Here is a 43,103-nt window from a genome sequence, read left to right as displayed (position 1 = left end):
TCACCTCTACTGTCCCCTGCCTAAAATTTAAGCAGGATACGTGAAATTACCTGGTCAATTTTCAACCGGTACAATCAGGCTTTTCTGGTCAATTTCCGACCGGCGTCAACACTTTTAACAATTGCGGATGTAAGCGGATCTCCCTCGCCAGTGCCGCATAACTTTTAGCAATCTCCCGCGATTCTCCAGTGACTGTATCGCCCAAGATCAAGGTGGCGATAGTGTGTTCTTGAAAATAATTTGCTGATGCGAGCAATGATTGATAGGCGCTTGCAATAATTCTGTTTTCAACACGAGAGAAAATCAAGGAACCGGGTTTAGGTGTTTCACTGGCAGTGCGTACTATTCCTTTAAGTAAAGTTTTCCTAACCGCTGGCGGTACATTCAGATGGTATTGATCCAGCACGGCAAGCGCATCAGAACAGGTGCTTGGGTCAGGTGAGCAAGGGCCAGAAGCAATATGTGTCGCTTCATCGCCGGTAACATCAGAAATAATTAATGCCAGTATGGGGGCTTTGCAAGCCGCAGCAAGCCGGCCGCCCTGAATAGCAGACAAGTGTTTGCGGACGGTGTTAATCTCCTGGATACGGGCTCCACACCAAAGTAACTGGTGGGTGACTTCTTTAAGTTCCGGTAATGAGATACCTTCGACTGGCAGAGAAAGCAGGCTGGATCCTCCACCACTGAACAAACAGAGTAATAGATCATCAGATTTTAATGCTTTCACCGCGGCCAAAATTTCTCGTGCTGCCTGCTCTCCATTTTCATCGGGAATCGGATGACCGGCCTCAACCACCTTAATGTTTTGGGTGGGTAATTTATGCCCATAACGCGTGACTACAAAGCCATCGAGTGGAGCAGAAGACGGCCAGGCGTTCTCAACCGCCAACGCCATAGCAGCGGACGCTTTGCCAGCACCGACAACGAGCGTACGGCCTTTAGGGGGATCGGGCAGATGTTGCGGTACGATGTGAGCCGGATCGGCTGTTTTAACCGCAACTAAAAAACTTTCCAGCAAATAGCTGCGCGGATTCATTTTGTCAACATAGATTGCAAGTAATGGCCTGTGAAACTGTTTTTATTCACCGCGATTGCTTCGGGTGTGCCTTCTGCAATGATGCATCCGCCGCCTTCGCCACCTTCCGGTCCCAAATCAATAATCCAGTCGGCCGTTTTGATGACATCCAGATTATGCTCAATCACCACCACGGTATTACCATGATCACGCAATCTGTGTAAAACTTTCAAGAGCAGATCAATATCCTGGAAATGCAGGCCGGTTGTGGGTTCATCGAGAATATACAGGGTGCGTCCCGTATCGCGTTTGGACAGTTCCAGTGATAGTTTTACCCGTTGTGCTTCACCACCGGAGAGTGTCGTGGCAGATTGTCCCAAGGTGATGTAGCCGAGACCAACTTCCAATAGTGTTTGTAATTTTCGCGCGACTACGGGTACTGGGGTAAAAAATTCAGCTGCTTTCTCCACAGTCATTTGCAGAATTTCATTGATATTTTTACCCTTATACTGAATTTCCAGCGTTTCCCGGTTATATCGCCGGCCATGGCATACGTCACAGGTAACATAAATATCCGGCAGGAAATGCATTTCCACTTTGATTACGCCATCGCCTTGACAAGCTTCGCATCGCCCGCCTTTGACATTGAAAGAAAAACGGCCGGGGGCATAACCGCGTTCTCGCGCCTGTGGCACACCGGCAAACAATTCCCGGATGGGGGTAAACAATCCGGTGTAAGTTGCCGGATTGGAGCGCGGCGTACGCCCGATGGGGCTTTGATCCATATTGATCACCTTATCGAAAAAAGCTAGGCCGTCAATTTGCTGATAAGGCGCTGGTTCGGCATTACTGGCGTAAAGGTGACGGGCTACCGCACGATGTAGTGTTTCATTAATAAGCGTAGACTTTCCGGATCCCGAAACGCCTGTGACGCAGACAAATAATCCTACTGGCAGGTTAAGTGTGACATTTTTGAGATTATTACCGGATGCGCCATCAATTCGGAGCATTCGATCTTGATCGGGTTCGTGGCGTTTCTCCGGTATTGAGATTGATAATTTGCCAGATAAGTATTTGCCAGTCAGAGAATCACTGTTTTCCTGGATAGCTTGCGGACTGCCCTGAGCGACAACGAAGCCACCATGCTCTCCAGCACCAGGCCCCATGTCGACCACATAATCCGCAATTTGTATGGCATCTTGATCGTGCTCAACCACAATGACGCTATTGCCGAGATCACGCAGATTTTTAAGCGTATCCAGTAGGCGCCCATTATCACGTTGATGCAATCCGATGGAAGGTTCATCCAAAACGTACATGACGCCAGTCAGGCCGGAGCCAATTTGACTGGCGAGCCGTATGCGTTGGGATTCACCACCTGACAGCGTATCAGCCGAGCGATCCAAGGACAGGTAATCCAATCCCACATTATTGAGAAATTGCACACGGCTGGAAATTTCCTTGATGATGCGCTCGGCAATGGCGTGTTTGTGACCCGTTAATTCAATTTGGTCAAAAAACAGTTTGGCCTTTTTCAACGGAAAAGCGCTGATTTCGTAAATTGCTTGTCCAGCAACATGCACATGACGGGCAGCTTGGCATAAACGTGTGCCGTGGCATTCCGGGCAAATTTGCGCATTGAGATATTTTGCTAGCTCCTCGCGAACCGTTTGTGATTCCGTTTCCTTATAGCGACGTGTCAGATTGGGAATAATGCCTTCAAAAGCATGCGTTTCTTGCTGCTTACGGCCACCTTCCGTTAAATAGGAAAAATGTATTTTTTCTTTGCCTGAGCCATACAGAATGATGTTGCGAATAGGCTCATCCAGATTCTCGAACGGGATTTCCAGATCAAATTCATAATGTTTTGAGAGCGCTGTTAGCAGCTGAAAGTAAAATTGATTGCGCCGATCCCAATTTTTTACCGCACCTGAAGCCAGTGAGAGATGCGGGAAGGCTACTACGCGTGCGGGATCAAAGAAAGTGATTTGACCCAGACCATCACACTTATTACAGGCACCCAATGGATTATTGAATGAAAATAATCTGGGTTCTAGTTCAGACAGGGAATAACTGCACACAGGACAGCTAAATTTAGCAGAAAAAAGATGTTCATAACCCGTATCCATTTCAACCGCTAAAGCGCGGCCTTCGGAATGGCGCAATGCCACCTCAAATGATTCAGCAAGCCGCTGTTTGGCATCCGGAGAAACTTTTAAGCGATCAACAACAACTTCAATCGTATGCTTTTTGGTTTTTTGCAACTTGGGTAAAGCATCAATTTCATACACTTCTCCGTCAATCCGTAAGCGAATAAAACCCTGCGCACGAAGTTCATCAAACAAATCGGCTTGTTCACCTTTACGTTCGACAATTAGTGGCGAAAGGATCATTAAACGCGTATCAAGCGGGAGTTGCAATACATGATCGACCATTTGCGAGACGCTTTGTGCTGTCAAGATAATGTTGTGTTCGGGGCAATGCGGATCGCCCACGCGGGCAAACAGCAAGCGCAAATAATCATGGATTTCAGTGACTGTTCCTACTGTCGAGCGGGGATTATGCGAGGTTGCTTTTTGTTCGATAGCGATAGCCGGGGAAAGACCCTCGATCAAGTCTACATCCGGTTTCTCCATGAGTTGAAGGAACTGTCTTGCATAGGCTGAAAGTGATTCCACATAGCGGCGTTGGCCCTCCGCATAGAGCGTATCGAACGCGAGTGAAGATTTGCCTGATCCTGACAGTCCAGTAATGACGACGAGCTTGTTACGTGGCAGATTTAGACTGATGTTTTTCAGATTATGGGTGCGTGCACCACGTATTTTTATGGATTCCATTAGCTATCTATGTATGAGTCAACCTGCTAATATACCCAACTTTTTGGAAATATCACAACCTGATTCATGTCTGCTTCGTCTTCATCTGAAAAAATGTCCCCAGCAGAACTGCGCGCGACCATCGGTTTGGCCGGTGTTTATGGCTTGCGGATGTTTGGATTATTTATCATTCTGCCGGTATTTGCTTTTTATGCTGAGGATTTGCCTGGCGGGAATAACTACACACTGATTGGTATCGCCCTAGGGGCATATGGCTTAACACAAGCCATTTTGCAGATTCCTTTCGGCTGGTTGTCTGATCGTATTGGACGTAAACCTGTTATTTATTTGGGTCTGATTTTATTTGCGGTTGGCAGTCTGGTTGCTGCTCTTGCAATAGATATTTACTGGGTGATATTTGGCCGCATTATTCAAGGCGCTGGTGCAATCTCGGCTGCAGTGATGGCCCTTGCTGCGGATCTTACGCGCGAAGAGCATCGTACCAAAGCAATGGCTACAATCGGTATGACCATTGGTACCGTTTTTGCTATTTCTTTAATTGTTGCTCCTGTTCTGAACCAGTGGATTGGCGTTCCAGGAATTTTTGCCATGACCGGTGTATTAGCGCTTCTGGCAATGATTGTGGTGAAGAAAATAATTCCTGATCCGCAAATCAGTCGTTTTCATTCTGATACGGAAGCATCGGCTGCAAGTTTTGGCAGTGTATTGCGTGATACACAGTTGTTGCGCTTAAATTATGGTATTTTTGCTCTCCATGCCACATTGATGGCGCTATGGCTGGTTGTGCCACTTACATTACGTAAAGCGGGAATGGCGGCGGATAATCATTGGCAGATTTATTTGCCCGTTTTACTTTTGTCTATTGTATTTATCATCCCGGCGATTATCTATGCTGAGAAAAAAGCTCAGCTAAAATTTGTATTTATTGCAGCGATTGCTTTATTGCTGATTGGACAAGTGCTTCTGGCAACTACCTTTGATTCTATCTGGGGTACAGCGATTGCGTTATTGGTTTTCTTCACAGCATTCAATTTACTGGAAGCTAGCTTGCCATCTTTGATCTCAAAGATTGCACCGGTTGGTGCAAAGGGAACCGCAATAGGGATCTACAGTAGTACTCAGTTTTTGGGTGCTTTTGTAGGTGCAGCAGTAGGCGGCTACCTATTTGGAAATTATGGAAGCTCTGCGTTATATTCCTTTTGTGGACTGTTACTCATCGTATGGTTAATACTTGCTGTAACGATGAAAGCTCCGGCAGCCGTGCGTTCCAAGATGTATCATGTGCAAGAAATGGATTTAAATAAATCAAAAGAATTGTCACGTGAGCTTGCAGCAATACCGGGTGTGTATGAAGCTTTGGTATTGGCTAATGAGAGAGTAGCCTATCTGAAAGTTGACATGAAAGGTTTTGATGAAGAAAAAGTGATTAAATTGCTAGGAGAGGAGACATAAATGGCATCAGTCAATAAAGTTATACTCATTGGTAACCTGGGCAAAGACCCGGAAACTCGTTACATGTCAAATGGAGATGCGGTAACGAATATTACATTGGCAACGACGGATACCTGGAAAGACAAGAATGGTGAGAAACAGGAAAAAACTGAATGGCATCGCGTAACCTTTTACCGCAAGCTCGCAGAAATTGCTGGCGAATACTTAAAGAAAGGCCGGCCTGTTTATATTGAGGGCAGGTTGGAAACCCGGAAATGGACTGATAAAAATGGTGTAGAACGTTATACGACGGATATTATTGCAAACGACATGAAAATGTTGGGCAATCGATCAGCAAGTGGTAGTTTTGAGTCACCTGATCATGAAGAAGACAATTCTGCTCCGAACCGGTCTTCTTCAGGTAAGAGTGCTGGTGGATTTGATGATATGGATGATGATATCCCGTTTTAGTCGAATAACTGAATTAACGTTTGTCAGGTAACCGAAGTACTCCCGTCCGGGGTTCTACCGTGGGGATATCTGATTGACGACGAGAGGGTGATGAAAACTCAATACTTTCTATATTGCCGCCAATCTCTCTGGCTATGTTTCTGAACTCAAGTGCTAGCATACATTTTGGAACAATAAATGTTTGCTTAAATCCAGACTTGAAGTGAACAAGAATTTTCATAACTCTATTCCAGGTAAATTTTATTTAATCAAAGGTTAATTAATAGATTTGCAGCAATGAAGCTGTTTCTACGACCTAAAAAAAATAAACTTTAGAATATTCTGTTATGGTTATTTATCCTAAATTTCCTAATCGCTTATAGAATCTCTTTGAGAAAGTAAGGATTTATTGAGCCTCTGGTTCTTAGTCGAAGGTTTCTTTTGTAGCGATAGTGGCTAATATATGGATTCCGGTGTCGAAAGTATCTACTTCTGAACGATCCAGCAATACGCAAGGTTTGCCGGAATGCAGGCAGTAATGTTTAACAATAAAGAAAGCATTATGGTTAACACAATCAACCGGGCAAATTATCAAGTCAGTGTCTTCCAGGAGTTTGGGTAAATTATCTAGGCGATCATTGGTATCTCCATGAAATGCAATGAAGCTGCCACAGGAGTTTTCTATTAGACGTCTGTATTCCGGATAAAGTTTGATGCGTCCACCTACACATAGCACAGATCTTCCAGCTAAATGCTTTCTGTTACTACTCGCATTATTTTGATTGGTACTGTTAGTATTAGTGTTGCCCGATTTAACCAGGAGTGGGGTTTTGACCAAGGGTGCCCAGTCGATAACAGAAAAGCTTTTACGCGAAGACGGAGTAGCCTTGGTTATCTTCTGAACAAGGCAATTGAATGCCAACTTAAATAAACTGATAATTTCACAGATTAACAGGTATTTACCTAGGCTGAAGATCAGCCAAAGTAAATTGTGCAAACAGCGCGTTGAGAAGTCGTCCCTGTATGTAGGATCAGGGGAAGGATAGTGAGAAGTAGTACCTGATGAGGTAGCTAAAGCCAGTTTCTTTAGAAAGTTCATAATCGAATCTCCTATACAAATCATCAGCGAATAAAAAATTGGCTGGCTGACCTGATAGGACAGGCTGGCTGGCTGAGTGTGCCGCTGGAGAAGGAGGAGAGAACTCCAGCGGCAAGGGAAAGCTATATTTGGCTTTGTAGCCAGTTATGGATACCAATTTTTTGCATGACGGCCAGCTGGGTTTCTAACCAGTCAATATGTTCTTCAGTATCTTCTAAAATACGTTCAAAAATTTCCCGTGAGACATAATCTTGTGCTGCTTCACAAGCAGCTATTGCTGCAAGCAAGGTCTCCCGTGAGATATATTCAAGTTTAAGATCGCATGCGATACATTCTTCAGCGGTTTCACCAATCATTAATTTGCCGAGATCTTGTAAATTTGGCAGGCCTTCCAATAAAAGAATCCGTTCAATCAGTACATCAGCATGTTTCATTTCTTCACAAGACTCTTCGAATTCGTGTTTCCCAAGACTGTTAAACCCCCAGTTCTTGTACATGCGAGCGTGAAGAAAGTATTGACTAATGGCAGTCAGTTCATGCTGTAGCTGCTGATTCAGCCAGCGAATAATATCTACGTTACCTTTCATTTTTAGCTCCTAAGACAAATAGCTTGTTTATGTGTTGGATTCAGAAGAAAAGATATCGCCCTGGTATTTTACGCTTTGCTTGCTTGGCGCCACCTTTGCATGATGGCCCTAACATTTTTCCACTAAATACCCAGCATAAATCCAAATCATACATCTGCTTAACTACACAGTTCATGATGGGTTCACGCGTAGCGATACCGGTGACAACTTGCAAGCATAAATATACATGATATGTGTCTTTTATCTACTATTTGTTCAGAATTAATTTGCCATTCCGTGTACGGCGTAGTGAGTATTGTTCGCCTTTATGCAGAATAAATACGATATCGCCATTCCTGAATAAGGCATCGCTGTCAATCAATGTACTTAAATCTGGTAGCCCAGGTTGAAGTAAATTTTTTATTTTAGTTTGGGGTAATTTTAAAATATCCATCTTAGGTCATAAATGGTAATGAGAATGATTCTCATTATAGCTATTATTTTAATAGCACGCAAGATTTAAATAACAGATTGTTAAAATAAGATATGCATACACTAAGTTGTCCTCATAGTTGCAGCATAATGAGATTCTTAATTAGCTTGTTAAGCATGGGTGGAATTCCATCAGGCTATATTGGTGGTGCTGATTGATATGTGTATACTAAACATACTTTTTCCTATTGCAAGCTATTGAGACACATGAGGAAAGGATGCTGTATCCTACATTGATAAACTAACGGCTTTGAACTCACAATACGGATGATCGAACGGCGAAATTTCTATCGAATTCTTCATGTCCAACCGGACGCACCGATGACGGTGATCAAGGAGAGTTACCGCGTATTGCTGCAAAAACTTAAAATTCATCCTGATCTCGCTGGTCCGGATTTGAACGAAAGCTTACTCGCTATTGCCTATAATACGCTGCGTGATCCGCTTAAGCGAGCTGCTTATGATCTTGATTTGTTGAAGCGTTATCATATTAAAACGCTCAGTCAGGGAGCATTTGGTTTGAATACGAATTTCGAAGTTGAGATAGATAAACAGAAGCATGAACGATCTGTACAACTGAATCAACGTAATTATTATCGAATTCTTCAGGTTCAGCCTGATGCGCCTATCACTACGATTACGGCAAGTTATCAAGCGCTAAGGAAGAGTTCATCGCAAGAAATTGCATTACTTGATGAAGCTTACCGGGTTCTTTCTAATCCTGACGCGCGGAAGCAGTATGATGCTATTTTAGTTGGCATCTTGTTCCAAGCCGCTGCGAAATCTGACCACCAAAATACTAATTTACCAGGGCTTCCAGTCCAAGTTAAAAGTACGCCACAGTTTGCTATAGAGTCGTATCGGGCAGTGATTACACACTACTGTTCCTTTTGTAAGACGCCGTATGTGCCACAAGCAAATATCTATCAAAGTGAAGGCTGTCTGGAGTGCGCAAGCCCATTGCTTGTTTTGCAGCATGAGAATTTTGAAACATCGCGCCGGACAATGATGCGGATCAATATCAGGGGTGCATTTGTGTTTTACCTATTTTGGCCGGGTAGACCTTGTCAAGGCACATTTCAGGATTTGTCACCCACAGGAATTCGCTTCTTTACCGAGATGATGCTTGATCCAAATGATATTATAAAAATCGATGCGCCTAATTTTCAGGCGGTGGCTGAAGTAACGCATAAACGCAATGAAGGTGGAAGGATTTCTGTTGGAACACGCTTTATTGCCGTGAAATTTGATCAGCAGCATGGGAGTTTTGTCAAAGTACAGGTCTGAGTCTAGCCATATTGAAATGTTGGTTTTCCTTTGAAGCTGGTTTTCTTGGAGCAGATTAAATTAAGTTAACCGGTATTTTGAAATATGCAATTCCGTTTGTTTCAACCGGTGGTAATTTTCCAGCTCGGATGTTTACCTGTATAGAAGGTAGCAGCAAATTGGGCATTTCCAGCGCCGCATCGCGTTTGCTGCGCATTGCTAAAAATTCATTTTCATTGATACCATCGTGTACATGAATGTTATGGAGACGTTGCTGTGCAACTGTACTTTGCCACGCAGCAGTGCGATTGGCAGGTGGATAATCATGGCACATAAATAACCTTGTTTCCGGCGGAAATGCCAGTAATTTTTGGATGGACTTAAATAACTGACTTGCATCGCCACCTGGAAAGTCTGCCCGTGCAGTACCAATATCTGGCATGAAAAGCGTATCACCGACAAAGATGGCATCATCAAATTGGTAAGCCGTATCAGCAGGCGTGTGACCGGATACGGAGATGGCCCTAGCCGTTAATTTCCCAACCTGAAATTGCTCGTTTTCCTTAAACAAGTGATCAAAATAATGGCCATCTGGAATAAACTCATCATTGAGATTGAGAATTTTCTTGAAAGTTTCCTGCACGACAGGAATATTACTGCCGATACCAGTTTTTCCGCCTAATCGATTCTTAAGATAATCTGCGGATGATAAATGATCGGCGTGCGCATGCGTTTCAAGTATCCATTCAACCGATAAGCGGTGTTCGTGAATAAATGCAACCAATTTGTCAGCCGAGCGCGTACTTGTTCTACTTGATTTGGGATCGTAATCCAGGACTGGATCAATAATGGCGCAAATGCCGCCTGGTTCATCAAAAACAATATAACTGACAGTCCAGGTTGCTGGATCAAAGAATGCATTGATATTTGGTTTCATTTTATTTTTCTGCCAATTTAGTCGAAATAATTATATATAAACTATAAGTGATATCCGTTTAAGTGAGCCGCTGAAACGATAGAGTCTTGTGCTGCAAAGGTTCTCCGAGAAAATATTTTGGTGCCGATTTAAAATCATATTTTGCAAATTTTGCGCGGCAATATTCCAGATTTATTCACATCTCGGATGGCAAAACTCACTAAGTCAACGTACTGGATGCCTTGTCTTTCGAGGCAAGGGCTTTCTCCGTGATGGATCGAGGTTATCTGGATTTACAAGGTGTCGCTTACATTCTGGAACAGTGCGGCGATGATAACCAACTAAATTTAGTCAATTTTTGATCTAACACCGCAAATAATATATAATAAAAAATATCGTATGGTAACATATTTGCGAGATTGAACTGATTTGTGTTTCTTGGCAGGATAACGAGAATGTATATTAATCTGAATTCAGTGCCATGGCATGCGGTAGGTGGCGGGTTGATGATTGGTTCCGCAGTAGCATTGTTATTGCTATTTAACGGACGGATCGCAGGTATATCGGGCATCGTGGGTGGATTATATCGAATGCAGAAAGGCGATATCGGTTGGCGTGTCACTTTTATTTTAGGATTGATTTTATCAGTGGTCATTTGGAAATTCTTTTTTGTTTTGCCAGAGATCGCTATTGAAACCAACTATACGATGTTAGCATTGGCAGGTTTCTTGGTCGGTTATGGTACACGCCTGGGTTCTGGTTGTACCAGTGGTCATGGTGTTTGTGGAATATCAAGACGGTCGCCGCGCTCAATTGCAGCGACAATAGTATTTATGCTTGCTGGTTTCATGACAGTCTATTTGATACGGCATGTATTTACTTTCTAGCTTGGATGGCATGTATCAGGAGGATATTCAATGATTAACTTTATGGCATTGTTATCAGGAGTTGTTTTCGGTTTGGGAATTATCTTGTCTGGCATGGTAAATCCTGCCATAGTTCTGGCGTTTCTTGATATAACAGGTAACTGGGATTCTTCACTGCTATGGGTTATGGGTGGTGCTGTGGCTGTGGGTTTTATCGCTTTTGCACTGGCAAAGAAACGTACAAACAGCTACTTGGGTTTATCGATGCAGATACCTGCTGTTACAAAAATAGATAGCCGCTTGCTTCTGGGAAGTCTTGTGTTTGGCGTTGGTTGGGGAATAGCGGGTATTTGTCCCGGGCCGGCCGTGGTGCTGGCGGGAACAGGAAGTACTGACGCATTAGTGTTTCTTATCGCGATGCTATTAGGCATGAATATTTACCAAAACCAGCAAGGACGTGGATAAACTACTTACAGACTGTATGAAAATAATCTAGAATTTTAACCAATATCAATCGAATGCATTTATCATTTGGGCTTTAACTTGTTACGCACTAACGTTAGGTAATTTTTTATGAAAACAGATTCAGTTTTACACGATATCACAGCGCTACATACATCTGCTTCTGCTGCTTGTGCTTTGCTGAAAATATTGGCTAATGAAGATCGGTTGCTCATCTTGTGTGAACTGAGTCAGGGAACCCGGAATGTGGGTGAACTTGAAGAATTGCTGGGTATTCATCAGCCCACACTCTCGCAACAACTGACCGTTCTGCGGGAAGAGAATCTGGTCGCAACAGAGCGCAAAGGTAAATATATATACTATAGTGTGGCAAGTCAGGAAGCCCTTAAAATTATGGAGACTTTATATAGTCTGTATTGTAAGAATCAATCCACCTGAAAGAATAATCATCAATCACGATGCAGAGAGCTATTTTGCGTTAGGATTTCTGCAGGACGTAAACTTTACAGCGATGATGTTGTGACCGATTGATGAAGGAGTCGGATATGCGCCTGGATATTACCAAGCTTGATCACAAACTGTCGGTTTCCGGTCAAATCAGTATTGACGATATCACCGAAATTGCAGCCGCTGGTTACAGATCTATCATTTGTAACCGCCCGGATTATGAAGGTGGCGAGAACCAGCCAGGCAGTGAAGAACTGGAGGCAACGGCCAAGTTACTGGATATTACTTTTGTCTATTTACCAATCAGGATAGGTAGTATACCCACAGAGCGCGCGGAAGCTTTTCAAAAACTAATGGTTGAGTTACCAAAGCCGGTTCTGGCATTTTGCGGTTCTGGCATGCGTGCGACTGCTTTGTATGGAATGACTAAGCAGAATGATCAAAACGACCCGGAAGCGCAGGAATCTGTCGTGGCAGCTTGTAACTGGGATAACGCTTTTGATGTGGTTGTCATAGGTGGCGGTTCGGCTGGTATCGGTGTCACTGCAAGCCTGCTTAAACGGCGACCAATGTTGCGTATCGCGATTATCGAACCAAGCGGTAAACATTATTATCAACCTGCTTGGACACTGGTGGGAGCCGGCGCTTATGACATCGCCGAAACAGTGAAACCGATGACTGATATTCTTCCCAAGAATGCTCAATGGATTCAGGCGGCCGCGTCTGGATTTGATCCAGAACACAATAGAGTGCATTTATCTGATGGTCGTGTGATGGGATACCGGCAATTAATTGTTTGCCCGGGTATACGTCTGGCATGGGAAAAGATTGAAGGACTGGAAGAAACGTTGGGTAAGAACGGTGTTACTTCAAACTACCAGTATGATCTGGCGCCTTATACCTGGTCCCTGGTCAAAGAACTCAAAGCCGGGAAAGCAATTTTTACCCAACCGCCAATGCCAATCAAATGTGCGGGCGCACCACAAAAAGCCATGTATCTTTCTTGCGATCACTGGATGCGCGCCCAATGTTTGGAAAATATGGATGTTGAGTTTAATACGGCAACTGCTGTGTTATTTGGTGTGGCTGATTTTGTTCCACCCCTAATGGACTATGTCAGACGCTACCACGCAAAATTGGTATTCAATTCTAATTTGGTCAAAGTGGACGGGAATAAAAAGATCGCCTACTTTGAAAATAAGGGCAATGATGGAACGGTAACCCTCGAAGAGAAACCTTTTGACATGCTGCATGTGACACCATCACAAGTAGCTCCGGATTTTCTTCACAATAGTCCTCTGGCAGATGCGAGTGGTTTTTGCAAAGTGAATGAAAAGACACTGCAGCATACTGATTACTCGAATATATTCTCACTGGGCGATGCCTGCTCATCGCCAAATACGAAAACGGCCGCAGCAGCCAGAAAGCAAATTGTTGTGGTGGCCGAGAATCTTCTGGCAGCAAAAGAAGACCGGGAACTGACGACTATCTATGACGGTTACGGCGCCTGTCCGCTGACTGTGGAAAATGGCAAAGTCATACTGGCTGAATTTGGTTTTGGTGGAAAATTATTACCGACATTCCCACTTGATCCAACAGTGCCGAGAAAGCTTAATTGGTTTCTTAAAACGACAGTTTTTCCATGGATCTATTGGAATGGCATGTTAAAAGGCAAGGAATGGCTTGCTCGTCCTGGTAAATTAAGCTGAACATGTGGATATTCTGCTAATCAGTATTTTGCTTGGCGCTGTTACTGGCGCTATATTGGCACTGACTGGTGCTGGCGGTACGATCATTGCAGTTCCGCTGCTGATGTTCGGACTGCATCTGGTTGTCGCCGAGGCTGCTCCGATTGCTTTATTCGCCGTGTGTTTGTCTTCTGCTATCGGTGCGTTAATTGCGCACAGACAAGGAAAAGTGCGTTATCGGGCAGCGGGGTTTATTGCGATTACCGGTGTTGTGACTGCACCCATCGGCATATGGCTGGCGCAGAAATTGCCTAATGCGCCATTAACATTTTTGTTTGCACTGGTTTTGTTTTATGCTGCAATCAGCATGTTGCGGCAAAGTAAGATGCAGGATGATCCGGTGAAAAATATCACCGATTTTCAATCTGATCCCGCTTCAATACCTTGCCAGCTAGCCTATGAGCAAGGCCGTTTAGTATGGACTTGGCCGTGTGCCCGGGCATTGGCATTTTCCGGAATTGCAACCGGGTTCTTATCGGGATTGCTGGGCGTCGGGGGTGGCTTTGTCGTTGTGCCGGCATTAAGGAAAGCAACCATTCTTTCGATGCAATCTATTCTTGCCACATCCCTGGCAGTTATCGCGCTTATTTCTGCTGTAGGTGTTGTTTCTGCAACCTTTATCGGCGGGATGAATTGGACTATTGCGCTACCTTTTGCTGCCGGCGCATTGGCAGGTATGTTGATCGGGCGAATTTTTGCTCATTTTCTTGCTGGCCCAAAACTACAGCAAGGATTTGCTGTAGTTTCTATGGGTGTTTCGGTGTGGATGATTATCAGATTGTTCTGGATTGATGGATAAGATTAAAGCTCAGTTCAGCATGATTTCACGAAGTTTTTCTTCCAGCGGCGGGCGCAAACCGGTTTTACGGGCCTCCTCAATAGCTACTTCCGGATCAATACCTTTGGTGATTCGATAGCTAGCCCACATAGCACTTGCCCGGTTACCTGATCCACAATGGATTAGTATCGGAGCCTGAGCTGATTCGATCACTTTGGTAAATGCGGCCACCTGTTCTTTAGTGATCCCAGCAACGGTCGTCGGAATATTGACATACATCATGCCGGCAATATCGACCAATGCTTTCTCCTCCATCACGCCTTCATTTTTGGTGCGTAAATCAATAATTGTTTTGAAACCGGTGGCTGCCAATGCGTGCACACCACCCTCGCTGATAAGTCCTGATATGGCAATTTTTTCCGTAGCGCGGCTGTAGTTTTGTACCGCAATGACCTGATGGCCAAAAGGTACCCGGCCAGAAGCCTGTGCTATGCTGGAAAACAGAATGGTCACAAGAACCATCAGAATGATAGAGTATTTCATAGAAAGTCCCATTTGCTGTGTTAAGTGAGAAAAGAATGTTTTTCATTGTAGCCGTACTGAATAATTAAATACAAATTATTCCTATCAATTTTGGTCTATTAAATAGGCGCAACACAGCCTATCCAACCATTTAAGAGAGCTGCTTATGCCACATGAACAAGTTTTTGCACCCGATAAAACACCTCTATGGCATAGCTATCCACCGCAGCAAGTGCTGGAAGAGTTTAAAACCGGGCATGCTGGTTTATCGCAAACGGAAGCGAAGTTGCGCCTTGAACAGTATGGTGCAAACCGATTACAACCACCAAAACCAAAAAGCATCGTCATTCGCTTTTTGTTGCAATTTCATAATGTACTGATTTATATCTTGCTCGCTGCATGCAGCATGACCGCTTTTCTAGGTCACTGGGTCGATAGTGGCGTTATTTTTGGTGTTGTGGTCATCAATGCCATCATCGGCTTTGTTCAGGAAGGCAAAGCGGAAGAAGCGCTGAATGCTATCCGGCGCATGCTGTCACTTAACGCGATCGTTCAGCGCGACGGTCAGCGGATACAGATGCCAGCTGATCAGCTGGTGCCTGGCGATATCGTATTGCTGCAATCCGGCGACAAGGTGCCGGCTGACTTGCGATTGGTCGACTGTAAAAACCTGCGTATCGAAGAGGCAGCGTTAACTGGAGAATCGGAAGCTGTCGAGAAATCCATTCATGCAGTCGAAGCAGTGACGACGATTGGGGATCGGTTTTGTATGGCGTATTCGGGCACGTTGGTGGTTTATGGCCAGGGATCGGGGGTGGTGGTTGCTACTGCTCAACATACCGAGATTGGACGCATCAGTCAGATGATCGCGCAAGTCGATAAGCTGACATCGCCTTTGTTGCGGCAAATGGCGATCTTCGGCCGCTGGCTGACGCTGCTAATTTTACTGTTGGCAGCCGGAATTTTTGTTTATGGATTGTTACTGCATGATTACCCGGTTAATGAGATGTTTATGGCGGCCATCAGCATGGCTATCGCAGCGATTCCAGAAGGACTGCCTGCCATTATGACGATAACATTGGCGCTTGGCGTGCAGAATATGGTGCGGCGTAACGCGATTGTTCGTCATTTACCTGCAGTAGAAACACTGGGTGCCGTGACCGTCATCTGTACCGACAAGACCGGAACGCTCACACGTAACGAAATGACTGTGCAGAGCGTGATTACTGCTGAAGTTCAATTACAAGTTGGCGGCGTGGGTTATGCGCCAACAGGTGGTTTTAGCCGGGATGGAAAGGAAATTCTGGCTACTGATTATGCCGATATGCTGGATATGTTTCGGGCAGGGATGTTGTGTAACGAAGCATCATTGCATCAGCAGGATGGTACCTGGGTCATTCAGGGTGATCCGACAGAAGCTGCGCTCATTACTTTAGCAGTGAAAGCTACATTGGATCCGGTTTTTGAGCAGAAAATACTGCCTCGAACGGATGTCATTCCGTTTGAATCGGAGCATCGTTTTATGGCGACGTTGCATCAGGATTATGCCGGGCATAGCCAGATATATGTCAAAGGTGCACCGGAAGAAGTGCTGGCAATGTGCAGCCATCAGCGTAGCCAAGGAGAAGATCAGCTGATTCAGCTTGATTTCTGGCATACCAAAATACAGGAGGCAAGTGCAACGGGACAGCGCATACTGGCCATGGCCAGTCGTGCGACTCAAATAAAACAGAAAATATTGCAGTCTTCTGATGTTGAATCAGGCTTTACGTTGCTTGGTCTGGTTGGAATTATTGACCCGCCGCGTGAGGAAGCCATTGCTGCCATAGACAAATGTCATACGGCAGGCATCCGCGTTAAAATGATTACCGGGGATCATCGTATTACCGCTTGCGCGATTGGCGCAAAATTAGGTATTGGTAATGGTCAGAACGCTGTGACAGGGATTGAACTGGATAAGATGGACGAAGCACAACTGCGCAAAGTGGTTGGAGAAATAGACATTTTTGCACGTGCAAGTCCTGAGCATAAACTCCGGCTGGTTACGGCGCTACAGGAAAATGGTGAAATTGTTGCCATGACAGGTGACGGTGTGAATGATGCACCAGCCTTAAAGCGTGCCGATATCGGCGTTGCCATGGGGAAAAACGGTACTGAAGTGGCGAAAGAAGCAGCTGAAATGGTGCTGATGGATGACAATTTTGCTTCGATTACACATGCGGTAGAAGAAGGCCGAACAGTCTACGACAACATCCGTAAAACGGTTGTTTATATTCTTCCAACCAGCGGCGGTGAAGCGGGTGTTTTGATACTCGCCATTATTCTGGGGATGGCGCTACCCATCACGCCGGTGCAGATTTTATGGATCAATATGGTGACGACTGTAACGTTGGCCATTTCGCTTGCATTCGAACGACCTGAAAGCGGTGTCATGTCACGCCCGCCCCATGACCCCAATGCGCCTATTTTGTCGGGATTCCTGGTGTGGCGTATTGTTTTTGTTGCATTATTGATGATTGGCGGCGTTTTTACTTTGTATTTTTGGGAAACCGTGCAGGGCGCGAGTATTGAACTGGCCCGGACAGTGGTTGTGAATGTGCTGGTGATGTGCGGGATGGTCTATTTGTTCAATTGCCGCTATTTGATGGCTTCCGTGTGTTCGCGCCAAGGATTGCTGGGTAATCGTTATGTTTTAATGGCTGTCGGGCTATTGTTGATACTGCAATTGCTGTTTACCTATTTGCCTGTGATGCAACAGTTATTTGGCACGACTGCTCTGGATGCAGCAGCCTGGGTACGCATTATCGCAGTCAGTTTGTTGCTATTTCTGATCATTGAACTTGAGAAATACTTGTTGCGGCGGAGGGGTGTTAAAGATCTATGAGATGCTAAGTTAACTCAATTGAATTAAATTGGCTGTAATTGCAAGGAAGGTTGAGGGCAATCTATTTTATGGTCTAAAATAAATTGCCCCATTTCTCATCAGACGATGGCAAAGGCTGCTTTACAGTGCTGCCAAGAATGCTACGAGATCGGCTTTCTCATCTTCAGTCAGACCAATGCTAAAGCGATTGTTGTAAAATTCAATAACGGCTGGCAAATCTGCAGCAGAGCCATCGTGGAAGTAGGGTGGCCGTGAAGCGACCGAACGTAAAATAGGTCCTTTAAAGCGGCCAATATCTTTCCATTTGCCGGTAATCAAAGCACGACCAGGATCAGTTGTTTTAACGATTTCGTTAGTCGTTTTATTTTTCAGCGTATACAGCGGCATATCCGGTGTCCGGCGCGATTCATCAGCGATGCCGATGTCTAGTGGCATTGGTGTCGAATGGTTACCCGAATTAGGTGTGTTATGACACGTCGTGCATGTGCCTGGAAGTACGCTAACGCTTAAATCATCATTGATTCCTTTGACACCAATGATCTGGATAGGCTTCGTATTAAATAATGCTTGGCCACGCGCAATCGCAGCGCGTGCGTTGTTAGTGCTATTGGACGATTTGCTGGTGCTAAATCGTTCCCAGCTGTTATAGAGGGACATTGCATTGGGATCAAAAGGTTTGCGCGTTTGATAATCTCCAACCAAAGTATCATTTATGCCAAAGTGATATTCTTGCTTCTTCAGTTTCTTTGGACCACCGTCTGCTTTTCTTGCAGTTAGTTTGCCGGCATTGTTATCATGTATTTGCGCTGTAAATAAGCCAGATTCAAACTCCACGATCGCTTCGCGCTCTGCACCAGTTAATTCCCGAAGTGCTTCGGCATGACCTAATGTGGCATGATTGGACTGGGTTGATAAATCAAAAGGCACGGGAGAGAAACAAGTCGAAGTACCAAAAATGCAGTCAGTGGAACCTGACATCCGGGTTGTTTCACGACCATCCCACATGACGGTACTTAAAAATTTAAGATTGGTGGTTGGCATAGGACGACGGAATAGCGATAGCTCAGTCGCACTTGCAAATCCATAAGGGTCATCGGCTTCGACCAATTCGAATTCTGCAGTGTCAGGGATGCCAATTCCTACGCGGATATTTGCTTTTTCCAAGAGCATGCTGTAGGCGGTACGGCGTTTTTTAACCGTCGATACATCCGCGAGTGGAGAATTTGCACCATCAACCAGACGGAAAAGCGGATCTAGACCCTTGGTTTCGTTGAAGAGCTTCTGGACGCCTTGTGGCGTAATTGTCCATCCTTGAGAAGGAAGATGGCAGGTAGCACAACTGCGGCCATTGCTTCCCAAGCTTTTGAAGAACGGATTATTAAGATCAATAAACCCCGCTGTACTGTAGGTTGCATCTTTACCATGACTATTTTCCGAATGGAACATATTAGGCAATTTATCAGGGTTGAGATCTTCTTTCGCAAATACAGGCGCTGTTAGCATAACAAACAGAACCGATACTGCTTGTAATCTTATAATGTTCTTTTTCCGCATTTATTTCCTCCAATTATGTATGAATGTCGAGCTTAAATTTTAGCTCAGAGAAATTTTACTAAGTACCAATACACTTGCGGTATCAAGTCTATTCGAGCGGACCGTGATTGGCTGTGAGAAAAGTCACACGCGCTTCACGCTGTCTAAAAACTATATCCATTGCCACTGAGGTATTAAAAGTAAAGGCCCTGTAGCAATCACTTGTTGAATTGATAAGTCAAGACTGATTTCAATCGAAGCGAATGGTAGTAACCACTGGTGGCGCAAATTGATGGTGCTTGGGTATGAAATCAAATTGATCCATCCCAATTTTGTTCGACTCTTTGTTATATTTCTATTGTGCATGCTCACCCATTATCAAATAACATGGTATAAATCTACTTTTTAAATATATATCTATTAAAGATGATATGTATTGAGAAATATCAAATAATAATGAAATATATTTGATTGAAATTAATCAACCAACTGTTATTGAAGGTGTTTGTGATTTTCTCAATGATTATGGACAAGGACAAGGACAAGGACAAGGACAAGGACAAGGACAAGGACAAGGACAAGGACAAGGACAAGGACAAGGACAAGGAGAGCATGAAGAACTAAGGGAAGCGGTCAAACCGATTACATCATTTAACTTTGAGATGTCGGAAAACAGGTGTTTCCCGATAGGTATTCCGTTAAGCTGATAGGCCAACTCTAGTAAACTTCCGACCTTTACCAAGTTTTACATGCCCCTCAAAGATGCTTAGCAAAAACGCATTTGTTGCCCGATGGTTAATGCGACAGAACCTTGTCGACTGGATTTCGAACTTGAATCCGTGCCCAATAAATAATTGACAGTACAATGTTTTCTCCGTTTTTATCACAAATTCCAACTGAGGCTTTTAGGATTAACGTCGCCCATCGTACCAAATCGGTAGCTTTTTCTTGTCTTGTAAGGTTTTTCTCGGATTGAATAGGACGCTGAATATCTGGCCGGCAATTTCACGGCCGGTATAGAGTTGCACTTTGCGGGGTGAAGTGACGAGGGGATGGCGGGTGAGAATGGTGAATTTCAAGCCGTGTTTGCGTCCCCATTGTTTGAGCAGTTGACTGAGATCGATTTCATCGGCGGCGAACAATTCCTGATTAAAGCCGCCTACATCACAAAACGCGTCTGCGCGGCAAACCACCAAAGCACCGGATGCCCAGCGGAAGGTAACTGAGAACACAGTCCATAAGTGCATCGCGGCATTACCCCACCACGGCAGGTTAGGCATGTGCATAACGCTGCCGCAACCAACATGCTTGCCGCCTTCAATCATTTGTAAAATATCGGCCACCATACCGGGATTGAGCAAGCTGTCGGCATCCACAAACAGTAGCCAGTCTCCCGTTGCAGCTGCTGCACCGGTATTGCGTGCACGGCCGATCTGATTGATCGGTTCAAACACAACTTTTGCACCGGCTTGCGTGGCCAGTTCTGCAGTTTTATCAGTTGAGTTGTTGTCCACGACGACCACTTCGTGGGTAAAGCCGGGTTTCTGATTGATTTTGAGTGATTCTTGAATGGAATTCAGACAATCCAGAATCAATAGTTCTTCGTTAAAAGCGGGGATGACGATGGATAAGTGCATGGGTAAACACAGGAATTTCGGTGAGAGTGCTGTCAACTGAATGAAGCGAGGGTGGAGAGCGGGAAATGACCACTCTCCCCAGCAAGATTAGAACTCGCCTTGTTTGATATAAGGTTGTGACCACAGAATGACTTGCATCAAGACTGATTTGCGCCAGGCATCTTGCATACGATCCACATCATCACGGGAATGGCCGGCTTTTTCCAGGAATGGACGCAGCGTGGTGGTGATCGGGATAAGTAATGCAAAAATGTAGTGCAAGTGAATGATCGGCACTGATTTTACGTTGTCGGTAGTATTTTTCTTCGAGGTGTGGTGGCGCAATCCGATTTCGTACTGATAGTTGAGCCAATCTTGGTTGTAATCGGCTTTTGCGGTGTCTAGAATCCATTGACCAAAGCGTTTACGCACACCACCTAAATAGTCCATGTTGGGTGTGCCATCGGCTGCATTGGTGAAGTAGTGCAGCAGGAAAGGTGTCGAGCCCACAAAGCCATACCAAACATCCAAAATTTGTTCGGTTTGATCTTTAAGTATGTCGTGCGACATTTTCAGGTAGCGCACATCATCATCGCCAAACAGAGTAGCTTGTTTCAGATTGGCAAAATCATCGAGTGATACGGGGGATTTTGCAAGCGAAGCGCTACCATAGGTATAGCCAGGTATATTTGTTGTCATAAAATTTCCTTTTGTTAGGTCTGTTAATCATCATAGATAACAAGCTTATCGTTATCTATGCATTTGATATCATGCGGTTATGCAATGAATTCTTGTAAAATTATATAGAAAGATAAGCCAATTGAGTATTTGAATGGCGGATTCTACAGGATTGATAATTTGTGCGGGAATAATTTAGGGACTCGGTTAGTTTTTGTGCGTTGACAATAAGTCATCCAGCCAACTTTTCCAGTGTTGGAATTTCCCGGATAATGCGTTGATTCCGCGTTTGGTTGCTATTTGCTTAACCTGCTGGTGACAGTTTATTTTAAGTCCAGCGGCGAATAAGGCAGCACCTTGAAGGCTTGCTTCTTTTTGCTGTAAATGAAAAACCGGGAACGGCACGCATTGAGTGATGCCTTGCTGTAGGCAGGGTAGCTCGGACAGGCCGCCGGATAGGTAGACTTGAGTCAGTGGCGAGTGATGATGGAAATCTTCCAGAATGCGTGCAACCCTAAAAATGATAGCTTCGAGCATCAGTGCGGTGATTTGTTGTGTGGTCAAATCGGAGACAGATTGAGAAAAGTAAATTCCCCAGTCTTGGCGGAAGTACGGTGCGCCTAAACCGCTCGGTTCCGCCAGGCAGAAGATATCGTTGCCAGCCAATTCTTCAATGCGGCAATCTTTCACAGGATATGGCGCCAGTGCAGCGGCGATGGAATTGAGTGTGCCTTCTACGGCAAATTGCGCCTGCTGATTCTCATCCAGATAAACCAATGTCTGAAGGTAGCCATCAAATGCCAGCTCGTGCTTAGTGAGAGAACGAATCACAAACCCGCCGGTGCCAAGATTGACCAAAGCGTCGGTTCGGCTATCGGTCAGGCTGGCGATCAGTGCAGCCGATTGGTCACCGACACTGGCTTGTAGCGTCAAACCGAAATTCGGTAAAGATAAATTCAATCCGGTTGAAGGTTTGATTTGCGGCAGAATCGAGCATGGAATATCGAAGAGTTGGCATAAAGTGTCTGACCAGTGTTGCCGGTGGATGTCCATCAGCAAGGTGCGTGCAGCCATCGACGCGTCGGTAAGGAAATGTTGACCGTGCGTCCAGCGCCAGATCAGAAAAGTATCCAGCGTGCCTGCCAGCCATTCGCCCTGAACAAGCTTTTCACACCAAGCCGGATTCTCCTGCAACAGGACGCTGAGTTTGGGAGCAAAGTAATAAGCGGCCAAACGTAAACCGGTCAGGTAATGAATGGTGTCTGTTGATGCGTGCAGGCGATCACAGCAACTTGCTCCCCGGTCATCTTGCCAAGAAATCAGGGGTGTTACCGGGTTACCACTGATTTTGTCCCAGATCAGGAAAGACGAGCGCTGGGTGCATAACCCTAAAGGAGGATTGTTACCGGTTTGTGCAATACATTCTTTCAGAACTTGTTCGGCAATCCCGGCATAATCGAGTGCATTACTTTCATAATGTCCATTGTGATTATCCATGGCAGGTGCAGAGCGGGTGACGATAGGCTGGAGATTTCCTTGCCGATCCATTACAGCAGCTTTAATGGATGTCGTGCCCAGATCAAGGGCAATTGCCGAGGTTAGTGCGTGATCCATTGTTTGCAGCAGTGCTCAATTTCTTGGTGTGTCCTAGCATCGCCCCAATGCAGGGTATCGGCTATGCGCAGGGCAATTTGCTGCACCTCGTTTTCTGTCAGCCTAGCTAGAATGAGTAATGGCAGGCGGCGGCGTAACAAATCTTCCAAGTGGATAACCATTTCCGTGGCGGCACAATGAAGCAGATCGGCTACAATAAACGGCAGAGACGGGATAATGCGCTGCGCCAAATCAGCTTCTGTTTCAATGCTGCGAAGAATCTCAGTTATTCGTGTGCCATGACGATGCAACAACCATCTGGCACTTTCTGTATCAATGCCCAACTGCATTGCTTGGTCCAGCATGCGGGCAGACCAGTCTGCAAAATTTTCCTGCGGCGCCCAGGGAAATAATCGATCCTGGGTTGTGCAGGGCAAAGCATTACCAAGTTGTGAACACACCGTATCGACGATACTGGCGGCATCCTGGCGTGACGAAGTTATTTTTCCACCGACAGCATAATGTACTCCGTTGGAGGCAGATTTTAGTTCCCAATCGCGGCTGACAGCAGACGGTGAGCCAGAGGAAGCCGTTTGAGTATTTTGTTTAAAAACTCGAACCCCGGCAAAACGGCCGATAATATCCGATTCTTTCCATGGTGTTCTCAAATAATTATTGGCGGCAGCCAGCAAATAATCAATATCACTCGCATCGACGGAAACCTGCTCGATATTCCCTTTAAAATCGGTATCGGTTGTGCCCAACAGCGTCAAGCCATACCAGGGAATCATAAAAAACACCCGGCCATCTGATTTGGCCGTTAGCAATAAGGCTTCATCTTTCAGCATGCCGGGCATAACCAGATGAATCCCTTTCGCCAGGCGGCACCATTCGCGGCTTTTGACTTCTTTTTCCAGCCACTGACCGGTAGTGAAAACAATTTGCTTGGCACTGATTTTCTGCTCGGTCTGAGTGAGCTGATCCTGGACGATTGCTCCATTCGCTTTTCCATTGGTTTCCAGTAACTGGACCAATTTGCAGTAATTGATGCAGCTTGCACCGGCATCTTGCGCGCCTGAAATTAGTTCCAATACCAGTCGCGCGTCATCAGTTTGCGCGTCGGCATAAGTAAATCCACCTTTCAGTGCTTGCTCATCGAGGCAAGGAAAGTGTTCCATGAACTGTTCTGGGTTGAAATAGCTGTGACGCAATTGCGGATCGCTATCACCTGATAGAAAATCATAAAGTGCTAACCCTAATTTCAGTTGAATCCGGTTCATTCGGTGCTGTGCATAAACAGGGACGCCAAAACGCAGTGGCCAAACACGGTGTGGCGCTGTGTGTAGCAACAGTGTTCGTTCTTTGAGCGATTTACTGACTAGTTTGAAATCATAGGTTTCCAGGTAGCGCAGACCACCATGGATGAGTTTGCTGGATGCCGATGAGGTGGCGCTGGCCCAATCGCCTTGTTCAATGAGGACTACTTTCAGGCCGCGTAGCGCCGCATCATACGCAGTCCAAGCACCGTATATGCCGCCGCCGCAGACCAGGAGATCGAAGTGTTGGTTTTGTAGTGCTGCAGAATCTCTGTTCATTGATTGCGCATTATCAGCGCCTTATGAGGTAAATCGCTGATGAGAATATCTACACCCAATTGCAAGGCTTTATTGATTTCTGAGTCACTGTTACAGGTATAAACGGCGATACACTTTTGCTGTTCACGCAGTAAGCCGACGATCGCTTGATCCACACTCGCGATAGGCAGGCAAAGACCGTGAAGAAAAGCGTGCGTGTTTAATAGCTTGCGTGCATCTGTGATGGTTTGCGTGGTTTCAAAATTGTAAACCAAGGGAAGCGTCGGATTGTATTGGTGCGCATAAACCAGGCTGGGAAGATTGAATGATGAAACAATGATCCGTTGATCAAGGTTCTGGCCGACCAAATCGAGTGTCTGACGGATTTTTAATTCGTGACGGGAAACAGGTTCCCAGTCACGATTCTTAATTTCAAGCAATAAACGGCAGTGTTCCCGATAGGCGACCAGAAAATCTTGCAGGGTCATAATGCCCTCGCGTTCAGATTCCGGATTAATCAGTGCTTTAAGCTGATGATAATCAAAATCGTCAATATGCTTATTGCTCAATCCGATTCTATCGAGAAAACGGTCATGCCAAAGTACCGCAATTTCATCCCGGCTTAATTGGATATCCGTCTCAATGCCGTCAATCGCATACCCCAATGCTTTATCAAATGCGTTTCGGGTATTTTCCATTGCTTCCGTATTTGCGCCGCGGTGGGCAAACACCAAGCAATTCTTAGGGGAATGACGGGTTTTGCTTGGCATCTATTGATAGATGGCTATTGTGTTGCTGCTTGCAGTAATTCAATAATAGCTGGGTCTTTGGCAATTTCGAGTGCGGTTTTTTCTGTTTTGCTTTTAATTTTTGGGTTTGCACCTTTTGCCAGCAACAATTTCACTGCATCGGTATGATCATGTAAAGCAGCCCACATCAGCGGTGTAATGCCATCTTCATTTTGCAGGTCGATTTTAGCGCTATTCTCCAATAATTTTTCTATGACTGACGTATGCCCGTTCTGCGCCGCCAGAATCAGTGCTGTGAAACCATTGGAGGCCTTGTGATCCACTTTGGCGCCATGTTTGATCAATGCATCGACGATTTCAGTATTGCCTATGAGCGAAGCGAGGGTCAGTGCTGTCGCGTCATTTTTATCTTTCAAATCTACTTTGGCACCTTTTTTCAGTAGTGCGTTGACAACATCGGTATGTCCATTTTGTGCAGCAATATAGAGTGGCGTGGTATCGTTAGCAGCTAACAGATCAACTGGCGCATTTTTGGCCAATAACGTTTTAACGATCGCTGTGTGCCCGTTTCTGGCGGCCATATACAGGGCAGTGGTATTGTCAGACGCTTGTACAGCAATTTGCGCATTTCTTGCCAATAGCTTGTCGGCAATGCTTGCTCTGCCATCCAGTGCTGCAAGCATTAAGGCAGTCAGTTTCTCATTGGTCTGCAAATTGACATTGGCTCCTTTAGCCAGCAGCGCATCCACAATACTTTCATGTCCTTTTTGTGTTGCCAGCATAAGCGCTGTAATTCCATCCGTAGTCTGCGCATCAACTTTGGCACCTTTATTTAATAGCGCATTAACAACTTCGGCATAACCATTTTTTGCAGCGATGATCAGAGCTGTGGCGCCGCCGGCGTTTTGCAGATCCACATCGGCATTATTCTCCGTCAACAGATTGACGATATCCGCATGACCATATTGGGAAGCGATGATGAGTGCGCTAAAGCCCTTGTCATTCTGATAATTAACGTTAATACCCTTTTCCAATAGTTGCTTGATTGTTTCCGGTTTGCCTGCAAATGCAGCTTTGATAAACTCTTCTTCATCATTGGCAAAGGCGCTGGCAGCGGAAATGAACAATACTGCAGAAGCTATCGTGAAAATAAAAAATGTACGCGTATAATTAATTAAGTGTTTTATATCATTCATCTGTTTACCTATATCTGGCCTTTTGTTATCAATTCTTAGGGACTGTTTGTTGGATCGCTCATGATCCGTTTTGCAATTTTATGAAGTCAGGAATGAATTGAGAATTGATTTGAACAAGTCTGAATCCGGAAGAAAACTTCAAGCTTGATATTTTAACCCAGAAATGTTGGATTCAAGGTTTAATTAGTTTGTGATTAATAGGAAATACTTATTTTGAAAAAGGATATTGGACGTTCTCTAAAGATTATATACCTATGATTGATTGGATAATCCCTGATTGGCCGGCACCCGGAAATGTGAAAGCGCTTTTTACAACCCGCAATGGCGGGGTGAGTCGTGGTGCAAATGGTGCGTATGCTTCTTTGAATTTGGGTGCGCATGTTAATGATAATCTGGCAGATGTTGAGTGTAACCGGGCTTTGTTGCGCGGCCATTTACCGGGGGAACCGAACTGGTTGAAACAAGTGCATGGCACGTCGCCTATCTGGATTGATCAAACGACAACGGTAACTCCGCAGGGTGATGCTGCGCTTTGCCGTCAACAAGGTGTGGTTTGTGCTGTCATGGTTGCCGATTGTTTGCCGGTATTTCTGTGTGACACAGCAGGTACTACGGTGGGTATTGTTCATGCCGGCTGGCGTGGACTGTCCGGAGGTGTCCTTGAACAATCCATTGTTGCAATGGCAGTGGATCACAATCAGCTGATGGCATGGCTGGGCCCGGCTATTGGGCCCGATCACTTTGAAGTCGGTGGAGATGTTTACGAAGCTTTCGTGCAGCAAGATGTGCAGGCGGCGCAAGCTTTTGTGCCTAAGCACAGTAGTCATGAAAAGAAATGGCTAGCGGATATTTTTTTGCTGGCTCGTCAGCGATTGACAAGTATTGGCATTACAGAGATTTATGGCGGAGGGATTTGTACATTCAGTGATCCCGAGCGTTTTTTTTCTTATCGCCGGGATGGTGAAACCGGGCGAATGGCTGCCTTAATCTGGCTTGAGTAAATGCGGCTTTAACTTGTTAATTTATTGCCTTACAACAGCGTATAATCCCGCCTTTGTTTTTCAATTCACTTTATGTCAACGCTTACCTGGATTATTGCCGCCAGCTTACTTGGAGGAATATTAAGCTTATTGTGTGCAGCAGTATTGGCATTCAATATGCGAATATCGTGGCTTTCCATACTGGTTTCTTATGCGATTGGCGCTTTATTGGGAGCCGCTTTTCTCAATACTTTGCCAGAAGCCTTCGAACTTTCTGAAAACCCGATGCAGGTGACTGTCACTGTATTAATTGGGATTTTGATTTTTTTCATTCTGGAAAAATTAGTGTTGTGGCGTCATTGCCATATCGAGGACTGCGAAGCGCATGATCCATTGCATGGTTCTGCAGCAACAACCACTATTCAGCACGAGCATGATCACGGGCGTAGCGGAATGATGGTTATTGTGGGTGATACCTTTCATAATTTTGTCGACGGTATTTTGATTGCTGCTGCTTTCATGGTGGATGTGCAACTGGGTATTGTGACATCCATCGCTATTATCGCCCATGAAATTCCTCAAGAAGCAGGGGATTTCATAATTCTTTTGAATTCCGGTTACACGCGCCGCATGGCATTTTTGATGAATTTGTTATCCAGTTTGGCGACCTTGGTTGGCGGTGTATTGGCCTATTTCATGTTGCACAAGATGAATTTTCTGATACAACCGCTATTAGGACTTGCATCAGCCAGCATGATTTATGTGGCGATGTCTGATTTGATTCCAAGTTTGCATAAGCGCCCAGAAATTAATGCAACTATCCAGCAAGTCGCATTGATATTATTAGGAATTTCAACTATCTGGCTGATGGGGAATATTTTTCCACATGACTAGTGTTTGAAGTGATTGCAAATACGGAGCTTTTTTATAAGGAGTTACAATGATAAAACGGTTAATTGTGTTATTGCTGTTGCTTTTCTGTACGAGTGTTGTTTATGCGGAAGAGAGTACTATTCTCGAAAAAGTAGAAAGTAGCGCGCGTTCCTGGCTTGGGTTGATTGATAGTGGGAAATATAAAGAAAGCTGGGAGAATTCATCCGCGCTGTTTAAATTGAAAAAATCCGAATCTGAGTGGATCAAATCAATTACAGCAACCAGGGGGGCACGTGGCGCAATGAGTGCTAGGTATATTGCAACGGCTGCTTCTGGAAAATCATTATCAGGATTTCCGGACGGAGAATATGTTGTGCTCCAGTTTTACACAACTTTCCCAGAAAAAGGATTGGCATTTGAGACCGTAACACTGGCAAAGACTCAGAATGAGACATGGCAGGTTGCAGAGTACTCGGTCAAGTAAAAATTAAGAATACTAATATTCGTATTTTTATCATTAATTGCATGTCGGATGGGTTTTTCTGTACTGATTCTTACGGTATCGCAGGTAAGTTTGTCCCTTTAAATCCCCGGGAAACTCGGTAATAGACGCGACGCACCGCTGTGCCATAGCGTTCAATAACACGATATTCAATGGCGCCAGGTTGATCGAGCATCTGTTTAACATCCGCACCCTTCCGGGTTTTTTCTAAATGACGGCGTTTCATACCAACCTGAATGATGGGTCGGTCAGTGGGTGCTTGAGAAGGAAACCAGAATTCATACATAGCACCACTATCACCAAACATATTACGTGCACGGATATCTAATTGTGTGTGACCATGGGTGTAAAAATATAGCGCGCTGGCAACAGACCATTTGCTCATGCCGACAATAATGGGCTCTTTGCCGGTCTGATTTTTGACTTCTTCGGCAATCTGTGTAATTTCAGCAGCCGTTTCTCGCCAGAAATAATGTTCAGTGAATAGGTGGTAAGGAATGCCTGGAATTCCCAGTACTACGTAGTGCAGTACAAAGGCATAAGCAAAGATGCATGTAATAATAGTCGCTCGCCAAGTTGTCTGGATGCGTTTGGCCAATGCGCTCAGCTGGCCGGTCTGACCCATCATCCAGGCGATTGTCGGTAATATTGCAAGCCAGATTGGACCAGTCCAGTGAAAACGCGGCGCATCAAAAGTGCTGAGTGCGAAACAAATGAATATTGGGACGCCGGCGAAAACTTGTACGAATAATTGACGCCTGCGCTCAAGTTGATGTGCCTCAGGTTCTTTGATTGTAAATAAGGCCAATGCAGCTGCAATAAAGCCGACTGGTGTTAGCAGGATGATAATGTGGGCAATCAAATAATGTACTGAGAATTTATAGCTGTCCGCCAACACGCGATTCGACTGAAAAGCGAAGGATGCCCAATTATTTTCGTAGTTCCAGATGATGACCGGTGAAAAGAGTAACACTGCCAATAACGCGGCTAGGTATGGATGAGGATGTTTCATCCAGCGGCGTGCTGTTGGATCGATTATGACAAATACCAATGCCGCCATACCCAATAGCCCCAGGGTGTATTTGGATAGTAATCCAAGACCGAAAGCGATTCCCATACCCAGCCATGCCGTGCGTTGACCGGCTAATAATGCGCGTTCCATGTAATACAGTGTGGCAGCCCAAGTTGCGACTAATGGCGCATCAGGTGTCATCAGTAGGCCGGAAGCAAATCCCATTGGCAGAATAGACAGCAATAATACCGTGCGCATTGCGGTGGATTTGTTGTATAAGTTTTGCGCCAGTGCATATAGATAACCCATGGTCACAAAGCCACAGAAGAGGGCGCCAATGCGTACGCCAAATTCATTGTGCCCCAGGAGTGATGTGCCGAACCAGATTAACCAAGCCACCATGGGAGGATGATCATAGAAACTCAGATCCATGTGTTGCGCATACTGCCAGTAATACGCTTCATCTGGGATGAGTTGTGCCAGACCAAAATAAACTAAACGCAGTAATATGATAAATATGACGATACCAATCGCTGCTGTGCGCCAGCGTATTTCAAGAGATGGCGGGTTTTCTTTATTGGGAAATACATAAAAAGCGGAACCTAAGTAGTTTACGGCCGCAGTAGCGATGATCGCCGGAAAAATTGCCAGCAGGGGCGGTACGTGCCAGATATAAACGAGTAAAGCTAATACACCTCCGCGCAGTAACAACGCGAATGCACCCACAGTCAGGAAGCGGCCAAATTGATGCCATTGCAGATAGCCTGTGTGGTGTTCACGGAATGCCCATTTTGAATTAAGGGTATAGTTCACCGTTGCGGCGACAAAGAAACTTACAAAGTGAGCCAGAGCAAGCCCGGCGTCACGGCTGATCATCCACTGAAAAATGATCGCATCAATTAAAACACCCAGCAATCCCACCGCGGCAAAGCGGCCAGCCGTATTGAGTGTGGCCGTACCACCGGCTAATGTAATCAAGCGTTGTATATAAGCTTGCTGGTGCGAGAAAGACAATTTGGAGGTGCCATGCGTGCGATCATGGAAACAAATGGGTACTTCGGTGACGCGAAGCTTTCCCTGATTAGCCATGAGCAGTTCGAGCAGAATTTTGTAGCCATGGGCATTATTTGAAATACTTCCAGTCAGTTCGCGACGGAATGCAAAGAAACCGGACGTGGCGTCATTTACATCACAAATCGGGCGCGCTATCCAGCCACCAACACGTGACAGCAATTGCCGGTACAGCGGCCAATTCTCAGTACTGCCGCCCGCAATATAGCGGCTGCCAATGGCTAAGTCATGGGTGTTGTTGAGTACGGGGGCGACGATAGCCGGTAAGCGTTCGGGAGGATGACTTAGATCTGCATCCATGACCACGATGACATCGCTTTGGGCCGTCGCAGTTCCTGCCAGTATCGATGCGGTCAGATCCGGTTTTTCTCGTCGCTCGATGAGATGAACATTTGATCGATTCTCCCAGGCGCGAACCTTGTCAGGGGTACCATCCGTGGAACCATCATCAACAAAAATGACTTCAAAACTACCCGGTTTAAGATCCAGTGCAAATAAGCGGGTTAAGAGTAAATCAACATTCTCGGATTCATTCAGTGTGGGTACTATGATGGAAAATTGGGTCATGTAGCTCCACAGATTAAAATTGACACTTGATTATTGGCGGCATTATTTTATTTTTGTAGTTTTTGGTATTTATTGACCGCTTTATTATGGTCTGACAGATTGCTGGAAAATTGAGATTCCCCATTACCTTTTGCGACAAAATAGAGCGCATCGGTTTCAGCCGGATTGAGTGCTGCACGGATGGAGGCAAGACTGGGTAAGGCAATGGGAGTGGGCGGCAAGCCTGAGCGCGTATAAGTGTTGTATTCCTGGTCGGTAAGCAGGTCTTTTTTGCGCAGATTCCCATCGAATTGCTCACCCAGACCATAGATAATAGTTGGGTCTGTTTGCAACCGCATGCCTTTACGCAGTCGGTTGATGAAAACACCGGCTATCGTGGTGCGATCACTTTCCAATCCGGTTTCTTTCTCTATTAAGGAAGCAAGAATAAGTGCTTCATAAGGTGTGGCTAACGGTAAAGATTCGGCCCGTGACGACCAGCTGAATTGTAAATGATTCTGCATGGTTTGATAGGCACGCTGCAGAATTTCTATATCACTGCTATTTTTAATAAAATAATAAGTATCTGGGAAAAATAATCCTTCGGCAGCTGTTTCAGTTGCGCCGATTAACTGTAGTATTTCCTGATCACTCAGGCTGGCTGTTTGGCTCTGTATGGCTGAGTGCTCGTTTAATACTTTGCGCATTTGCGCAAAAGTGGAACCTTCAAGAAATCTTATTTCATTCTGCTTTGCATCACCCTTGGTCAGGTAATCTAATAACGCTATTTGAGAGATATTTTCATTCAGCTGATAGTCACCGGCTCTGATTGCTGAGTCCTGACTCAGATAGCGTGCTAATAGTATCAATGGCCATTTGCTGGGAAAAACACCTGCATCGGCCAGTTGTTGCGAAACTTGTTTTAGATTACTGCCGGGACGGATAGAGAACTCATAGGGTATGGCAGGAAGCGAAATACTTGAATGGACATGAAGATAAAGCCATCCAATGAACAGAATAGCGATAGCTAAGATCAAAAATAGAAGGCGTTTTAGCGTAGGCATGCGCCACAAAAAGGTAAAGTTTTTTATACGCTACGGAAAACAAGCGTTCCGTTAGTTCCCCCAAACCCGAAGGAGTTCGATAATGCAACTTTGATGTCCATAGTTCTTGCTGTATTAGGGATATAGTCCAGATCACATTGCGGATCTTGATTGACGAGGTTGATTGTGGGGGGGGCAATCTGATGATGTATTGCCAATACGGAGAAGATTGCCTCTATACCACCGGCAGCACCGAGTAAATGTCCTGTCATTGATTTTGTCGAATTGACGGCAAGTTTGCTCGCGTAGTCACCGAAACAACGTTTAACGGCAATTGTTTCAGCGATATCACCCAACGGGGTAGATGTGCCATGTGCATTAATGTAATCGACTTCTGTAGTATTAATACCTGCATTTTTAAGGGCATTAGACATGCAGCGTGCTGCGCCTTCACCATCATCACTTGGCGCTGTCATATGATATGCGTCGGCACTCATGCCAAAACCAGCTAATTCCGCATAAATTTTCGCTCCCCGGCGTTTTGCGTGTTCTAATTCCTCCAGTACTAAAACTCCGGCACCTTCACCCAGCACAAAGCCATCACGATCGATATCCCAGGGCCGACTTGCAGATTCCGGATCAGAATTATGCGCCGATAAAGCTCTTGCAGCAGCAAACCCGCCGATGGCAAGCGGTGTTACACAGGATTCGGCACCACCGCAAACCATCACATCAGCATCACCATATTCAATCATGCGGGCCGAATTGCCGATACTGTGTGTGGCCGTGGTACAGGCGGTCACAATTGCTATGTTGGGTCCTTTATAACCAAACATGATGGATAAGTTACCTGCGATCATATTGATGATCGTGCTGGGGATAAAGAAAGGAGATATTTTACGTGGCCCGCCTGCATGGTAAGCAATATCTGTATTCTCAATCATAGGCAAACCACCGATGCCTGAACCGATATTAACACCGATTTGTTCTGGATCAAGCTGCCCAATATCATCTATACCAGCATCTTTAACAGCCTGAATTGCTGCAGCCATGCCATAATGGATAAAAGTATCCATGCGACGTGCTTCTTTGACAGATAAGTATTGTTGAATATCAAAATCTTTTACTTCACCAGCAATTTGCGAAGTGAAATTGGAGGCATCAAAACGAGTTATCCGAGTGATACCGGACTTTCCTGAGATGATATTTTCCCATGCATTTGATACCGTGTTTCCAACAGGCGAAACAATACCTAATCCGGTAACTACTACCTTACGTTTGGACAAAATAACTCCGCTTACAGGTACTTAAAAAACAAAATACTAATTAGTATTAGCAGTGACGTAGTTAATTGCTTCCTGGACGGTATTTATTTTCTCAGCTTGTTCATCTGGAATCTCGCATTCGAATTCTTCCTCTAATGCCATGACCAGTTCGACTGTGTCGAGAGAGTCTGCTCCCAAATCATTCACGAAAGATGATTCATTCTTGACTTCTGCTTCATTCACGCCTAGCTGTTCAGCTACAATCTTTCTAATACGCTGCTCAATATTTTCCATCTAGGTATTTCCTTCTCGGTAAGATTAACATATTCATTCTAGCAAATTTTCAATGCTAGCAAAACTGAAACATATAACTGCGAATTGCGCAGCTCTGATTCTTCAATAGTTTGTAATTTAGTCCATATACATTCCGCCGTTGACATGGAGTGTGGTGCCTGTAATATAACCCGCTGCAGATGAGGCTAAAAATGCCACGGCTGAAGCGACTTCTTCAGGCCGCCCTAATCTTCCCAAAGGAACATGCTGAATTAAGTTTTGTTGAAGTTCATCAGTCAGTGCGCGTGTCATGTCTGTATCAATAAAACCAGGAGCAACACAGTTTACAGTAATATTGCGACTGCCAACTTCACGAGCCAATGATTTACTAAAACCAAATACACCTGCTTTGGCTGCAGCGTAGTTTGTTTGTCCCATATTTCCCATTGCACCGACAACAGAGGTAATATTGATGATGCGGCCGTGGCGGGCTTTCATCATAGCACGGAGGACTGCGCGACTTAACCGGAACACTGATTTTAAATCAGTTTCAATGATTTCATCCCATTCTTCATCTTTCATGCGCACTAACAGGTTATCGCGCGTGACTCCGGCATTATTGACCAAAATTTCCACTTCACCAAATTTTTCGCGAATGATTTGAATCGTACTGTTAATTTGCTCGGTATCATTCACATTCAGAGTGATGCCGATGCCTTTGATGCCGGCTTTCTCAAAATATTGATTAATCGTGTTTGTACCGCTTTCAGTGGTTGCAGTACCAATCACAACAGCACCCAATTGGCCAAGCTTGAGCGCGATGGCTTGTCCAATTCCTCGGCTGGCACCTGTTACTAAAGTTATTTTATTTTCCAAAATCATGCCTCCATGAATAGAGCCATGACTGTTCGTAGCAAATGTTCATTGTCGCTATATTATCCTTAAATTTTTAACAGCTTGTCTGATTGTTTCACTGTTTTCCAGTGATAGTTGCTGTAAATTCTGATCGATTCGTTTGTTTAGTCCGGCCAATATCTTTCCCGGTCCACATTCGACGACATGAGTTATACCGGCAGCGGCAAAGGCTCGAATTGTGTCTACCCAGCGGACAGAGCTGATAAGCTGTTGAACCAAAATTTTCTTAATACCTGCGGTATCGGGATGCGGTTTTACATCGGCGTTATGCAGAATTTGGATTTTAGGGGGGTGCAGCATTACGTGCTCCAGTTGCTGTTGCATACTTTCGGCTGCTGATCTCATCAATGAGCAATGCGAAGGGATGCTCATTGGCAACATGATTGCACGTTTTGCCCCTTTGGATTTAGCCATTTCAATTCCTTGCAGGATGGCATTTTTGTGCCCGGCAATTACTACCTGACCGGGCGAATTAAAATTGGCCGGCTCAAGAGATTCTCCTTGACCTTGGTTTGTGATGTCATGACATATTGCTTCAATGAGTTCGTCCTCTAATCCGAGAATAGCCGCCATGCCACCCACACCGTCAGGTACGGCTTGTTGCATAGCTTGCGCACGGAAGCGCACCAGCGATAACGCATCAGCAAAACTCAGCGCTTCGGCTGCGACCAATGCGGTGTATTCGCCCAGACTATGTCCGGCCAGGAGTGCTGGATTGCCGCCTTCTAAACTGGTCCATGCACGATACACAGCCACCCCTGCGGTTAACACGAGCGGTTGTGTATTGATGGTGAGATTGAGGTCATCCGCCGGTCCATTATTCACCATAGACCAAAAATCCTGTTTGAGGATATCGGATGCTTCCTGAAAGGTTTCCTGAACGATCGGTAAATCCTTATACCCATTGATCATTCCAACAGATTGCGACCCTTGACCTGGAAATACAAATGCAAATTTCATAATCACCAGCGCAGTATGACTGCACCCCATGTGAATCCGCCGCCAACACCCTCTAATAGGATCAGCTGATCAGGTTGGATGCGTCCGTCACGTACCGCCATGTCGAGCGCGAGCGGAATGGAAGCCGCAGAAGTGTTGCCATGTTTGTCTACAGCTACAACTACTTTATCCATGGGCAATCCGAGTTTTTTTGCCGTTGATTGAATAATCCGGATATTGGCTTGATGAGGAATTAACCAATCGATATCCGTCGTCTGTAAATTATTTTTGGCTATAGCCTCTTGCACTACTTCTTCAAGAACTTTGACGGCGAATTTAAAAACGGTATTACCTTCCATGTTGATGTAGGGCGTACCTTGTACTTTTCCACCGCTGATACAACCCGGTGCTGATAAGATATTACTATAGCTACCATTGGCATGGAGGTGGGTGGATAAAATACCCGGATGGTCGTTTTGCGAAAGCACTACGGCACCGGCGCCATCGCCAAATAAAACGCAAGTGCTGCGATCGTTCCAGTCAAGTATTTTAGAATAGATTTCGGTGCCGACTACTAATGCATTCCGGCACTTACCAGAACTCACGAACATGTCGGCGGTAGCCAGCGCATATACAAAACCGCTACAGACGGCTTGAACATCAAATGCCGGGCAGTTTTCTATACCCAGTTTATTTTGTAGAATACAGGCAGTGCTGGGAAAAATCATGTCCGGAGTCGTGGTGGCGACAATGATGAGATCGATATCTTTATTGGTTACACCAGCAGCCTTCATGGCATTCTGACATGCATATAAAGCCAAATCGCTGGCTACTTGATCCTCACTGGCAATATGCCGCTGGGTGATACCTGTGCGCGTTCGTATCCATTCGTCACTGGTATCCATCATGCGTTCCAGATCAAGGTTGGTGAGGATTTTTTCCGGTAAATAACTACCTGTTCCAGTGATTCTTGAATACATTATTTTATAATTTCTTTTGAAGTGGTCTGAGAATGCCGGGAAAACTCGGCTACCCGTTCACTGATATGCCGCAGCATCCCGCCACGAACTTCTTCAGCGGCGCGTTTTATGGCAAAACCAAACGCATATTTGTCTGCAGAACCATGACTTTTAATCACAATGCCGCGTAAGCCCAGGAAACTGGCGCCATTGTATCGACGATGATCGACGCGTCGTTTAAAGGAATTGATAACCGGCATTGCAATAATACCAGCTAGTTTGGTGAGTAAATTGCGCTTGAATTCTTCGCGCAGATAGGTTGCCAGCATTTGTGCCAGGCCTTCTGAAGTTTTTAGAGTGATATTGCCGACAAATCCATCACAAACCACGACATCAGTAGTTCCCTTATAAATGTCTGTGCCTTCAACATTACCATAAAAATTAAGCCCGCTATTGCGTAGTAGTTCAGCCGCTTGTTTAACTATCTCATTGCCCTTGATTTCCTCTTCACCAATATTGAGCAAGCCAACGCTTGGGAATGCTTTATTTTCCACAGAGGATACCAGCGAAGCGCCCATGAGACCAAACTGAAATAAGTGCTCCGCTGTGCAGTCGACGTTGGCACCCAAATCCAATACGTAGGTGTGACCGGTAATAGTGGGTAATATGACGGCAAGTGCAGGGCGGTCAACCCCCGGGATTGTTTTCAATACAAACCGCGAAGTTGCTAGCAATGCGCCCGTGTTCCCGGCACTGATACAAGCTTGTGCTTCACCCGTTTTAACGAGATTAATGGAAACGCGCATTGAGGAGTCTTTCTTGCTTCGCAGGGCGACCGAAGGGGATTCATCCATGCTGACAACTTCACTCGCTGGATGTAATCGAATTCTCGGACCAAATTCAGAATTTGCGGCGCGTAACTCTGCCGCAATGGCATCAGGAATGCCGACTAGAATGATATTGGCTTCAGGATCGCTGCGCAAATATTCAACCGCTGATGGGACTGTTACATGGGGGCCATGATCACCACCCATGCAGTCTATTGCTACAGTAATATCCAATTTCAGTGCTCTTGTGGCTGGGAGAAACTATATATTTAATACGGCTTGTAGCAATAGAAATTATGTTTAATCGTTTTTGGTTTTAACAACTTTCTTGCCACGATAATATCCATTAGGGCTAATATGGTGACGTAAATGAATTTCTCCAGTACTTGATTCAACAGCTAATGGTGGACTAGTCAGAAAATCATGCGAACGGTGCATACCGCGTTTCGAAGGGGATTTTTTATTTTGTTGGACTGCCATGTGAATAACTCCTTAAACTCAATTTGTCTTTTTTAATGCCAATAACGCTGCAAAAGGGTGCGCTGATTGCTTGTTGGTCAGATTTTCTTTGATTGATTCTAATTCCTGCACGTTGCATTCACCCTCTGCATGCCATGATGAAATCGGTAAGCTGAGAATGACTTCATCCTCAATTAAACTGATCACGTCCATATCAGGTGTAGCTAAAATTGCATCGGCAGTATCGTCTTCGTCAGCCTGATCCAGTTCCGCTTCAGTCTTCACCAGCACTAAGGATGTTTGCAAATCAATTGTATGTAATAATTTTCCTAGACAACGCTGGCAGCTAAGATGTATTTTACCGTTAATCTCCAAATGCAGGCCGGGTTTTTCATGCTTGTCAAACTGACCACTGATTTGGTAGATTAGCTCCCCTTCTTTGTCAAACAGAAAATCATGCAAACGCACAAGCGCATCCACCGGGATTTTACCATGATGTATGCCCGCATTCTGTACAAAATCTAAGGGGTTTATCACAAAGCTTACAGACATAAGGCGCGCATGTTATATTTTTTACTCTTACGTGTCAAAAAATCAGAAGAAAAATCAGAAGGAAATTTTGAAAACACAAAACACTACCCCGAAAATAATATTGGGATCAAGTTCGATTTATCGCAAAGAATTGCTTCAGCGCCTACAGATTCCATTTGAAACAATCAGTCCTCAAATCAATGAAACGCCGTTGTCCAATGAGTCGCCCGAAGAAACCGCTGCACGATTGGCGGAAGCAAAAGCACGTGCAGTTGCTAAAATTTACCCGCAAGCTCTCATTATAGGCTCAGATCAAGTGGCGGCATTGGGAGATTTTCGCCTCGGAAAGCCACTGAACCATGCCAATGCAACCGAACAGCTCAGACGAGTCCGTGGTAAGGAAGCTGTTTTTTATACGGCTTTATGTCTCCTGAATAGTTTTACTGATCGGTTGCAAATGTGTGTTATTCCTTATCATGTGAAATTCCGGCAATTCAGTGATCAACAAATTGAAAATTATCTGCTTAAAGAACAGCCTTACCATTGTGCGGGTAGTGCAAAATCTGAAGGGCTTGGCATCGCACTGATCGAGCAGATGACTGGAGATGATCCAAGCGGGTTGATTGGATTGCCGCTCATTGCTTTGGTCGACATGTTAGCTCAGGAAGGAATGGAGGTCATTTGAAAATAGGGCTTATCGCAGAAGCTTTTGAATTGCAAATATTTTAATAATGTGAAATCATTATACTTTGAGTGAAACTTTTCACTTATTATAAATCAGACCCCTATGCGGAAATACTCTACTTATCCGATCATTCTTATGTTGATTGTCTGCATATTGACGAATGGACTGAGTTTGTCATTCAAAGGGGAAGTATTTGCGCACGAACTGGATCATATCCGCCAGGCGCTATCGTCTGATCCTGCGACACATCTGGAATTGCATCGGAATAGTGTTGCCAGAGATGGTGTGGATCTTGATGCGGCAACGCATTTATGTCTGCATTCGGCGGGGCAGTACCAACCTTTTTTCTTTAATTCTTTTCCTCTGATACCGGATCAGATCGTCACAGAAGCTTTATCTGTATTCATTTCTGCCATTATTCCAGAAACGATTCCCGATCTCCCGCTCCGGCCTCCTCGAAACCTTTCTTTAAGCTAAATTTTAAAATTGTGTTGTTTGTGGATCGTTTCTTTGATCCATAGCATCGTAAAAACAGGCTAATTCAAGCTAGGCCGAATAACCTGTTTTGATAGGCTTGAGCAATGCGGAGGTTTTCTATGAAATTGAGTGACCTATTAATAGCATTACGCTATTGGGTGGCACCAGAATTACGGGTTATGCTGCTGGGTTCTATTCTCTTGCTGAGTTTCTCAGTTCAGATAAAGAACGCCGGGGCTGATTCTCTTAACAAATTGTCTGGCGGGAAAAATGATTATCTGGCTGATTCGGTAAATAGCGATGATAAGAATGATCTCACTTTACGTCACGCAATTAGTCTTGCACTGCTTCAAAATCCGGAATTGGCAGCTTTTTCCAAGGAAATGCGTGCGTTGGAAGGGGTGACACTGCAAGCGGGTTTGTTGAGAAATCCGGAGCTTTCAGTCAACGTTGAAAATATCGGAAATATCCAAAAGCTGCGCGGCGATATTAATGCACCTGAATCAATAGTGCAGGAAGTAGTACAGCAGGTTACGACTATTCGGATTGGCCAATTGATAGAGCTGGGCGGCAAACGTGCGGCCCGGGTCAGTGCGGCGCTATTGGGTGAAGAACTGGCCGCCATGGATTATGAAACCCGGCGGGTGGAAATTATTGCCAGAGTGGCCAATGTGTTTACGGAAGTGCTCGCTGCGCAAGAGCGGCTCAGGCTTGCTGAAGAAACCCGGCAAGTTTCACAAAACGTGGTTAATAGCGTGACCAAACGTGTGCAAGGCGGGAAAGTGGCGCCTATTGAGGAAACTAGAGTCAGGGTGGGGCTATCGACTACGCGTATTGAATATGAACAAGCGCAACGGGATTTAATATCTGCACGGAAGCGGCTGGCGTTATTGTGGAATAACTCTTCTCCACAATTTAGCAAGGCGCTGGGGAATCTTGAAACGCTGATTGCCCCGCCTAATTTGCAAATGTTGGAAGAGCGTGTTTTGAGTAATCCAATGGCGCAGCGTGCGATGAAGAATATTGAACAACGTAAAGCGTTGCTGGAAGTAGAGCAAACGCGCCGCATTCCCAATCTGACCATAAATGCAGGGGTTGTGAATTATGCGTTAGTGGGCGGCAATACGGCTATAGCGAGTGTCATGGTGCCGTTGCCACTGTTCGATCGTAACCAAGGAAATATCAAAGATGCTTATCAACGGGTGGACAAAGCCATGGATGAGCGAGCCGCGATGGAATTACGGTTGAGAACTGAGCTCACGCAATCTTATGAAGCGATGTCCGCAGCATGGAATGAAATTAACATATTGCGTGATGAAATATTGCCCGGCGCTCAAAGTGCTTTCCATGTGATGCGTAGGGGCTATGAGTTGGGGAAATTTGGTTTGCTGGAGCTGCTGGATGCGCAACGTGTTTTATTTCAGAATCAAGTGCTCTATGTACGTGCACTGGCAAACTATCAACGGTTGGTAAACGACATCGAGCGCCTGATTGCAGGGCCTATCGATAGTGTCAAGCCGAATCATGAAATTAACATACGCCAACCCTAGTGGCGGGAAAAGGTTAAGGATTAAATTATGAATAAAGCGCGATGGATGCCAATCCTGATTGTGATTGTCATAGGGATTGTTGTGGGTGGATTGATTTTAACGCTGGATAAGCCTTCTGCGGTGACAGAGGAAGCGGCACACATCAATGCCAATGAGAAATTAGATGGAAATCAACCGGGTATTGGGCCAAGAGGCGGTAAGTTATTCACCGGTAGTGATCTTAGTGTGGAGCTGACTATTTTTGAGAAAGGCGTACCACCACAGTTCCGGATTTATTTGTATGAAAAGGGTAAGTTGTTGCCGCCAACAGCAGCGCATCTCGCAATTACATTATCCCGGCTGGGAGCGCCCTCACAATTGTTCAAATTTACTCCCGAAGCGGATTATCTGCTGGGAGACCAAGAAGTGGAAGAGCCGCATTCATTTGATATCGCGATTGCGGCGGAACGCAATGGCAAAGTAATGCGCTGGAGTTACAGCCAGATCGAGGGGCGGGTGGAAATTCCGGATGCCATGCTGAAAAGCATGGGCGTTGTACTTTTGACGGCAGGGCCAGCGATCATCAAGCCAAAACTCAAACTGCCGGGTGAAGTGACATTCAACGAACATACCATAGTGCGGGTAGTGCCGCGGGTTGCCGGCATGGTGACTGCCGTTCAAGGCCATCATGGGCAGCACGTGAAAAAAGGCGAGGTGCTGGCGGTTCTCGAAAGTCCGATGTTGGCGGATTTACGCAGCCAGTATTATGTTGCTAAGAAGCGGCTGGGATTGACAAGGGCTACCTACGAGCGCGAGAAACAATTATGGGAAGAAAAGATTAGCGCTAAGCAGGATTTTCTTTTGGCGCAGGAGTTATGGAATGAAGCAGAAATTGCACTGGAATTGGCTGCTACGAAGTTGATTGCACTGGGTGTGCAACCGGAATCCAATCATTCAAAGACAACTATTTCGCGTTATGAAATACGTTCGCCGATTTCCGGGATCATTATTGCCAAAGCCATCGCATTGGGTGAAGCGGTCAAAGAAGACCGGGAAATTTATACCGTCGCGGATGTCTCCACTGTGTGGACGGCTATTACGGTTTATCCAAAAGATCTGAATGTGGTTAGGGAGGGTCAGAAAGTAGCAGTGAAAGCGACTGCTTACGATGTGGAAAGCGAAGGAACTATTACCTATATTTCGACGTTAATCGGCGGGCAAACACGTACCGCAACAGCGCGGGTCGAATTGGATAATCAAGAAGGTCAATGGCGCCCCGGTATGTTTGTAAATGCCGAATTGGTGGCGGAAGAAATTCAGGTTCCTGTGGCTGTTTCAGTCGCTGCTATTCAAACGCTGCGCGATTGGTCAGTGGTATTTGGCCGTTATGATCAGTATTTCGAAGTTCGTCCTTTGGAGTTAGGCCGTAATGATGGCGAGATGGTTGAGGTGCTGAAGGGGTTGACTCCCGGAGAACAATACGCTGGCGGTAACAGTTT

At 45.3% G+C, this 43,103-nt stretch carries 41 protein-coding genes and 1 pseudogene; 18 read left to right on the top strand and 24 right to left on the bottom strand.

The window, feature by feature from the left end; all coding sequences use genetic code 11:
• Positions 1-88: 88 nt before the first annotated feature.
• Together K2P83_RS13995 and uvrA are read right to left on the bottom strand one after the other, a co-directional pair.
• Positions 89-1,036: a DUF4147 domain-containing protein gene (locus K2P83_RS13995; RefSeq protein WP_292930239.1), complete on the bottom strand. Its 948-nt coding sequence runs from the start codon at positions 1,034-1,036 to the stop codon at positions 89-91.
• A complete protein-coding gene (uvrA, locus tag K2P83_RS13990; RefSeq protein WP_292930237.1) occupies positions 1,033-3,852 on the bottom strand; it encodes an excinuclease ABC subunit UvrA in 2,820 nt (939 codons plus the stop codon). The genes K2P83_RS13995 and uvrA overlap by 4 nt, the downstream gene beginning before the upstream one ends.
• Before the next feature lie 66 nt (positions 3,853-3,918).
• Here uvrA and K2P83_RS13985 point away from each other — a divergent pair, with 66 nt between their 5' ends.
• Both K2P83_RS13985 and ssb read left to right on the top strand, forming a co-directional pair.
• A complete protein-coding gene (locus tag K2P83_RS13985; RefSeq protein WP_292930235.1) occupies positions 3,919-5,304 on the top strand; it encodes an MFS transporter in 1,386 nt (461 codons plus the stop codon).
• A complete protein-coding gene (ssb, locus tag K2P83_RS13980) occupies positions 5,305-5,754 on the top strand; it encodes a single-stranded DNA-binding protein (RefSeq protein WP_292930233.1) in 450 nt (149 codons plus the stop codon).
• Positions 5,755-6,157: 403 nt separating this feature from the next.
• On the opposite strand, the gene K2P83_RS13975 is transcribed toward ssb, so the two are convergent.
• From K2P83_RS13975 to K2P83_RS13965, 3 genes are all read right to left on the bottom strand, one after another.
• A complete protein-coding gene (locus K2P83_RS13975; protein WP_292930231.1) occupies positions 6,158-6,832 on the bottom strand; it encodes a DUF2325 domain-containing protein in 675 nt (224 codons plus the stop codon).
• Between the two features lie 122 nt (positions 6,833-6,954).
• Positions 6,955-7,419, bottom strand: a complete 465-nt coding sequence (gene bfr, locus K2P83_RS13970; protein WP_292930229.1) for a bacterioferritin — start codon at positions 7,417-7,419, stop codon at positions 6,955-6,957.
• 247 nt (positions 7,420-7,666) lie between these two features.
• Positions 7,667-7,852 (bottom strand): hemin uptake protein HemP, encoded by a 186-nt coding sequence (locus K2P83_RS13965; protein ID WP_292930227.1) that lies wholly within the window; start codon positions 7,850-7,852, stop codon positions 7,667-7,669.
• A 305-nt stretch (positions 7,853-8,157) separates the two neighbouring features.
• On the opposite strand from K2P83_RS13965, the gene K2P83_RS13960 reads away from it, so the two are divergent.
• Positions 8,158-9,177 carry a DnaJ domain-containing protein gene (locus K2P83_RS13960; protein ID WP_292930225.1) on the top strand — a complete coding sequence of 340 codons (1,020 nt, stop codon included), beginning with the start codon at positions 8,158-8,160 and terminating at the stop codon, positions 9,175-9,177.
• 55 nt (positions 9,178-9,232) lie between these two features.
• Here the strand turns inward: K2P83_RS13960 and K2P83_RS13955 are convergent, their stop codons facing one another.
• Positions 9,233-10,093: an MBL fold metallo-hydrolase gene (locus K2P83_RS13955; RefSeq protein WP_292930223.1), complete on the bottom strand. Its 861-nt coding sequence runs from the start codon at positions 10,091-10,093 to the stop codon at positions 9,233-9,235.
• 150 nt (positions 10,094-10,243) lie between these two features.
• Between K2P83_RS13955 and K2P83_RS13950 the strand changes: the two are divergent.
• From K2P83_RS13950 to K2P83_RS13925, 6 genes and pseudogenes are all read left to right on the top strand, one after another.
• A pseudogene (locus tag K2P83_RS13950) lies at positions 10,244-10,365 on the top strand (IS4 family transposase); the annotation flags it as partial.
• 162 nt (positions 10,366-10,527) lie between these two features.
• Positions 10,528-10,959, top strand: coding sequence for a YeeE/YedE family protein (locus tag K2P83_RS13945; RefSeq protein WP_292930221.1), 432 nt, complete (start codon positions 10,528-10,530; stop codon positions 10,957-10,959).
• 30 nt (positions 10,960-10,989) lie between these two features.
• Positions 10,990-11,403, top strand: a complete 414-nt coding sequence (locus K2P83_RS13940; RefSeq protein WP_292930219.1) for a DUF6691 family protein — start codon at positions 10,990-10,992, stop codon at positions 11,401-11,403.
• 108 nt (positions 11,404-11,511) lie between these two features.
• Positions 11,512-11,838 (top strand): metalloregulator ArsR/SmtB family transcription factor, encoded by a 327-nt coding sequence (locus K2P83_RS13935; RefSeq protein ID WP_292930217.1) that lies wholly within the window; start codon positions 11,512-11,514, stop codon positions 11,836-11,838.
• 107 nt (positions 11,839-11,945) lie between these two features.
• The gene (locus tag K2P83_RS13930) at positions 11,946-13,556 is read left to right on the top strand and encodes a bifunctional protein tyrosine phosphatase family protein/NAD(P)/FAD-dependent oxidoreductase (protein WP_292930215.1); all 1,611 of its coding nucleotides are present in this window, start codon (positions 11,946-11,948) and stop codon (positions 13,554-13,556) included.
• A gap of 4 nt (positions 13,557-13,560) precedes the next feature.
• Complete coding sequence (locus K2P83_RS13925; protein ID WP_292930213.1) at positions 13,561-14,394, top strand: sulfite exporter TauE/SafE family protein; 834 nt, start codon at positions 13,561-13,563, stop codon at positions 14,392-14,394.
• 9 nt (positions 14,395-14,403) lie between these two features.
• On the opposite strand, the gene K2P83_RS13920 is transcribed toward K2P83_RS13925, so the two are convergent.
• Positions 14,404-14,916: a protein tyrosine phosphatase family protein gene (locus K2P83_RS13920; RefSeq protein ID WP_292930211.1), complete on the bottom strand. Its 513-nt coding sequence runs from the start codon at positions 14,914-14,916 to the stop codon at positions 14,404-14,406.
• Positions 14,917-15,061: 145 nt separating this feature from the next.
• On the opposite strand from K2P83_RS13920, the gene K2P83_RS13915 reads away from it, so the two are divergent.
• Entirely contained in the window at positions 15,062-17,779 is a 2,718-nt protein-coding gene (locus K2P83_RS13915; protein WP_292930209.1) for a cation-transporting P-type ATPase, read from the top strand.
• 120 nt (positions 17,780-17,899) lie between these two features.
• Here K2P83_RS13915 and K2P83_RS13910 read toward each other — a convergent pair whose 3' ends face one another.
• The gene (locus K2P83_RS13910) at positions 17,900-19,333 is read right to left on the bottom strand and encodes a cytochrome c peroxidase (protein ID WP_292930207.1); all 1,434 of its coding nucleotides are present in this window, start codon (positions 19,331-19,333) and stop codon (positions 17,900-17,902) included.
• A gap of 446 nt (positions 19,334-19,779) precedes the next feature.
• Between K2P83_RS13910 and K2P83_RS13905 the strand changes: the two genes are divergently transcribed.
• On the top strand, positions 19,780-20,019 hold the full coding sequence (locus tag K2P83_RS13905; RefSeq protein ID WP_292930205.1) for a hypothetical protein: 240 nt from the start codon (positions 19,780-19,782) through the stop codon (positions 20,017-20,019).
• 204 nt (positions 20,020-20,223) lie between these two features.
• On the opposite strand, the gene K2P83_RS13900 is transcribed toward K2P83_RS13905, so the two are convergent.
• The 6 genes from K2P83_RS13900 to K2P83_RS13875 form a co-directional block, all read right to left on the bottom strand.
• Positions 20,224-20,949 (bottom strand): glycosyltransferase, encoded by a 726-nt coding sequence (locus K2P83_RS13900; protein WP_292930203.1) that lies wholly within the window; start codon positions 20,947-20,949, stop codon positions 20,224-20,226.
• Between the two features lie 87 nt (positions 20,950-21,036).
• Positions 21,037-21,627 carry a protoglobin domain-containing protein gene (locus tag K2P83_RS13895; protein WP_292930201.1) on the bottom strand — a complete coding sequence of 197 codons (591 nt, stop codon included), beginning with the start codon at positions 21,625-21,627 and terminating at the stop codon, positions 21,037-21,039.
• Positions 21,628-21,813: 186 nt separating this feature from the next.
• Positions 21,814-23,220: an FGGY family carbohydrate kinase gene (locus K2P83_RS13890; protein WP_292930199.1), complete on the bottom strand. Its 1,407-nt coding sequence runs from the start codon at positions 23,218-23,220 to the stop codon at positions 21,814-21,816.
• Positions 23,205-24,794: a glycerol-3-phosphate dehydrogenase/oxidase gene (locus K2P83_RS13885; protein ID WP_292930197.1), complete on the bottom strand. Its 1,590-nt coding sequence runs from the start codon at positions 24,792-24,794 to the stop codon at positions 23,205-23,207. Before K2P83_RS13885 ends, K2P83_RS13890 begins: the two co-directional genes overlap by 16 nt.
• A complete protein-coding gene (locus K2P83_RS13880) occupies positions 24,791-25,543 on the bottom strand; it encodes a glycerophosphodiester phosphodiesterase (RefSeq protein ID WP_292930195.1) in 753 nt (250 codons plus the stop codon). The genes K2P83_RS13885 and K2P83_RS13880 overlap by 4 nt, the downstream gene beginning before the upstream one ends.
• A 14-nt stretch (positions 25,544-25,557) precedes the next feature.
• On the bottom strand, positions 25,558-26,718 hold the full coding sequence (locus tag K2P83_RS13875) for an ankyrin repeat domain-containing protein (RefSeq protein ID WP_292930193.1): 1,161 nt from the start codon (positions 26,716-26,718) through the stop codon (positions 25,558-25,560).
• Positions 26,719-26,972: 254 nt separating this feature from the next.
• Here K2P83_RS13875 and pgeF point away from each other — a divergent pair, with 254 nt between their 5' ends.
• The 3 genes from pgeF to K2P83_RS13860 all read left to right on the top strand — a co-directional run bounded on the left by pgeF (position 26,973) and on the right by K2P83_RS13860 (position 29,055).
• Positions 26,973-27,719: a peptidoglycan editing factor PgeF gene (pgeF, locus tag K2P83_RS13870; RefSeq protein WP_292930191.1), complete on the top strand. Its 747-nt coding sequence runs from the start codon at positions 26,973-26,975 to the stop codon at positions 27,717-27,719.
• Positions 27,720-27,791: 72 nt separating this feature from the next.
• On the top strand, positions 27,792-28,592 hold the full coding sequence (locus K2P83_RS13865) for a ZIP family metal transporter (RefSeq protein WP_292930189.1): 801 nt from the start codon (positions 27,792-27,794) through the stop codon (positions 28,590-28,592).
• Between the two features lie 46 nt (positions 28,593-28,638).
• Complete coding sequence (locus K2P83_RS13860) at positions 28,639-29,055, top strand: DUF4019 domain-containing protein (RefSeq protein ID WP_292930187.1); 417 nt, start codon at positions 28,639-28,641, stop codon at positions 29,053-29,055.
• 70 nt (positions 29,056-29,125) lie between these two features.
• Here the strand turns inward: K2P83_RS13860 and K2P83_RS13855 are convergent, their stop codons facing one another.
• The 10 genes from K2P83_RS13855 to K2P83_RS13810 form a co-directional block, all read right to left on the bottom strand.
• A complete protein-coding gene (locus tag K2P83_RS13855; protein ID WP_292930185.1) occupies positions 29,126-31,723 on the bottom strand; it encodes a glycosyltransferase family 39 protein in 2,598 nt (865 codons plus the stop codon).
• 47 nt (positions 31,724-31,770) lie between these two features.
• Positions 31,771-32,766: an endolytic transglycosylase MltG gene (mltG, locus tag K2P83_RS13850; protein WP_292930183.1), complete on the bottom strand. Its 996-nt coding sequence runs from the start codon at positions 32,764-32,766 to the stop codon at positions 31,771-31,773.
• Between the two features lie 23 nt (positions 32,767-32,789).
• The gene (gene fabF, locus K2P83_RS13845; protein WP_292930181.1) at positions 32,790-34,031 is read right to left on the bottom strand and encodes a beta-ketoacyl-ACP synthase II; all 1,242 of its coding nucleotides are present in this window, start codon (positions 34,029-34,031) and stop codon (positions 32,790-32,792) included.
• Between the two features lie 36 nt (positions 34,032-34,067).
• Positions 34,068-34,304: an acyl carrier protein gene (gene acpP, locus K2P83_RS13840; RefSeq protein ID WP_292930179.1), complete on the bottom strand. Its 237-nt coding sequence runs from the start codon at positions 34,302-34,304 to the stop codon at positions 34,068-34,070.
• A gap of 117 nt (positions 34,305-34,421) precedes the next feature.
• Positions 34,422-35,165, bottom strand: a complete 744-nt coding sequence (fabG, locus tag K2P83_RS13835) for a 3-oxoacyl-ACP reductase FabG (RefSeq protein ID WP_292930177.1) — start codon at positions 35,163-35,165, stop codon at positions 34,422-34,424.
• Between the two features lie 48 nt (positions 35,166-35,213).
• Positions 35,214-36,158: an ACP S-malonyltransferase gene (gene fabD / locus K2P83_RS13830; RefSeq protein ID WP_292930175.1), complete on the bottom strand. Its 945-nt coding sequence runs from the start codon at positions 36,156-36,158 to the stop codon at positions 35,214-35,216.
• Between the two features lie 2 nt (positions 36,159-36,160).
• A complete protein-coding gene (locus K2P83_RS13825; protein ID WP_292930173.1) occupies positions 36,161-37,117 on the bottom strand; it encodes a beta-ketoacyl-ACP synthase III in 957 nt (318 codons plus the stop codon).
• Positions 37,117-38,157: a phosphate acyltransferase PlsX gene (gene plsX, locus K2P83_RS13820; RefSeq protein WP_292930171.1), complete on the bottom strand. Its 1,041-nt coding sequence runs from the start codon at positions 38,155-38,157 to the stop codon at positions 37,117-37,119. Before plsX ends, K2P83_RS13825 begins: the two co-directional genes overlap by 1 nt.
• Positions 38,158-38,223: 66 nt before the next feature.
• Positions 38,224-38,403, bottom strand: coding sequence for a 50S ribosomal protein L32 (gene rpmF, locus K2P83_RS13815; RefSeq protein WP_090316306.1), 180 nt, complete (start codon positions 38,401-38,403; stop codon positions 38,224-38,226).
• A gap of 18 nt (positions 38,404-38,421) precedes the next feature.
• Positions 38,422-38,934: a YceD family protein gene (locus K2P83_RS13810; RefSeq protein ID WP_292930169.1), complete on the bottom strand. Its 513-nt coding sequence runs from the start codon at positions 38,932-38,934 to the stop codon at positions 38,422-38,424.
• 67 nt (positions 38,935-39,001) lie between these two features.
• Here K2P83_RS13810 and K2P83_RS13805 point away from each other — a divergent pair, with 67 nt between their 5' ends.
• The 4 genes from K2P83_RS13805 to K2P83_RS13790 all read left to right on the top strand — a co-directional run.
• Positions 39,002-39,598, top strand: a complete 597-nt coding sequence (locus K2P83_RS13805; RefSeq protein WP_292930167.1) for a Maf family nucleotide pyrophosphatase — start codon at positions 39,002-39,004, stop codon at positions 39,596-39,598.
• Between the two features lie 102 nt (positions 39,599-39,700).
• The gene (locus K2P83_RS13800) at positions 39,701-40,075 is read left to right on the top strand and encodes a hypothetical protein (RefSeq protein WP_292930165.1); all 375 of its coding nucleotides are present in this window, start codon (positions 39,701-39,703) and stop codon (positions 40,073-40,075) included.
• 119 nt (positions 40,076-40,194) lie between these two features.
• The gene (locus tag K2P83_RS13795) at positions 40,195-41,625 is read left to right on the top strand and encodes a TolC family protein (protein ID WP_292930163.1); all 1,431 of its coding nucleotides are present in this window, start codon (positions 40,195-40,197) and stop codon (positions 41,623-41,625) included.
• Between the two features lie 27 nt (positions 41,626-41,652).
• Positions 41,653-43,103, top strand: a 1,451-nt coding sequence (locus K2P83_RS13790) for an efflux RND transporter periplasmic adaptor subunit (protein ID WP_292930161.1), incomplete at its 3' end; no start/stop codon positions are given.

The organism is Nitrosomonas sp. (assembly GCF_019752415.1).
Lineage (GTDB): Bacteria > Pseudomonadota > Gammaproteobacteria > Burkholderiales > Nitrosomonadaceae > Nitrosomonas.
The sequence above is the reverse complement of the archived record's forward strand: the minus strand, read 5'-3'. Positions and strand labels throughout refer to the sequence as shown.

What these genes read in the sequence shown, in the direction of transcription:
- K2P83_RS13800 (WP_292930165.1), top strand. Translation starts at nt 39,701, where the DNA reads ATGCGGAAATACTCTACTTATCCGATCATTCTTATGTTGATTGTCTGC.
- K2P83_RS13985 (WP_292930235.1), top strand. Translation starts at nt 3,919, where the DNA reads ATGTCTGCTTCGTCTTCATCTGAAAAAATGTCCCCAGCAGAACTGCGC.
- ssb (WP_292930233.1), top strand. Translation starts at nt 5,305, where the DNA reads ATGGCATCAGTCAATAAAGTTATACTCATTGGTAACCTGGGCAAAGAC.
- uvrA (WP_292930237.1), bottom strand. Translation starts at nt 3,852, where the DNA reads ATGGAATCCATAAAAATACGTGGTGCACGCACCCATAATCTGAAAAAC.
- K2P83_RS13865 (WP_292930189.1), top strand. Translation starts at nt 27,792, where the DNA reads ATGTCAACGCTTACCTGGATTATTGCCGCCAGCTTACTTGGAGGAATA.
- K2P83_RS13975 (WP_292930231.1), bottom strand. Translation starts at nt 6,832, where the DNA reads ATGAACTTTCTAAAGAAACTGGCTTTAGCTACCTCATCAGGTACTACT.
- K2P83_RS13900 (WP_292930203.1), bottom strand. Translation starts at nt 20,949, where the DNA reads ATGCACTTATCCATCGTCATCCCCGCTTTTAACGAAGAACTATTGATT.
- K2P83_RS13895 (WP_292930201.1), bottom strand. Translation starts at nt 21,627, where the DNA reads ATGACAACAAATATACCTGGCTATACCTATGGTAGCGCTTCGCTTGCA.
- bfr (WP_292930229.1), bottom strand. Translation starts at nt 7,419, where the DNA reads ATGAAAGGTAACGTAGATATTATTCGCTGGCTGAATCAGCAGCTACAG.
- K2P83_RS13890 (WP_292930199.1), bottom strand. Translation starts at nt 23,220, where the DNA reads ATGGATCACGCACTAACCTCGGCAATTGCCCTTGATCTGGGCACGACA.
- K2P83_RS13855 (WP_292930185.1), bottom strand. Translation starts at nt 31,723, where the DNA reads ATGACCCAATTTTCCATCATAGTACCCACACTGAATGAATCCGAGAAT.
- K2P83_RS13910 (WP_292930207.1), bottom strand. Translation starts at nt 19,333, where the DNA reads ATGCGGAAAAAGAACATTATAAGATTACAAGCAGTATCGGTTCTGTTT.
- K2P83_RS13795 (WP_292930163.1), top strand. Translation starts at nt 40,195, where the DNA reads ATGAAATTGAGTGACCTATTAATAGCATTACGCTATTGGGTGGCACCA.
- K2P83_RS13995 (WP_292930239.1), bottom strand. Translation starts at nt 1,036, where the DNA reads ATGAATCCGCGCAGCTATTTGCTGGAAAGTTTTTTAGTTGCGGTTAAA.
- acpP (WP_292930179.1), bottom strand. Translation starts at nt 34,304, where the DNA reads ATGGAAAATATTGAGCAGCGTATTAGAAAGATTGTAGCTGAACAGCTA.
- K2P83_RS13825 (WP_292930173.1), bottom strand. Translation starts at nt 37,117, where the DNA reads ATGTATTCAAGAATCACTGGAACAGGTAGTTATTTACCGGAAAAAATC.
- fabD (WP_292930175.1), bottom strand. Translation starts at nt 36,158, where the DNA reads ATGAAATTTGCATTTGTATTTCCAGGTCAAGGGTCGCAATCTGTTGGA.
- mltG (WP_292930183.1), bottom strand. Translation starts at nt 32,766, where the DNA reads ATGCCTACGCTAAAACGCCTTCTATTTTTGATCTTAGCTATCGCTATT.
- K2P83_RS13965 (WP_292930227.1), bottom strand. Translation starts at nt 7,852, where the DNA reads ATGGATATTTTAAAATTACCCCAAACTAAAATAAAAAATTTACTTCAA.
- K2P83_RS13940 (WP_292930219.1), top strand. Translation starts at nt 10,990, where the DNA reads ATGATTAACTTTATGGCATTGTTATCAGGAGTTGTTTTCGGTTTGGGA.
- K2P83_RS13960 (WP_292930225.1), top strand. Translation starts at nt 8,158, where the DNA reads ATGATCGAACGGCGAAATTTCTATCGAATTCTTCATGTCCAACCGGAC.
- K2P83_RS13930 (WP_292930215.1), top strand. Translation starts at nt 11,946, where the DNA reads ATGCGCCTGGATATTACCAAGCTTGATCACAAACTGTCGGTTTCCGGT.
- K2P83_RS13945 (WP_292930221.1), top strand. Translation starts at nt 10,528, where the DNA reads ATGTATATTAATCTGAATTCAGTGCCATGGCATGCGGTAGGTGGCGGG.
- K2P83_RS13915 (WP_292930209.1), top strand. Translation starts at nt 15,062, where the DNA reads ATGCCACATGAACAAGTTTTTGCACCCGATAAAACACCTCTATGGCAT.
- K2P83_RS13810 (WP_292930169.1), bottom strand. Translation starts at nt 38,934, where the DNA reads ATGTCTGTAAGCTTTGTGATAAACCCCTTAGATTTTGTACAGAATGCG.
- rpmF (WP_090316306.1), bottom strand. Translation starts at nt 38,403, where the DNA reads ATGGCAGTCCAACAAAATAAAAAATCCCCTTCGAAACGCGGTATGCAC.
- pgeF (WP_292930191.1), top strand. Translation starts at nt 26,973, where the DNA reads ATGATTGATTGGATAATCCCTGATTGGCCGGCACCCGGAAATGTGAAA.
- K2P83_RS13885 (WP_292930197.1), bottom strand. Translation starts at nt 24,794, where the DNA reads ATGAACAGAGATTCTGCAGCACTACAAAACCAACACTTCGATCTCCTG.
- K2P83_RS13935 (WP_292930217.1), top strand. Translation starts at nt 11,512, where the DNA reads ATGAAAACAGATTCAGTTTTACACGATATCACAGCGCTACATACATCT.
- K2P83_RS13955 (WP_292930223.1), bottom strand. Translation starts at nt 10,093, where the DNA reads ATGAAACCAAATATCAATGCATTCTTTGATCCAGCAACCTGGACTGTC.
- K2P83_RS13875 (WP_292930193.1), bottom strand. Translation starts at nt 26,718, where the DNA reads ATGAATGATATAAAACACTTAATTAATTATACGCGTACATTTTTTATT.
- fabG (WP_292930177.1), bottom strand. Translation starts at nt 35,165, where the DNA reads ATGATTTTGGAAAATAAAATAACTTTAGTAACAGGTGCCAGCCGAGGA.
- K2P83_RS13860 (WP_292930187.1), top strand. Translation starts at nt 28,639, where the DNA reads ATGATAAAACGGTTAATTGTGTTATTGCTGTTGCTTTTCTGTACGAGT.
- K2P83_RS13920 (WP_292930211.1), bottom strand. Translation starts at nt 14,916, where the DNA reads ATGAAATACTCTATCATTCTGATGGTTCTTGTGACCATTCTGTTTTCC.
- K2P83_RS13880 (WP_292930195.1), bottom strand. Translation starts at nt 25,543, where the DNA reads ATGCCAAGCAAAACCCGTCATTCCCCTAAGAATTGCTTGGTGTTTGCC.